This window comes from Streptomyces sp. LS1784, assembly GCF_020103755.1.
Classification (GTDB): Bacteria; Actinomycetota; Actinomycetes; order Streptomycetales; family Streptomycetaceae; genus Kitasatospora.
Map to the genome: position 1 here is coordinate 1 of NZ_JAHSQD010000009.1, position 46,860 is coordinate 46,860.

At 71.0% G+C, this 46,860-nt stretch carries 45 protein-coding genes and 8 pseudogenes; 26 read left to right on the forward strand and 27 right to left on the reverse strand.

The features are described from left to right. Positions 1–557 precede the first annotated feature (557 nt). Positions 558–1,469 (reverse strand): AraC family transcriptional regulator, encoded by a 912-nt coding sequence (locus KS423_RS02545; RefSeq protein WP_224274350.1) that lies wholly within the window; start codon positions 1,467–1,469, stop codon positions 558–560. Positions 1,470–1,583: 114 nt separating this feature from the next. Here KS423_RS02545 and KS423_RS02550 point away from each other — a divergent pair, with 114 nt between their 5' ends. Further along, positions 1,584–2,417 carry an NAD(P)H-binding protein gene (locus tag KS423_RS02550; RefSeq protein WP_224274352.1) on the forward strand — a complete coding sequence of 278 codons (834 nt, stop codon included), beginning with the start codon at positions 1,584–1,586 and terminating at the stop codon, positions 2,415–2,417. A gap of 652 nt (positions 2,418–3,069) precedes the next feature. On the opposite strand, the gene KS423_RS02560 is transcribed toward KS423_RS02550, so the two are convergent. Further along, positions 3,070–3,867 (reverse strand): hypothetical protein, encoded by a 798-nt coding sequence (locus KS423_RS02560; protein WP_224274354.1) that lies wholly within the window; start codon positions 3,865–3,867, stop codon positions 3,070–3,072. Next, a complete protein-coding gene (locus KS423_RS02565; RefSeq protein WP_224274356.1) occupies positions 3,855–4,082 on the reverse strand; it encodes a hypothetical protein in 228 nt (75 codons plus the stop codon). Before KS423_RS02565 ends, KS423_RS02560 begins: the two co-directional genes overlap by 13 nt. 18 nt (positions 4,083–4,100) lie before the next feature. Between KS423_RS02565 and KS423_RS02570 the strand changes: the two genes are divergently transcribed. The 3 genes from KS423_RS02570 (at position 4,101) to KS423_RS02580 (ending at position 8,931) form a co-directional block, all read left to right on the forward strand. After that, complete coding sequence (locus KS423_RS02570; protein WP_224274358.1) at positions 4,101–4,358, forward strand: hypothetical protein; 258 nt, start codon at positions 4,101–4,103, stop codon at positions 4,356–4,358. A 1,201-nt stretch (positions 4,359–5,559) separates the two neighbouring features. Continuing rightward, positions 5,560–6,486, forward strand: a complete 927-nt coding sequence (locus tag KS423_RS02575; RefSeq protein WP_224274360.1) for a site-specific integrase — start codon at positions 5,560–5,562, stop codon at positions 6,484–6,486. Positions 6,487–6,774: 288 nt separating this feature from the next. After that, positions 6,775–8,931, forward strand: coding sequence for a site-specific integrase (locus KS423_RS02580; protein WP_224274362.1), 2,157 nt, complete (start codon positions 6,775–6,777; stop codon positions 8,929–8,931). Between the two features lie 10 nt (positions 8,932–8,941). Here the strand turns inward: KS423_RS02580 and KS423_RS47885 are convergent, their stop codons facing one another. After that, entirely contained in the window at positions 8,942–9,211 is a 270-nt protein-coding gene (locus KS423_RS47885; RefSeq protein ID WP_308020125.1) for a hypothetical protein, read from the reverse strand. A gap of 147 nt (positions 9,212–9,358) precedes the next feature. After that, positions 9,359–10,243, reverse strand: coding sequence for an alpha/beta fold hydrolase (locus KS423_RS02590; protein ID WP_224274364.1), 885 nt, complete (start codon positions 10,241–10,243; stop codon positions 9,359–9,361). Positions 10,244–10,354: 111 nt separating this feature from the next. Here KS423_RS02590 and KS423_RS02595 point away from each other — a divergent pair, with 111 nt between their 5' ends. From KS423_RS02595 to KS423_RS02605, 3 genes are all read left to right on the forward strand, one after another. Next, positions 10,355–12,292 carry an AfsR/SARP family transcriptional regulator gene (locus KS423_RS02595; RefSeq protein ID WP_224274366.1) on the forward strand — a complete coding sequence of 646 codons (1,938 nt, stop codon included), beginning with the start codon at positions 10,355–10,357 and terminating at the stop codon, positions 12,290–12,292. Positions 12,293–12,722: 430 nt separating this feature from the next. Continuing rightward, positions 12,723–13,925, forward strand: a complete 1,203-nt coding sequence (gene ltrA, locus KS423_RS02600) for a group II intron reverse transcriptase/maturase (RefSeq protein ID WP_224274373.1) — start codon at positions 12,723–12,725, stop codon at positions 13,923–13,925. 220 nt (positions 13,926–14,145) lie between these two features. Then, positions 14,146–15,201, forward strand: coding sequence for an NAD(P)-dependent oxidoreductase (locus KS423_RS02605; protein WP_224274375.1), 1,056 nt, complete (start codon positions 14,146–14,148; stop codon positions 15,199–15,201). 2 nt (positions 15,202–15,203) lie between these two features. Here the strand turns inward: KS423_RS02605 and KS423_RS02610 are convergent. Further along, positions 15,204–15,473: pseudogene (locus tag KS423_RS02610) on the reverse strand (ATP-binding protein); the annotation flags it as partial. A gap of 1 nt (position 15,474) precedes the next feature. Beyond that, positions 15,475–15,765, reverse strand: a pseudogene (locus KS423_RS02615) (response regulator); the annotation flags it as partial. Between the two features lie 170 nt (positions 15,766–15,935). Between KS423_RS02615 and KS423_RS02620 the strand changes: the two are divergent. From KS423_RS02620 to KS423_RS02630, 3 genes and pseudogenes are all read left to right on the forward strand, one after another. Continuing rightward, a pseudogene (locus KS423_RS02620) lies at positions 15,936–16,637 on the forward strand (glycosyltransferase family 2 protein); the annotation flags it as partial. A gap of 111 nt (positions 16,638–16,748) precedes the next feature. After that, the gene (locus KS423_RS02625) at positions 16,749–17,276 is read left to right on the forward strand and encodes a DUF2064 domain-containing protein (protein ID WP_374119892.1); all 528 of its coding nucleotides are present in this window, start codon (positions 16,749–16,751) and stop codon (positions 17,274–17,276) included. Further along, entirely contained in the window at positions 17,273–17,926 is a 654-nt protein-coding gene (locus tag KS423_RS02630; protein WP_224274377.1) for a class I SAM-dependent methyltransferase, read from the forward strand. Before KS423_RS02625 ends, KS423_RS02630 begins: the two co-directional genes overlap by 4 nt. 44 nt (positions 17,927–17,970) lie before the next feature. On the opposite strand, the gene KS423_RS02635 is transcribed toward KS423_RS02630, so the two are convergent. The 5 genes from KS423_RS02635 to KS423_RS02655 all read right to left on the reverse strand — a co-directional run bounded on the left by KS423_RS02635 (position 17,971) and on the right by KS423_RS02655 (position 22,818). After that, complete coding sequence (locus KS423_RS02635) at positions 17,971–19,341, reverse strand: glycosyltransferase 87 family protein (RefSeq protein ID WP_224274385.1); 1,371 nt, start codon at positions 19,339–19,341, stop codon at positions 17,971–17,973. Next, the gene (locus KS423_RS02640; protein WP_224274387.1) at positions 19,334–20,185 is read right to left on the reverse strand and encodes an S-methyl-5'-thioadenosine phosphorylase; all 852 of its coding nucleotides are present in this window, start codon (positions 20,183–20,185) and stop codon (positions 19,334–19,336) included. The genes KS423_RS02635 and KS423_RS02640 overlap by 8 nt, the downstream gene beginning before the upstream one ends. A gap of 79 nt (positions 20,186–20,264) precedes the next feature. After that, positions 20,265–20,768: a hypothetical protein gene (locus tag KS423_RS02645; protein ID WP_224274389.1), complete on the reverse strand. Its 504-nt coding sequence runs from the start codon at positions 20,766–20,768 to the stop codon at positions 20,265–20,267. Between the two features lie 2 nt (positions 20,769–20,770). Beyond that, positions 20,771–22,036 (reverse strand): molybdopterin-dependent oxidoreductase, encoded by a 1,266-nt coding sequence (locus tag KS423_RS02650; protein WP_224274390.1) that lies wholly within the window; start codon positions 22,034–22,036, stop codon positions 20,771–20,773. A gap of 434 nt (positions 22,037–22,470) precedes the next feature. Then, entirely contained in the window at positions 22,471–22,818 is a 348-nt protein-coding gene (locus KS423_RS02655; RefSeq protein ID WP_224274392.1) for a hypothetical protein, read from the reverse strand. 247 nt (positions 22,819–23,065) lie between these two features. Between KS423_RS02655 and KS423_RS02660 the strand changes: the two genes are divergently transcribed. Beyond that, positions 23,066–23,440, forward strand: coding sequence for a hypothetical protein (locus KS423_RS02660; RefSeq protein WP_224274393.1), 375 nt, complete (start codon positions 23,066–23,068; stop codon positions 23,438–23,440). On the opposite strand, the gene KS423_RS02665 is transcribed toward KS423_RS02660, so the two are convergent. Beyond that, positions 23,437–24,882, reverse strand: coding sequence for an NF041680 family putative transposase (locus tag KS423_RS02665; protein WP_224274395.1), 1,446 nt, complete (start codon positions 24,880–24,882; stop codon positions 23,437–23,439). The genes KS423_RS02660 and KS423_RS02665 overlap by 4 nt on opposite strands. A 351-nt stretch (positions 24,883–25,233) precedes the next feature. Between KS423_RS02665 and KS423_RS02670 the strand changes: the two are divergent. Then, positions 25,234–25,554, forward strand: a pseudogene (locus tag KS423_RS02670) (transposase); the annotation flags it as partial. Here the strand turns inward: KS423_RS02670 and KS423_RS02675 are convergent. Then, on the reverse strand, positions 25,555–25,848 hold the full coding sequence (locus KS423_RS02675; RefSeq protein WP_224274397.1) for a helix-turn-helix domain-containing protein: 294 nt from the start codon (positions 25,846–25,848) through the stop codon (positions 25,555–25,557). It abuts the pseudogene before it with no gap. 150 nt (positions 25,849–25,998) lie between these two features. Between KS423_RS02675 and KS423_RS02680 the strand changes: the two genes are divergently transcribed. The 5 genes from KS423_RS02680 to KS423_RS02700 all read left to right on the forward strand — a co-directional run bounded on the left by KS423_RS02680 (position 25,999) and on the right by KS423_RS02700 (position 28,340). Beyond that, positions 25,999–26,295 carry a hypothetical protein gene (locus KS423_RS02680; RefSeq protein ID WP_224274399.1) on the forward strand — a complete coding sequence of 99 codons (297 nt, stop codon included), beginning with the start codon at positions 25,999–26,001 and terminating at the stop codon, positions 26,293–26,295. Positions 26,296–26,676: 381 nt separating this feature from the next. Further along, positions 26,677–27,243, forward strand: a complete 567-nt coding sequence (locus tag KS423_RS02685) for a hypothetical protein (RefSeq protein ID WP_224274400.1) — start codon at positions 26,677–26,679, stop codon at positions 27,241–27,243. Further along, positions 27,240–27,824, forward strand: coding sequence for a hypothetical protein (locus KS423_RS02690; RefSeq protein WP_224274402.1), 585 nt, complete (start codon positions 27,240–27,242; stop codon positions 27,822–27,824). The genes KS423_RS02685 and KS423_RS02690 overlap by 4 nt, the downstream gene beginning before the upstream one ends. 48 nt (positions 27,825–27,872) lie before the next feature. Further along, complete coding sequence (locus tag KS423_RS02695) at positions 27,873–28,028, forward strand: DUF6131 family protein (RefSeq protein WP_224274404.1); 156 nt, start codon at positions 27,873–27,875, stop codon at positions 28,026–28,028. 18 nt (positions 28,029–28,046) lie between these two features. Continuing rightward, complete coding sequence (locus KS423_RS02700) at positions 28,047–28,340, forward strand: STAS domain-containing protein (protein WP_224274405.1); 294 nt, start codon at positions 28,047–28,049, stop codon at positions 28,338–28,340. A 265-nt stretch (positions 28,341–28,605) separates the two neighbouring features. Here KS423_RS02700 and KS423_RS02705 read toward each other — a convergent pair whose 3' ends face one another. Next, positions 28,606–29,037 (reverse strand): hypothetical protein, encoded by a 432-nt coding sequence (locus KS423_RS02705; protein WP_224274407.1) that lies wholly within the window; start codon positions 29,035–29,037, stop codon positions 28,606–28,608. 462 nt (positions 29,038–29,499) lie between these two features. Further along, complete coding sequence (locus KS423_RS02710; protein ID WP_224274409.1) at positions 29,500–29,925, reverse strand: CBS domain-containing protein; 426 nt, start codon at positions 29,923–29,925, stop codon at positions 29,500–29,502. Between the two features lie 305 nt (positions 29,926–30,230). Here KS423_RS02710 and KS423_RS02715 point away from each other — a divergent pair, with 305 nt between their 5' ends. Then, on the forward strand, positions 30,231–30,632 hold the full coding sequence (locus KS423_RS02715; RefSeq protein WP_224274411.1) for a DUF5994 family protein: 402 nt from the start codon (positions 30,231–30,233) through the stop codon (positions 30,630–30,632). Positions 30,633–31,018: 386 nt separating this feature from the next. Here the strand turns inward: KS423_RS02715 and KS423_RS02720 are convergent, their stop codons facing one another. Together KS423_RS02720 and KS423_RS02725 are read right to left on the reverse strand one after the other, a co-directional pair. Next, the gene (locus tag KS423_RS02720) at positions 31,019–31,429 is read right to left on the reverse strand and encodes a hypothetical protein (RefSeq protein WP_224274412.1); all 411 of its coding nucleotides are present in this window, start codon (positions 31,427–31,429) and stop codon (positions 31,019–31,021) included. A gap of 657 nt (positions 31,430–32,086) precedes the next feature. Further along, positions 32,087–33,536 (reverse strand): annotated as a pseudogene (locus KS423_RS02725) (catalase). A 361-nt stretch (positions 33,537–33,897) separates the two neighbouring features. Between KS423_RS02725 and KS423_RS02730 the strand changes: the two are divergent. From KS423_RS02730 to KS423_RS02740, 3 genes are all read left to right on the forward strand, one after another. Next, on the forward strand, positions 33,898–34,359 hold the full coding sequence (locus KS423_RS02730; protein WP_224274414.1) for a hypothetical protein: 462 nt from the start codon (positions 33,898–33,900) through the stop codon (positions 34,357–34,359). A gap of 10 nt (positions 34,360–34,369) precedes the next feature. Next, a complete protein-coding gene (locus KS423_RS02735) occupies positions 34,370–34,714 on the forward strand; it encodes a hypothetical protein (protein WP_224274416.1) in 345 nt (114 codons plus the stop codon). A 921-nt stretch (positions 34,715–35,635) separates the two neighbouring features. Further along, a complete protein-coding gene (locus KS423_RS02740) occupies positions 35,636–35,986 on the forward strand; it encodes a calmodulin (RefSeq protein ID WP_224274418.1) in 351 nt (116 codons plus the stop codon). 375 nt (positions 35,987–36,361) lie between these two features. Here KS423_RS02740 and KS423_RS02745 read toward each other — a convergent pair whose 3' ends face one another. Both KS423_RS02745 and KS423_RS02750 read right to left on the reverse strand, forming a co-directional pair. Then, positions 36,362–36,868, reverse strand: a complete 507-nt coding sequence (locus tag KS423_RS02745; RefSeq protein WP_224274420.1) for a cupin domain-containing protein — start codon at positions 36,866–36,868, stop codon at positions 36,362–36,364. Positions 36,869–37,160: 292 nt separating this feature from the next. Then, positions 37,161–38,441, reverse strand: coding sequence for a YncE family protein (locus KS423_RS02750; RefSeq protein WP_224274422.1), 1,281 nt, complete (start codon positions 38,439–38,441; stop codon positions 37,161–37,163). 130 nt (positions 38,442–38,571) lie between these two features. Between KS423_RS02750 and KS423_RS02755 the strand changes: the two genes are divergently transcribed. The 3 genes and pseudogenes from KS423_RS02755 (at position 38,572) to KS423_RS02765 (ending at position 40,458) form a co-directional block, all read left to right on the forward strand. Further along, positions 38,572–38,916 carry a hypothetical protein gene (locus KS423_RS02755; protein ID WP_224274423.1) on the forward strand — a complete coding sequence of 115 codons (345 nt, stop codon included), beginning with the start codon at positions 38,572–38,574 and terminating at the stop codon, positions 38,914–38,916. 639 nt (positions 38,917–39,555) lie between these two features. Then, positions 39,556–40,191: pseudogene (locus KS423_RS02760) on the forward strand (transposase); the annotation flags it as partial. A 45-nt stretch (positions 40,192–40,236) separates the two neighbouring features. After that, positions 40,237–40,458 (forward strand): hypothetical protein, encoded by a 222-nt coding sequence (locus KS423_RS02765; RefSeq protein ID WP_224274425.1) that lies wholly within the window; start codon positions 40,237–40,239, stop codon positions 40,456–40,458. 243 nt (positions 40,459–40,701) lie between these two features. Here KS423_RS02765 and KS423_RS02770 read toward each other — a convergent pair. Both KS423_RS02770 and KS423_RS02775 read right to left on the reverse strand, forming a co-directional pair. Continuing rightward, a pseudogene (locus tag KS423_RS02770) lies at positions 40,702–40,845 on the reverse strand (DUF664 domain-containing protein); the annotation flags it as partial. 321 nt (positions 40,846–41,166) lie between these two features. Next, on the reverse strand, positions 41,167–41,397 hold the full coding sequence (locus KS423_RS02775) for a hypothetical protein (protein WP_224274427.1): 231 nt from the start codon (positions 41,395–41,397) through the stop codon (positions 41,167–41,169). Between the two features lie 802 nt (positions 41,398–42,199). Between KS423_RS02775 and KS423_RS02780 the strand changes: the two genes are divergently transcribed. Then, positions 42,200–42,715, forward strand: a complete 516-nt coding sequence (locus tag KS423_RS02780) for an RICIN domain-containing protein (protein ID WP_224274428.1) — start codon at positions 42,200–42,202, stop codon at positions 42,713–42,715. 123 nt (positions 42,716–42,838) lie between these two features. Here the strand turns inward: KS423_RS02780 and KS423_RS02785 are convergent, their stop codons facing one another. From KS423_RS02785 to KS423_RS48370, 4 genes are all read right to left on the reverse strand, one after another. Next, positions 42,839–43,168, reverse strand: coding sequence for a cytochrome P450 (locus KS423_RS02785; protein ID WP_224274435.1), 330 nt, complete (start codon positions 43,166–43,168; stop codon positions 42,839–42,841). A gap of 186 nt (positions 43,169–43,354) precedes the next feature. Continuing rightward, on the reverse strand, positions 43,355–43,591 hold the full coding sequence (locus tag KS423_RS02790; protein ID WP_224274437.1) for a hypothetical protein: 237 nt from the start codon (positions 43,589–43,591) through the stop codon (positions 43,355–43,357). 112 nt (positions 43,592–43,703) lie between these two features. After that, entirely contained in the window at positions 43,704–44,135 is a 432-nt protein-coding gene (locus tag KS423_RS02795; RefSeq protein ID WP_224274438.1) for a helicase associated domain-containing protein, read from the reverse strand. Positions 44,136–44,593: 458 nt separating this feature from the next. Further along, complete coding sequence (locus KS423_RS48370) at positions 44,594–45,187, reverse strand: tetratricopeptide repeat protein (protein WP_224274444.1); 594 nt, start codon at positions 45,185–45,187, stop codon at positions 44,594–44,596. Positions 45,188–45,286: 99 nt separating this feature from the next. On the opposite strand from KS423_RS48370, the gene KS423_RS02805 reads away from it, so the two are divergent. Beyond that, positions 45,287–46,087, forward strand: coding sequence for a hypothetical protein (locus KS423_RS02805; RefSeq protein ID WP_224274440.1), 801 nt, complete (start codon positions 45,287–45,289; stop codon positions 46,085–46,087). A 572-nt stretch (positions 46,088–46,659) separates the two neighbouring features. On the opposite strand, the pseudogene KS423_RS02810 reads toward KS423_RS02805, so the two are convergent. Beyond that, positions 46,660–46,860 (reverse strand): annotated as a pseudogene (locus KS423_RS02810) (hypothetical protein); the annotation flags it as partial.

Below are 46,860 nucleotides of genomic sequence, written 5' to 3' on the forward strand. Positions count from 1 at the left end.
TCCGCCCCGCCGCCGCAGCCGGGAACCTCGCCCTGCTGGCCGTACGGGCCCGTACCACCACCAGCCCCTGACCCACCCCGGCCCCGCGCCGTGGCATGCCGGCCCGGCGGGCCTGTGGTCACCGTCGTCCGCAGAACAGGCGCGGTGCTTGGGCGGCCTCGGCGCAGCAGCCCGCCCCGCAGACCCCGGCCGAGTCGGCTGCCTCGGTCGCTTCGGTCGCTGCGTCCCGTCAGGCCGCCCGCGCGGAAGCCGCACCGGCTGTGGCCCGGCGTCCCGCCCTGTCGCTGGCGCGGTGTCGCGGGCGCGGAACACGGCGGCTTCCGAGGTGGTCCGGCGGACTGGGAGCCCGCTGTGGCGGCGAGGTTCCCGGTCGGTCCGCTTGCGGTGCTCGATGTCGCCCCGTCTGGGAAGGCCTTGGTGACCTTCCTCGCCGACGGCGAGTTGGCGCCGTCCGGTCGGACGCTCGCGGACGCGGTGGAGTGGGCGCTGGAGGGGTTGTCCAGCCAGCCCGACTTCCCGTGCACCGCACCCGTGGTGAGGCGACGCAGGGGTGCCCGTCAATCCGGCGTGGTGCGGTAGCGGCCCGGGGAGAGGCCGTGGTGGCGCTTGAAGGCGTGGGAGAAGGCGAACTCCGAGGCGTAGCCGACCCGGGCGGCGAGGGCGCTCAGGGGGAGGTCGGAGCCGCGGAGCAGGCGCGCGGCCAGCGCCATGCGCCACCAGGTGACGTATGCCAGCGGTGCCTGGCCGACCGTGGCGGTGAAGCGGCGGGCGAAGGCGGAGCGGGAGAGGCCGGCCCGGGCGGCCAGCGCCTCGACCGTCCAACTCCGGCCCGGTTCCTCGTGGACGGCCTGGAGGGCCTGGCTCAGCGAGGGGTCGGCGAGGGCGGCCGCCCAGCCGCGCTCGGGCCCTGCCGAAGGATGCTCGGACGACGCCCGCAGGATGAACAGCAGCAGCATGTCCAGCAGCGCCGGGACCACGGCCGCAGCGCCCGGGCGGGGCTTCTCCAGCTCCCCGGCCAGGAGTTCGACTGCCGAGCGGATCTCCGGGTGGTGGCCGGGGCCGGCAGGCAGGTGGAGGACGTCCGGGACGTCCCGCAGCAGCGGGTGGGCGCGGACCGGGTCGAGTTGGTAGGCGCCGCAGAGGGTCACGACGTCCGGCTCCGCTGCCCCGGTGGCCTCCGCCCCGTACGCCCCGACGCGCTGGTCGCAGACCGGCTCGGCGAGCGGGGTGCCGGGGTGGTCGGCCAGAGCGTGCCCGTGGCCTCTTGGGAGGAACAGCACGTCCCCGGCCGCGAGCCGCACCGGCTCGCCCTCGTCCGGGACCAGCCAGCAGGAGCCGTGCAGGACCACCTGGAAACCCGCCCCCGGCGCCCCCGGGAACCGCTGACCCCACGGCGCCCGCCACCCGACCCGAGCCGAGCGGGGCTCCCCCGTCCGCAGGGTCGCGACCACATCGCTCAGCACGTCCATCCGGACGACGATAGACGATCGCGCATCAACGGAGGACTTGCGAGCATTGGGCACCTCGGAGCCACCGCATACGTTCGACACATGACGGACAAGCGAACTGACGATGGGTCAACCGTGTTGGTGATCGGCGCCTCCGGAACGGTCGGACGCCATGTCACCCGGCAGCTCACGGAGGCCGGAACGCACGTACGGGCACTGACCCGGCAGGCGGACCGCGCGCGGCAGGAGGGGTTCCGCCAGGGGGACCTGCTCGATCCGGCATCCCTGCGCGCGGCCGCCCGCGGAGCCGGTGCGGCCTTCCTGACCTGGCCGTTCCCGACCACCGAGGGCGCGGCGGAGGCGGTGGCGGCACTGGCCGGGGAGGTCGGACGGGTGGTGTTCCTCTCCTCGGCCGCCGTCCGGGACGTACCGGGGGCGGGCCCGCAGTCGCCGGGGCGGCCGGACGGCGGGATCGAGGCACTGCTCGCCGACAGCGGGGTGCGGCACACCGTGCTGCGGCCGCACGGCTTCGCGGCCAACGCGCTGCGCTGGGCGGAGGAGATCCGCACCGGGGGCGTCGTCCGCGGCTACGGTGGTGCGGCCGGGCTCAGCCCGGTGGACGAGCGGGACATCGCCGCGGTCGCCGTCCGAGCCCTGGTCGAGGACGGCCACGACGGCGCCCGGTACGTCCTGACCGGCCCGGAGTCACCCACCCAGGCGGAACAGGTGCGGATCATCGGCGAGGCCGCCGGCCGCCTGCTGCGCTGGGAGGAAATCCCCCGCGAGGCCGCCCGGCAGCGCATGCTCACCACCGGCTGGCCCCCGGCGATCGCCGACGGCGCACTCGACTTCATCCACGCCCGCATCGCCGAGCCGGAGCCCGCCACCACGACGGTCCGGGACGTCACCGACCGCCCCGCCCGCAGCTTCCGCACCTGGGCCACCGACCACGCCGCCCTCTTCCGCTGACCACCCGCGCGGGAAGCCGGCCCCGGCCGGCACTTCCGGTCGCCGGCGCAATGGACCTTGCTGGTCAACCCGCCCCTGGAGCGCCCGAGCAAGGCTTCCTTCAGCCAAAGCCTGCGCCGACGCCGGGTACGTCGCCGTTCTTCCCTTTCCGGGCCGCCTGAGGCGTCCCGCCCGTCTTGTTCCTCTGGGCCAAGTCCACCTCGCCGCGCTTCGCGGCTTCCGCGATCAGGCCCTCCATCAGGCGGGCGGAGCCGGGCGTCGTATCTGGGGCGGGAGAGCGCGTGCTGCTCGACGCCCTTGCCTCGCTACCTGCCGATGACCGCGACCGGTTGCTCCGGAAGGAGGCTGCACTGGTCGACTGTCTCGACAGCCGAGACCTCGGCCGGCACTGACCCGAGTCCCCGCCCTTCGGCCGTCGTGCTCGGCGCCATCACCGTCCCCCGATGTGTGACCCTCCACGCCACCACGACCAGCGGTCAGGCGGCGTGGAGGACGCGCTTGCGCAGGGCGACCTCGTCGACGCCCAGAACGCGCGGCACCGCGTGCGCCCGATCCGGCAGGGCGCGAAACCAGTTTCCACTTGTCGCCGACAGTGGGCGCCCAGGAGGGCGCCGCGTCCTTCGCGGAGGACCGAGTCGGGAGGGGCGCCCCGTCAGGCGGGAACGTTCTTGATGACAGCGTCGGTCAGCGGCGAGAGCTGATCGGACAGCTTGTCGAGGTCTGCGGTCCGGCCGTCGGACCACTGGGCCGAACCGACGACCACGCCGTGCCCGTAGGCCGCGAAGCCCTGCACGCGGCCGCTGTCGGCCGGCAACCGGCGCAGACCCGAATCCGTGGGCGGGACATGGACGGCGACCTGGAAGGAGTCGGCGTGGGAGCCGAGAAAGCTCACCAGGTGCACGCCGTCGCCCTGGTCCGCCATGGTGAACAGCGCCACGTTGTACTGGTTGCCCTCGGCGTCCTTGTACAGCGCCAGGTCGACTCCGAGACAGCCGTGGCCCTGTGTGATCAACCCGGCGAGGGTCGGCGCCACGGTGTCCGGGCCGGTGCAGTTCGAGCGCGCCACGCCCGCCACCAGCGTGTACCCCTGGACCTGCGCCGGAAAGACGGACAGCGGCATCGCCGAGACCGGAGCGCCGGATGCCGCCGACGAAGCACCGATCGACGGCGTCGCCACCTGCGGCGAGCGATCGGACGATGCCGGCGCAGCCAGCGCGGGCGGTGCGGCCGGTGCAGGGCTCGACGGCCGGAGCAGGTACGCCCCCGCGCCCGCTGCCACCAGCAGCGCAGCGGCCACCGAAAGCAGCAGCCGACGTCGCGCGCTTCGTCGTACGGGCCGGCGCGCCTGTTCGGCGACACTCGGCTCCCGTACCGCGTTGTTCTTCTCAAACTCCTTGACGAACTCTTCCCACAGGTCGTCACCGGATCCACGCATGCTCACAGCTTCCACACCTTAATGATCACCGCCACCGCTGGGAAGCCGCGCCCCGTGCCGTCGCTGGTGCTGGTCCTGCCGAACCGGATGGTGCGTGGCTGCGCCAGGCGCAGGGCGCCAGTCTCGTTCCCACCACCGTCCAGGTCCCGGCCGGGCCGGCCCCCGCTCCGGCCGAGGCCGCGCCCGTGCGCGCGGCCGCCGTTGTGGAACCCGCTCAGACTCCGGTTCACGCTGCTCCGGTCGTTCCGGTGCCAGCGGCGCCGGCGGCGTTCGGCGGCTGGTGGTCTCTGACCGGATGGACCGTCAACCCTGACGTCTACCTCGTCCTCGGCGAGGGCCACCAGGTCGGCTGGGTCGAGCGCGGCCTGACCGGCATTGGCGATCAGTGGGTGGCGGTGTACGAGGGGTACGTCATCGGTGACCCGACCACCCAGGAGGCGGCCCTGCATGACACCCCGGAGCAGGCCCCCCGGACAGTCCGGCTCGCCTATCTGCAGAACCTGTGACCGGCGGGACCCGGCTACGACGGCAGGCCGTCGGCGTCGGCCCGGAGTTCGGCGTAGGCGTTCAGGCGTTCGTCGTCCTCCGGCCGCGATAGCCGTTGTCGCTCGGTCAGCCGGCCGCTTCGACGTACGACGCCAGATTGGCCAGCGAGGAGGCGATCCCAGCCTCGTGGATCGCTTGGTCGACAAAGATCAAGCGTACGTCCAGCAGCTCGGGCATCGTCCCAGTTCAGAGGAGGTGGAGAGGATGTAACCGGGCGTCAAGCTCAGGGCAGCCAGCCGGTGTGAGTCCGGTCCGGGGAGACGCCAGGGTCCTCGGTAGCTGACTCCCGGCGTTCGTCGAGAGGCGGGCGTCGAAGTGGAGTGACAAGCGTCCTTCGGGGGCGTGCGACCGGCCAGTCCGCAACATGAAGTGAAGCCTGCAGCGTCGTGATTTAAGCCCGTCGAGAGGCGGGGCCAAGGAGGAGCCGAGCCTGTGCTTGAAGGGCGAAGGCCATGGAAGGCGTCCCAGATCCTGGAGCGGGCGCTCAAGAACCTCCCGGCGTAAGGGGCGTGGAATGGTCGGAGGGTTGTCCTGGGAACTGGAGAGGGCCTCCTCCGCCCCGGGTATTGCGGACCGGGAGTGTGGCTCGCCTATAACCGGCGGAACCGGGAAGTGGCGGGCTGCCGAGAGGCGGCCGGAGGGGGTCGTAGTAGTGCCGATCGGCGGGACAACACAACCCGTCAGGAGCGAAGGGCCCCTGCTTCATCGATGCGTGACACGAACAAGGAGGGGCCCGGGTGAGTGCCGGAATGGCTGTGTCCGCCCGCCGGGAGGACACATGCCGCGGTGAGCGGCGTCCTCTGGACAAGGTCCGAGCCTTGCACAGTTATCTGCACCATCTCTGCTCGTTGATCTCAGTGACGGTCCCCGAGATCAACGAGGAGAGTGAAAAGTGGATCTTCGACACGAACTCATGGAGGGGCGGGCGGATATCCCCCGTGTCGGGGCGGTGTTCCCGGCTCGGGGCGTCCATCCTCCGTACGTCGTCGTCAACGGGTACGACGACGAGATCGAGCCGATCACCGCGTACCTGCGTGACTTGGCGTTGAACGACAGCAGTCCGCTGACGGTCCGCAGTTACGGGTATGGGCTGCTGCGCTGGTTCCGGCTGCTGTGGCTTCTCGGGGTGGTCTGGGAAAGGCGACCGAGGCGGAGACGGCGGTGTTGGCCGGGTGGCTGCGGACGGCGTCGAACCCGCAGCGCCAGCGCAAGACGGTCACCAACCCGGTGCCGGGCTCGGTGAACCTGCGGACGGGCAAGCCGGTGCTGAGGGCTGGGTACGCGCCGCGGACGATCAACCATGCGCTGTCGGTGGTGAGCGGGTTCTACGAGTTCCACGCCCACCAGGGCAACGGGCCGGTCACCAACCCGGTGCCGGTCTCTCCGCAGCGACGCCGGGCGCTGGCCCACCGCAGCCCGCTGGAGCCCAAGCCGGTGCTGGGCCGGGCCCGGCTGAGGCAGAAGGTCCCCGACCGTCCGCCGCGGTCGATCCCGGACCGTCTGTGGGATGAGCTGTTCGAGCGGATGGGGTGCCAGCGTGACCGCGCCCTGCTGGAGTTCTACGTCTCCAGCGGCGCCCGCGCCGAGGAACTCCTGGGTATCGGCATCGGGGACGTCGACTGGTCGGGCCAGGGGATCTATGTGATCTCCAAAGGGACGCGAGAGAGGCAGGCAGTTCCGGCCTCGCCGCAGGCGTTCCTGCGCCTGGCCTGCTACCTCGACGAGATCGGCACCGCGGCGGCGGACGAGCCGCTGTGGCGGACCCGTCGCGGCGCGGACCGGCCCATGTCCTACTGGGCGATGCGGCGGGTCATCCAGCGGGCCAACGAGGCACCGGGCACCAACTGGACCCTGCACGACCTGCGGCACACCGCGGCGAGCCGGATGGCGAACGGCGGCAAGCTGACCCTGCCGGAGGTGCAGGCGGTCTTGCGTCACGCCAACATCCAGACCACCAGCCGCTATCTCGCGGTACGGGTCGAGGAGATCTTCGACAAGCTCACCGAGCACTACAACTCCCCGCGTGTTGAACGTAGTTACCCGTCCGGCTACAACGCCGACGACATCGCGGCGGTGTTCGGTGCCTGAGACGCAGCTTCGCACCACCGGTCAAAGCCGCCGCCACGGTCCAGTCGTGGAGGGGCTCCAGTTCGCCAGCCGTTTCGTCGGGGGCCGATCACGCCGGAGCCTGCCGTTGCGGCCAGCCTGCCCCGGCCCCACGGCGAGTTCGCCACCGCTTCGGTCTCGCTGTTGTCGCAGGTGGCCGGCTCCTCCTCGATCTGGCCCGGCACACAGCGCGCAACCCGCCTGAACTGGAAGAATTCAACCCGCGCGCTGCTCGAATACCTCCTCACCTTCCCAGGGGAGACATGGCAGGTGAGATGGGACGCCAGTCCGCTCGGCCAGGGCCAGATCGCCGCCGATGAGGTGGGGTCCCGTCGGACAACGGGCACCAGCGTCATCCCCGGAGTCCGAGCTCTGTACTGCCTGCGCGTCATCCAGCCGACGCCACTCGCCTTCCGGCGTAACCCTCTGCCCAACTACGGGGTGATGTTCATCGCCGCTCAGGAGGACCCGCTCCTGGACAAGTACGTGGCGGAGGTACGCGCCCACCAGTTCCGCCAAGTGCACCGCCGCGACGCGATCAACGAGTTGTGCATGCTGCTGACCGTCCAGGGCGTCACCCTGAGCGATGTCACTCCCGCCGCGTTGCTGCACTTCACCCACGAGAATCGGCAGGCACGTTGCATCCTGCAACCGGGCAGCCAGGTGTCCAACCGGCTGATCGGCCGAGGCGTCTGGAACGTTCTGCATTCCATGGGGCACTTCCCGCCGTCCACACCGGAGAGCATGCGGGCCGCCCTGCTGCGTGGACAGCTCAGCGTCGAGGAACTCGTCGACCAGTACGAGATCACCAACCAGGCCGTTCGCGGACTGCTCATCGACTACCTCACCCGACGCAAGGCCGACACCGACTACTCCACCCTGAAGGACCTCGCCTGCAAGCTCACCCGCCACTTCTGGAAGAACATCGAGAGGATCAACCCCGACCAGGAGGAACTGCGCATCTCACCGGAGACCTACGCGACCTGGCGCCAGGCGATCACCGTCAAGGACGACGGCAAACCCCGCGTCGGCCAGGACAGCATCGTCATCGCGCTCCGCTCCTTCTACTACGACCTACACACCTGGGCCGCCGACGAACCTGAGCGCTGGGCGGCATGGGTCGCACCCTGTCCGGTCCCGCCCAGCGAACTACGCGGGCTCGGGGTTCGTCGCCGGCGCATCAACGAACGCTCCGCCGACCGCACCCGCCAGCGTCAGCCCCTCCTTCCCCTGCTGGTGAACCACGTCGAAACCCGCTACGACCGCGCCCGCCTGCTCCTGGAGCAGGCCGACAAGTCGGCCGAAGGGGAGGTGTTCACTCACGAGGGGAGCGAGTACCGGCGGATCCGCACCGAAGCCGACCGCAAGTTCCTTCGCCATGGAGATGCCGTCCCCACCCGCGTCCAGGAAGTCGACAGCGGTCGGATCGTCCACATCGGCACCGAGGAAGAAGGCGCCTTCTGGGAATGGGCGGCCGTCGAGACCCTGCGCCATTCCGGCGTGCGCATCGAGGAGCTCTGTGAACTGACCCACCTGAGCATTCGCCAGTACCAGCGGGCGAACGGCGAGGTCATCGCGCTGCTGGTGATCGCGCCATCGAAGACTGACCGCGAGCGTGTCATCCCGATGTCCGCCGAGCTCTTCCACGTCATCGCCTCGATCATCCGCCGTCACACCCGCACCGGCCGTCCGATCCCTCTCGTCAGCCGGTTCGACTATCACGACAAGGTGTGGAGTCCCCCGATGCCGTTCCTCTTCCAGCGGCAGAACGGCACTACCCCCATGGTGTTCAGCACCGCGACCATCCAGGTCATGCTCGGCCGGATCTGCGAGCAACTGGCCAAGAATCACCGGGAGTTCCGCGGGCTGAAGTTCACCCCGCACGACTTCCGAAGGATCTTCGCCACCGAGCTGGTCAACAGCGGCCTGCCCATCCACATCGGCGCGGCTTTGCTCGGCCATCTTGACGTCCAGACCACCCGTGGCTACGTCGCGGTCTTCGACGAGGACATCGTCCGCCACTACCAGGAGTTTCTCCACCACCGCCGTGAGGTCCGGCCGGAGGGTGAGTACCGCGACACGACGGAGCGGGAATGGGAGGAGTTCGAGGAGCATTTCGACCGCCGCAAGGTCGAGCTTGGCTCCTGCGGACGCCCCTACGGCACCCCCTGCCAGCACGAACACGCCTGCATCCGCTGCCCGATGCTCCACATCAACCCGAAGATGCTTGGCCGCCTCGAAGAACTCGAAACCGACCTCCTCGCCCGCCTACGGCGGGCCCAGGACGAGAACTGGCTCGGCGAGGTCGAAGGCATCAACCTCACGCTCACCTTCCTGCGCGCCAAGCGCGAGGAAACGCAACGCCGAACCCGACGCCCCGCCGTCGACCTCGGCATCCCGACAGCCCGAAGGAAGGAGGACCACTGACGGACAGCAGCTATCCACGCCGGGCGATCGTGATGATCTCCCGGCTGGAAGCAGTGATCGGCTCCCGGTTCCAGTCGCCGTACTGCGCCTCGACCTCAAACCCCGCATCAGCCAGGAACCTGCCGAGCGCCGGCTCTCCCCGCTCAAGGACCGGCACATCAACTTCCTGGGCCGCTACCTGTTCAACATCACCGCCAGCGGCCCCGGCCAGGGCCTGCGGCCCTTCCGCGACCCCGACGCCGCCGAGGACGACGAGGAAGAGGACTGACCGCCGGCGCACCCGGGACGTTAGGCCGTTCGTTGTACCTCGTGCCGGCCGGGCGGCACCGCCTGTGTATCCAGCGCAGGAAGAGAACGCTGATCTCCGAAAACCTTGGACTCGCCGACCGATTGTGGCCCACCAGCCGGTGAGTCGAGAGCATGGGACTCAGCGGACCAGCAGGTCCTGGATGGCCGCCGCGATCTCGTCGGGTGCCTCCTCGGCCATGAAGTGGCCTGCTCGGGTCAGCCGGTGGTCCAGGTCCGGCGCCCACGCCTTCCACACCGCGGCAGCGTCGTAGCCCAGCTGTGCGCCCCAGTCCTGCTGGATGACCGTCACGGGCATGGCCAGCTGCGACCCGGCGTCCAGGTCCGCCTGGTCGTGCGTGACGTCGATGCCCGCCGAGGCCCGGTAGTCCGCAACGATGGACGTCACTGCCGCGGCGCTCGCGCTCAGGTATTCGGCACGCACGTCTTCGGGCATGGTTGTCGGGTCGTTGGCCCAGGCGTTGAGGAACGAGCCGAAGAACGCGTCCGCACTGCCTGCGATCATCGCCTCCGGCAGGCCCGGCGGCTGCGCCATCAGGAAGAGGTGGTAGCCGACCGCCGCCGAGGCGCCGCGCAGGACGTTCCACATGTCGAGCGTCGGCACGATGTCGAGGATGCCCAGGTGCGTGATGGTCTCGGGGTGGTCCAACCCCGCCCGGAAGGCGACCAGGGCGCCCCGGTCGTGGCCGACGAGGGCGAAGCGCTCGTGGCCGAGGGCCGCCGCCAGGGTCACGACGTCGGCGGCCATGGTGCGCTTGGCGTACACATCGGGGCCGGTGGCCGCCGGCTTGTCGCTGGCGCCGTAGCCCCGCAGGTCAGGACAGATCACCGTGTGCTCGTCGGCGAGCCGCTCGGCGACGTGCCGCCACATCAGGTGGGTCTGCGGGAAGCCGTGCAACAGCACGACCGGACTGCCGCTGCCGCTACCGCCGACAGCGGCGGCCAGCTCCACACCGTCCGCGCCGGGCAGGCGGACGTGGTCGAAGCCGGGAATCGTGGGGGTCATGGAAGGCCGTCCTTTCGGGTCGGGGACCGATCGGATCAGCCTGAGCGACGGCGATCAGCAGCCGATCAGTACGGCTGGGCGCAGCCCGCCCCCGTCACAGACACTGGGCGCATGCGAATCGACGTGCTCGGTGCTGTGCGGGCCCTCCGCGACGACGGCAGCCCGGTCGACCTGGGCGGACCCCGTCATCGCGAGGTACTCGCCCGGCTCGTCGCCGCCGAGGGGCGGATGGTCACCACCGACACCCTGGTCGACGACCTGTGGACCGATCCGCCGGTCCGCGCCGTGGGCGCTCTGCGTACGTTCGTCGCCGCGCTGCGCCGCGCCCTCGAACCCGAACGGCCGCCCCGCGATCCGCCGCGTGTCATCGTCACCGAAGGTCCCGGCTACGCACTGCGCCTGCCGCGTGATGAGGTGGACGTCCACCGGTTCCAGGACACCCTGGCCCGTGCCCGGCGCCACCCCGACGCGGTGACCGACCTCGGCGCGGCACTCGCGGCCTGGCGCGGACCCGCGTACGCCGATGTGCCCGGCTCCGCATGGGCGCAGCGCGAGCGGATCCGGCTGGAGGAACTGCGGTTGGAGGGCGTGGAGTTGCGTGCCCGCCTCCTCCTCGGCTCCGGGGAAGGGGCCGATCTCGTCGCCGGGCTGGGTGCTCATGTCGCCGACCATCCGTGGCGCGAGCCGGCCTGGGGGCTGCTCGCCCGCGCGCAGTACCATGCGGGCCGCCGGGCCGACGCGCTGGCCACCCTCCGCCGCGCCCGCGCGATGCTCGTCGACCAACTCGGACTGGACCCCGGTGCCGACCTGCAACGCCTGGAGATGGAGATCCTCGGCGGGTCCGTGCCGCTCGAAGGCGCACGTACTGCGTGGGCCGGCCCTGGTGTCCGGCTCGGTCCGCGCACCACCGTGGATCTGGCCCGCACCCTCGCCCTGGCGGGTGGCGACGCCCTCGTCCACTCGCGGCGCGACCGTCTCGCCGCCGTCCAGGCCGCGGAACGCACAGGAGACCTCTCCCTGACCGCGCGGATCATCGGTGCCTACGACGTGCCCGCCCTCTGGAGCCGGGCCGACGACCCCGAACAGTCCCGCGCCGTCGTCGCGGCCGCCGAGCGCACCATCACCGCGCTCGGCCCCGACGGCCCCGCCGACCTCTCCGCCCGCCTGCTGGCCACGATCGCCGTCGAGAGCCGCAGCGCCGATCTGTCCGGGACCGAGCCGGGGCGCGCGCGGCAGGCGGCGCGGCGGGCCGAGGCGCTGGCACGGGACCTGGCCGATCCCGCCCTGCTCGCCTTCGCCCTCAACGGGGTGTTCCTGCAGTCCTTCACCCGCCCCGGGCTCGCGGCGGTACGGGACAGGACCGGCGCCGAGATCCTCGACCTGGCCACCCGGCACGCGTTGCCGAACTTCGCCGTACTCGGCCGGCTCATCCGCCTGCAGTCCGCCTCCGCCCTCGGCGACCTCGACACCGCAACCTCCCACGCCGAGGCCGCCGAACAGCTCGCCGCCACCATCGAGGCGCCCCTCGTCCCCGTCCTCACCGGGTGGTTCCGGGCCCGGGTCACAGCCGCCCGCAGCACCGAACCCGGCGGACCGACCGCCGCCACGGCCGCGGCGCACTACCGCGCTGCCGAGAACGCCCTCCGGACTGCCGGAATGCCCGGGCTGCACCGCGGCCTCTTCCCGCTCGCCCTGCTGGGGCTGCGCCTGCTGCACGACCGGCCCGCGCCCACCGACCCGCACCTCGACTGGGGTCCGTACCGGCCTTGGGCACGACCCCTCGTACTGCTCGCCCAGGACCGGACCGAGGAGGCCCGTGCCGCCCTCGCCACGGTGCCCGAACCACCGCGTGACCACATGCAGGAGGCCATGTGGTGCCTGACCGTCCGCGCCGCCGTACGCCTCGGCGCGCCCGGAATCGCCGCACGCGCCCAGGCTGCCCTGCGCGATGCCTGTGCCGAACACGCCGGCGCCACCAGCGGAATGGTGACCCTGGGCCCGGTGGCACGGTATCTGGCAGAGGCGGAGGCATGCGCCGGAGCGGGGTAAGCGACCCCGGAACGGAGACGACCAGTGATCCCCATGCCGCCCCACCGTTGGAAGGACCCCGGTGTCCTCGGCGCCACCGGACCCGGAGAACACGGACCCTTCGGCCGCTGGCCCAAACCCGAAGCAGGCGAGACTGCACCCGAGCCCAGCACGCCCGAGCCCCGGCAGGAGTAGGGGAATCACAGCAAGATCAATCTCACCGGGATTTCCTGTACCTCAACTATTCACACCCGTAATCACGCAGTGCGGCGTGAGTTCGGTGCCACCTGGCACACTCCCCAGCCCCCTCATCAACGGAGCATCCCCTGCCCAACCACATACCCTTCCTCACCCTTTCGAGTGAAGTGCAGAGAAGCAGTGGACGCTCTACCGCTGTGCCAAGCAAGAACCCGAGCGCCGGTTCCATGCCCTGTATGGCCACGTCCTCCGCATGGACGTCTTGTGGCGGGCATGGTCCAGCGTGAGCACGAACCGGGGCGCCCCCGGGGTGGACGGCGTGAGCGTCGACCAGGTGGCGGCCTCGGGGGTGGATGAGTTCCTCCAGGACCTGTCGGATCGACTGCGGACGCATACGTATCGTCCGTCGGTGCTGCGGCGGGTCCAGATCCCGAAACCGGGGCGGCCGGGGGAGTTGCGGCCGCTGTCGATCCCCACTGCGGCCGACCGGGTGGTGATGACGGCCGCGAAACTGGTCCTCGAACCGGTCTTCGAGGCCCGGTTCACCGAGGCGAGCTACGGTTTCCGGCCCAAGCGGTCCGCGATCGACGCGTGTGAGGCTGTGCGCGTCGCGGCGAACCAGGGACGGGAGTGGGTGTTCGAGGCCGATATCCGGGACTGCTTCGGGACGATCGGACATGATGCCCTTGTCGCTCAGGTGGAGCGGCGCGTGGCGGACCGGTCGATGCTGAAACTGATCCGGGCATGGCTGCGGATGGGAGTACTGGAGGGCGGGGTGACCTCCCCGACTGGGGCGGGAACCCCGCAGGGCTCACCGATCTCCCCGCTGCTGGCCAACATCGCCTTGCACGTCCTCGACGAGGCGTGGCAGGACGAGGGACGCCGGCTGGGGGTGCTGGTGCGCCACTGCGATGACTTCGTGGTCCTGTCGCCGACCAGACAGCGCGCCGAACAGGCGCGCGAGCTGGCCGCGCGGGTGCTGGGCAGACTCGGGATGCGGCTGCATCCGGAGAAGTCCGGCATCGTCTGCCTCACGCGGGGCGGGCAGGGTTTCGAGTTCCTCGGATTCCACCACCGGAAGGTGGAGTCGTGGAGATGGCGGGGCAGGTTCTACCTGCAACGCTGGCCCCCGCCACGGGCGTTGGGGGTTCTGCGGGACAAGATTCGCGCGGCCACCTCAAGGTCCCGGAGCGAGCGGCCGGTGGCCGCTGTGGTCGCCGATCTCAACCCGGTCCTGCGGGGCTGGGCAGCGTACTTCCGAAACGGCAACAGCGGGCGGAAGTTCAATGAGGTCGACGGCTATGTCCACGAGCGGCTGGCGATCTTCGCCAGCCGGAAACACGGCCTGCGGGGCCGGAACTGGACCAGCCGTTTCACCTACGGGTGGATCAGTCGGCTCGGGGTCTACCGCCTGACCGGGAACGTGCGCTGGGCGACGGCGCATGCCAGCTGGTGAACGATGTCGGAAAGCCGTGTGCGGGAGAACCGCATGCACGGTTCGAAGCGGCGGGGACTGGAAACGGAGCATCAGCCACCGCGCCAGTCCCCGACCCTACTCAGTGGCTCAGCGCTCCTGACCCAGCTCGGATTCGGTCAACGCGCCGAGTTTTACCGGGACGTGACACGATGCCTGCTTGGGCCGGTCGTTCCGGCGTCCGCCGGTAGGGTCGCCGATTATGAGGATTCTGGTCACCGGCGGTGCCGGGTTCATTGGGTCGGCGGTCGTACTGGCCCTAGCGACGGCGGGCCACGAGGTCCGCGTTCTGGACGCACTGCTGCCCGCCGTCCACCCCTCCGGAGTGATGCCCAGCCTGCCGGACGACGTGGAGCTGCGGCACGGCGACGTGCGGGATGCGGTGGTGGTTGAGCAGGCACTGGCCGGTGTGGACGCGGTCTGCCACCAGGCGGCGATGGTGGGCCTGGGGCTGGACCTCGACGACGCGCCCGCCTATGCCGGCTGCAACGACCTCGGCACAGCGGTCCTGCTCTCCGCGATGGCGCGTTCGCACGTGCGGGACCTGGTGCTCGCCGGGTCCATGGTGGTCTACGGGGAGGGCCGGTACCGGTGTCCGGTGCACGGGGACGTCTCGCCCGGTCCGCGGCATCCGGACAACCTGGACGCCGGCCTGTTCGAGCCGCCGTGCCCGCGGTGCGGCGCTGAACTGAGCCCCGGGCTGGTGGCAGAAGACGCCCCGGTCGACCCGCGCAACGTGTACGCGGCCACCAAGCTGGCCCAGGAGCACCTGGCCTCCGCCTGGGCCCGCGCCTGCGGGGGACGCGTACTGACGCTCCGTTACCACAACGTCTACGGGCCGGGCATGCCACGCGACACGCCGTACGCTGGGGTCGCTTCCCTGTTCCGCTCGGCCCTGGCCCGAGGCAAGGCACCGCGGGTGTTCGAGGACGGCGGTCAGCGCCGGGACTTCGTCCACGTCCAGGACGTGGCCGATGCCAACGTCGCCGCGCTCGCTGCCGTTGGCGGCCGGCCCCCAGGCAGCGCCCGGGCGTACAACGTGGGCAGCGGCGAGGTCCGGACGATCGGCGAGATGGCCTCGGCGCTCGCCGCTGCCCACGGGGGGCCGATGCCGGTAGTGACGGGCGAGTACCGGCTCGGCGACGTCCGGCACATCACCGCGGACTCCTCGCGGCTGCTTGCGGAACTCGCTTGGCGGGCCCGGGTGGCCTTCACGGACGGCATGAGGGAGTTCGCGGCGGCACCGCAACGTGCCTGACGTCAGCTTCGGGCAGCGGGAAGGACGATCTCGAAGCAGCAGCCCCCGGCGGTGTTGTGCACCCGGGCCCGACCGGCATGGGCCTCGACGATGCCGCGGACGATGGAGAGCCCAAGTCCGGCACCGCCCCCGCCCGGTTCCTGGGGGCTTCCGGGGTCGGCCGGGCGAGGAGTGCGGGCGGTGCTGCCACGCCACCCCGTCTCGAACGCCCGAGGCAGGTCCTGTTCCGGGATGCCGCCGCAGCCGTCGGTGACCGAGAGCACCAGCTCGTCCCCCCTTGGCGGTGAGCATGACGACCGGCAGGTCGGCACCGCCCTCGGCGGGCCGCAGCCTGCGCAGGATCTCCAGGCCGTCGATCCCGGGGAGCATGAGGTCCGGAACCAGCAGGTCCGGGCGGTGGGCGGGGGCCAGGGCGAACCCCTGCGGGCCGTCGGCGGCCCGGTCGACGCGGTGACCCGCCCGAGTGAGGTAGCCGGCCACGACCTCGGCCACGGTCGGGTCGTCACCGATCACCAGGACGCGGCAGGACGACGGTGATCCCCCTGTGGTGGGGCGGTCGTTCACCTTGCCGAGGATACGACCCCCCGGCCACGGCGGGGTCGCCCACCGGGACCGGCGTCCGCGTTCCGTGAGATCCCCGAGATCCCCCGAACGGGCCCCGCCGGACAGACGTGGCACTTCCACAAGGGCGCGGTTCGGTCCCGACGGGACCGCCCGCGGTTAGCGTGACCGGCGTGACTTCTCCCCTCCCTCCCCCACCGGTCGCCGATGTGGTCCTGCCCTGCCTGGACGAATCCGGGGCCCTGCCGTGGGTGCTCGGACGCATCCCTCCCGGCTGGCGGGCGATCGTCGTGGACAACGGCTCCCGGGACGGCTCCGCCGAGCTCGCCCGCTCCCTCGGCGCGACCGTGGTCGAGGAACCGAGGCGCGGCTTTGGCGCCGCCTGCCACACCGGGCTGCGCGCCGCCACCGCCGACCTGGTCTGCTTCCTCGACTGCGACGGCTCGCTCGATCCCGCCCAACTCCCCCGGGTCGTCGCACCGGTGCTGGACGGTGCGGCCGACCTGGTGCTCGGCCGCCGCCGGCCGGCCACCGCCGGTGCCTGGCCGGTGCACGCCCGCCTCGCCAACGCCGTCCTCGCCCGACGGCTGCGGGCCCGCACCGGCGCCCCGCTGCACGACCTCGGTCCGATGCGGGCCGCCCGCCGGGAGCAGCTGCTGGCCCTGGGCCTCGGCGACCGACGCTCCGGCTACCCGCTGGAGATGGTCCTCGCAGCCTCGGCCGCCGGGCTGCGGATCGCCGAGACCCCCGTCGACTACCTGCCACGCGCGGGCCGGTCCAAGGTCACCGGCACCGTGCGCGGCACCCGCCAGGCCGTTCGCGACATGCGGGTGGTGCTGGCGGCACCGCCTCCCACGCTGCTGGTGATCGCCAAGGCGCCCGTCCCCGGCCGGGTGAAGACCCGCCTCACTCCGCCCTGCACCCCACCCCAAGCAGCAGCCCTCGCTGAGGCCGCGCTCGCCGACACCCTGCACACCCTGGCCACGATGCCCGCCGGACGTCGCCTGCTGGTCCTGGACGGCGAACCCGGCGGCTGGCTACCAGCGGGCTGGGAGGTCGTCCCGCAGCGCGGCGGCGGCCTGGACCGACGGCTGGCCGGCGCCTTCGCGCACGCGGCCCGGCTGGCCCCGGAGGCGCCCGCGCTGCTGGTCGGCATGGACACCCCGCAGCTGGACGCCGCCACACTGGCCGAGCCGCTGTCCGCCACCCGGCGACCGGGCGTGGACGCCTGGTACGGCCCGGCGACTGACGGCGGGTTCTGGGCGCTGGGCCTGGCCCGGCCGACCGCGCAGCTGGCCGCCGAGCTCCTGCACGACGTGCCGATGTCCACCCCGGGCACGGGCGCGACGCTCCTGCGCCGCATGGCGCAAGCCCGCCTGACCGTCCATCATCTGCCCGTACTGACGGACGTGGACACCGTCGACGACGCCTGGCAGGTGGCCGCCGAGGCACCGGGAACCCGCTTCGCCGCCCGGCTGCGAACTGTCAAGGCGGCTCCGGAGGTGGCGAGTTGACGGTCGCCTCACCCTGGGTGGACGACCCCTTCGCCGAAGCCGTCCGCACCGGTCGCGGCCCGCTGTGGCTGCGCCGCGAGGACGGCCGGCGGCTGCACCTGGACATCGAGCGCTGGTGCGCACCGGCGGCCGGCGCCGACCACAGCCTGCTGCTGCGCTGCGCCGACCTGGCCGCACCCGTCCTCGACCTCGGCTGCGGGCCCGGCCGACTGGTGGCCGCGCTGCTCGCCCTCGGCGTGCCGGTGCTCGGGGTGGATGTGACCAGGGCCGCGGTGGCCCGCACGGTCGGCCTCGGCGGCCCGGCGCTCTGCCGCTCCGTCTTCGACCGCCTGCCCGCCGAGGGCCGTTGGGGTGCCGCGTTGCTCGCGGACGGCAACCTCGGCATTGGCGGCGACCCGGACGTCTTGCTCCGTCGGGGCGCCGAACTCGTCACCCCGGAAGGGCTGCTGCTGGTCGAGGTGGAGCCGGAGGAGGTGGACGAGCGCGCCGTCGTCCGGGTGGAGGGGCCGGACGGACGGCTCGGCCCGGCCTTCCCGTGGGCCCGCCTCGGTGCAGTCGCCACCTTGCGGCGGGCCCGCGCCGCGGGCCTCGCCGAGGCCGAGCGCTGGACCTCGCACGGCCGCCGCTTCCTCGCGCTGCGCAAGGGATGAGCCGTCGGCCGCCCCAGGGCGTCCCCACGCCCCGGGGCGCCCCGTCAGGGTTTCGTCATCTCCGGCACCGCACCGCGCATCGACCGGCCCGACGCACCACTCGCCCGACCGCGCACCGCCGACACCATGAGCACGCACGCCAGGGCGGCCCCGTACGCGGCACGCTGGGCGTCCTCCCCGCCCACCAGGTAGAGCACCTGCCCGGCCGCCGGTACCGCCAGCCACTCCCACCGTCCGTCCAGCGCGACCAGGGCGACCACCAACAGTCCGTACCAGGGGTAGCTCGGCGCGACGAGCATCAGTGCGGTCCCGGTCACCAGGAGCGCGCCGCGCCAGGGCCGGGCGGGGTCACCGTACCGCAGCACCCACAGCACGACCGCCGCCAGCACCAGGGCGGCCGCCCACGGGACCCACCGGTCGGGCAGCAGCACCCGCAGCAGGCCGAACCGTTCGAGGTGTCCCTGCTCGTACCCCTCCTCCCGCAGGTAGCCGGGCAGGTATCCCAGGACGCCCACGCCGGAGACCGCGACGTACGGGAGGTAGGCCGCCACGAAGGTCCCGAGGACCGTCGCGGCGAGCACCAGGTCGCTCCTCGTCGGCCGCCGGGCCAGCAGCCCGGACACTGCCCCGGGCAGGGCGAGTGCCGGCAGCAGCTTGGTCGCGACCGCCGCGCCGAGCAGGGCGCCACCGGCACCGGCCCGTCGGCGGGCCGCACAGGCCAGTCCGGCCACCAGGAGGAGCGCACCGAGGGTGTCGACGTGAGCGTCGTTGACCGCCCAGATCGTCACGCCCGGGCACCAGCCCCACAGCGCCGCCCGCCGCCGCCCGCCGGTGGCGAGCAGCACCCCGGTGGTGGCGACCGCCAGCAGGGCACCACCGACCTGCACGCCGCGCACCCCGTCGCCGAAGAGGTGCGCGACGAGGAACCACGCCTCCGCGACCGGCGGGTAGACGGTGTGCACGGCGGGCCGGTTGATCCGGGTGCAGTCCCCGGCCGCGGTCCTCCGCTCGTCCCAGGCCGTGCACCCGTCCCCGGCCGGGAACAGGCCCGTGTCGCGCAGCCGGAGCAGCGCCAGGTCGTCCGGTGCGTGCGCGTACGGGGAGACTCCGGCCGCCTGGACCCGCCCGTCCCACACGTACCGGTAGGCGTCGTCGCTGGTGCGCGGCGGTGCCAGCAGTCCGGCCCCGGCGACCAGGATGCTCCCGATCAGCACCAGCGGCGCCACCTGACGGTCGGCCACCTTCCGCAGCAGGAACAGCCCGAGCGCGAACAGTGCGGCGTCGAGGACGTACCAGGCGTGGAGCGGCGACCGGTCGGCGAGCGTCCCGCCGCCGGTCACGGTCAGCGCGAGGCCCGCCACCAGGGCGGCGAGAGCGAGCGCGCAGGGCAGGACGGTACGGGTCCGGTCAGTCACCCGGGACGCCGGGAAGGCCGGTCGTCAGGCCGTCCAGGGCGTGCGGGCAAGGGCACTCCCGGTCGACGGGCAGGGCCTCCAGCGCCTTGAACAGCACGGTGCGCAGCCGGTCGACATTGCGGGCGAAGACCTCCAGCACCTCCGCGTGGGTAACGCCCTCACCGCTCTCCACACCGGCGTCGTGGTCGGTGACGAGGGCCAACGACGTGTAGCAGAGACCGAGTTCACGCGCCAGCACGGCCTCCGGGTGCCCGGTCATACCGACCACCGACCAGCCGTTGGCGCCGAACCAGCGGGACTCGGCCCGGGTGGAGAAGCGCGGCCCCTCGATCACCACCAGGGTGCCGCCGTCCACCGGCTCCCAGGCCGCCGCGCGCGCCGCGTCCAGGGCCGCCCGTCGCCCGGCCGGGCAGTACGGGTCGGCCATCGACACGTGCACCACCTGCGGCACCGACCCGTCCGGCAGCGGCCGCCCGTCGTAGAAGGTCTGCACCCTCCCCGAGGTCCGGTCCACGAACTGGTCCGGCACCAGCAGCGCCCCCGGCCCGTACTCCGGCCACAGCCCGCCCACCGCGCACGGCCCGAGCACCTGCCGCACGCCCAGCGAGTGCAGCGCCCAGAGGTTGGCCCGGTAGTTGATCCGGTGCGGCGGCAGACCGTGGCCACGCCCGTGCCGGGGCAGGAAGGCGACCCGGCGGCCGGCCACCTCGCCCAGGAACAGCGCGTCGCTGGGCGGTCCGTACGGCGTGTCCACGCGCACCTCGACCACCTCGTCCAGCAGCGCGTACAGCCCCGAGCCGCCGATCACGCCGAGCTCGGCCCGCAAGGAGTTCTGACGCTTCATCACCTGCACCTACCTCTCGTCCGAAGAACGTCGCGACCACTGTAGGAGCCGGTCGGGACGGAACCCACGAAGCACGGTCCTACGATTCGCGGACGCCGCGCGCACGGCGGCCGGATCGCCCGGCTCGACGGGCGCGGCGGAGTCTGAACGCGAGGCCGGCGGCGGCGCCGCCGAAGAGGACCCCGGCGATGGCGAGCCACCGGCCGAGGTAGACGTCCGCCGACATCCCGGTCGCCCCCGGGTAGGGCTCGGGCAGGTTGAGGATCAACGGGAACCAGACGAGCAGCAGGAGGCCCGACAGGAATACCGGTACCCGCAGGTAGTTGATCCAGGGCACGGTCGGCATCGGCTCGGGAAGGCGGCGCAGCACGGACCGGGCCGAGAGATCGGCGATCGAGTAGAGCGGGAGCAGGATCAGGTCGTGGGCGACGGCCGCGCCGACGAACCAGACCGCCACCGCGAGGGGCCGTGCAGTCACCAGGCGCTCGACCGCGAAGCCGGTGAGGGCGAAGGAGGCGAGGAGCGCGAGCAGGTGCAACGGCCGCGCGCCGTACCAGCGGGCGAAGGATGTGCGTCGGTCCATCGTCACGTCCTGAAGGTCAGCCGGCGGACCCACTTCGTGTTGTTCACGCCCGGGTTGGCGGGGACGATGATGCGGGCGGGATAGCCGTGATCGAGCGAGAGGTCGACTCCGTTGACGTGCAGGGCGAGCAGGGAACGCGGGTCCCGGATCTGATTGCCGCGCAACACCACGGAGGAGTACGGGCCGGGCGGCTGCACCGACTCCACGAGCACGTCCGTCGCGTCGGGGAGCCCGGCCACGGCGGCGAGGTCGGCGAGCCGCAGTCCGCTCCAGTGCTGGTCCGTGGTGGACCAGCCCTCCACACAGGCGATCGGCAACTGGGCGGACCGCTGCCGCATCGCGAGCAACTGCTCCCGGGTGAACACCTGCACCGGCCCGGCGCCGTGCACTTCCAGCCGCCAGTCCGGGCCGACCATCGCCGCCGAGATGCCGACGGCGGCGGCCGTCTTGTTGATCTGGAAGCCGTTCGGTCCGTCCCCGGGCTCACGGCCGTGCGGCGCCAGCAGTGCGGTGGCACGGGTCCAACCGCCGATGCTCTGCCCGGCGGTGACGACGAACAGGGCCAGGGAGCCCGCGCCCACCAGTGCGAGTGCGCCGCGCCGGGCGATCGTCGGCGGGGCGGGATCCACCGCCACGAGGCCGTCGGTGTCCGGCGGTTCGGGCCGGGTGCCGGCGACGCCGGTGCGCAGCTCGCCCCACAGCGAGCGCGACCCCAGGGCGCGGACCAGCCTGCCGAGCTTGAGCGCGACGTGGATGACGAACGCGGCGATGAACACCCACGCCCCGTAGAAGTGCAGGGTGTAGAAGGACCCCGGGAAGACGTAGTAGAGCTGGATGTTGAGGATCCCGGTCACGAATTCGAAGACCGCCCCGCCGACCAGCATCAGCAGCGACAGCCGCTCCAGGGCGTGGGCGGCGCTGCGTACGGGCGGCCACTCGAACAGCTTCGGGATCACCGACCACAGCTTGGCCAGTACGACCGGTACCAGGACGACGCCGAGCGTCACGTGCACCCCCTGGGTGAGCCGGTAGAGCCAGGCCGGGTGGGTGGGCCAGTCGAAGAGGTAGAAGCCCAGCAGGCCCTTGTCCGGTGTCTGATCGTTCAGCGGGCCGAGGTCGGGGTTGTAGGCGGCGTAGGACAGCGCCCCGGTCACGAACAGGATCGGGATCCCGACGAGCAGTACCAGCCCGAAGACCGAGGTCAGCCACGGCCCGCGGATCGGACTGCGCCAGAACCCTGGCCGAAACGGCCCGGGCGGCGCGGGCATCCGCCCGGGTCCGTGTGCGACCGTCGACAGCACGGCACCGACCGCAGCCCGGGCTCGCTCCCAGAGCCGTCCACCATCGCACCGAGCCATCACCTTCGACCGCCTCCAACCACTCGGGAACCCCTGGACCGCGGCACGCCGGCCTGCGACCCGGGAAAGAACGGCGGCTACCGGCTCTCCGCGCCACCGTGGAACGTCTGCTGGCAGCGGCTCGCCGGACAGCCAATCACCCACAACGGAGCGGCCCCGGCAAAGCCACACAGGACCGGTGGAGACGTCACCCGTACGGCCGCTTCCGAACCGGGACACGGGCCTCTGCCGTGACCGGCAGCCCCAGCCGTCACGAACGCTCGGCATCGGGTCTTCCGGCATCCCAGGAGCCGCCCCAGAACCCAGGGCCGTTTCAGAGTCCGGTGATCTTGTGAGTGTGCTGGTCAGGCGATGCCGAGGAGGTCGAGCGGGCGGCTGAAGGGCTCGTAGGAGGCGTGCCGGAGGCCGGCGGCGATGTTACGGTGCCCGTGCTGCCGCAGCGTATTGATCGCCAGGTTGCGCAGGGTCGCCATGTTCTCGGGTCCACGGCCGGTACGGATCTTCGAGGCGTCCTCGGCGAAGGTGGTGTCGCGGACCCGGCGGAGGATCTCGGTGCCGTGGCGGTGGGCGTCGGGGATCTGGGCGAGCGCGGTGTCGAGCACAAGCTGCGCCTCCTGGAGCAGTACGAGACCGCCGCTTCCCCCGCCGAGCGCGGGGCCCTGTTGCGTCGCGAGCGGCTGTACCACTCGCACATCCAGGAGTGGCGGGCCGCCCGGCAGGCCGGGGCCTTGGAGAAGCTGGCCGACCACCGCCGCAGCCCGGCTCGCCCGAAGACAACGAGAAGCTGCGCCGGGAGAACGAGCGGCTCAAGCGGGAGCTGGCGAAGAACAAGGCCGCGGTGGAGGTCCTGGGAAAAGCTGTCGCGCTCTTGGAATCGGTCTCCGAGAGCGCGGACTGAAGCACGTCCTTGACACCGAAATCCCGTCGATTGTCGATGAGTTGGCCGCACATGTGGGCATCGTGGCCGCGTGCCGGCTGGCGGGCCGGTCCCGGGCCACCCACCACCGGCATCTGAACCCCCAGGAGCCGGCGGCCAAGCCGAAGCGCCCCGGATCAGCCCCGCCGCAAGCACTCTCGGCCGCCGAGCGCGCCACGGTGCTGGAGCTGATGGACAGCCCCGAGTACGCCGAACTGCCGCCGGCGCAGATCTGGGCGCGGGAACTGGACGCCGGGCGCTACCACTGCTCGATCCGTACCATGTACCGCATCCTCGCCGCCGCCGGGCAGAACGGCGAGCGCCGCCGCCAGGCCACCCACCCGACCCACACCATCCCGGAACTGGCGGCCACGGCCCCCTCTCAGCTTGTTGTTTAACCTTGGCTGGCGTCGTGGGCCTTGATCGTCTTTGCGCGTTTGACGGTCTTGCCAACGTCGTGGCGCTTGGCCCGATGCTTGTTCTTCGAGCCGGGGGGCCGTCCCGGTCCCGGCCGTGACGGTTTCGGTGCGGCCGCCGGACGGGCTGTCGTCGTGCGGATGCTGCGAAACCCCCGGCGGACTCGGGCGGGGGTGAGGCGGCGTGGCTCGGCAGGCCGCTCCCAGGGGCGGCGCAGGTCCTCGGCGAAGGGCCGGGCGAGGCGGAGCTGGGTATGGGCGGCGATGATGAGCCAGGTCCACAGGTCGGCGGTATCCGCGTGGCGGACCTTCGGGGCGGTCCAGCCGAGCGTCTGTTTCATCAGTCTGAACGTGTGCTCCAGGTCGAATCTGCGCAGGAACGACTGCCACCAGCGGTCAACGTCCGCCGGTGTGGCGGCGGAGGCCGAGCACCACAGCCAGACCGGTTTCGGATCGCGGTCGCCCGGCAGACGCTCGACCGTGAGGCGGATCAACGTGCCGTGCAGGATTGGCAGTTCCTCTTCCGCGTGTTCCAGCCAGGGGCCGCGGTGGGTGAGTCTGGGGTGCATACGGTCCCAGGCGATCGCCTCGGCCTTGCCGTAGCGGGTGGTGTCCGTGGCCGTGGTGACGTCGGGCTGGTGCCAGGTGTCGGGCTTGGCGAAGGCCAGGACACCGCCGTGCTTGCGGGGCCGGCCGCCCTTCGGGCCGCAGCGCGTGGGGCCGGCGTCGCGAAGCATCACGCGGTCCGAGCGCAGACGCCCGGCCAGCACCACCGGGAGGTCGGCCAGGGCGTGGGTGAGGTAGGCGACGTCGTAGCCGGAGTCCATGACGACCAGGATCTCAGCGTCGCCTTCGTGCCACTGCCCGGCGTCTTTCAACCGATGGACCACGTCGCGCAATTGGGCGGCGGTGACGGCGGTCGCATCGTCCGCGGGGCCCAGGCGCACAGCATCCAGCAGCCCGACCCATGAGGTGCGGCCTGACTCCAGGGCGGCGACGAAGGAGTACGGCCAGCCGGGAACAAACTGGTCCCTGCTGCGGTCCCCGCGCCCGTAGACATGGCAGAACAGCCGGTCCTCACTGGTGGGGGCATCGGGACGCAGCCAGTTGGACACGTCCACCGCCAGCACGATCCGCCCGTCGGCCGCTTTCGGCAGCGGCAGGCCGGCCAGAGCGCGGCGCAGGCGGGCCGGCTCGGCCCAGCCCCGGTCCAGGGCCTGGTACAGCGCGCCGTGCCCGCGCCGATGCTCGACCGCCAGCGACAGCTCGACCAGGGTCTTCACCGGTCCGTCCGCGCACAGCACCGCGTCCGTGAGCTCGAAGAGCGCGTCAGCGCGGGAGTACAAGCACTCGTAGAACTCGACCCGAAAGCGGGACAGGACGCCCAATGCCTCGACGGCGGGGCTTTCAACCGGAACACTCATCACTGCGACCGTTCCCTGACGCTCCGTTACTAGACATCTCGAAGCGTGAGGGACGGCCGCGCTTGCTGTCTCGGAAACCGTGAATCTCAGCAGGCCAGAGCCTCGGCGAGGTTAAACGACAAGCTCAGTGGGTGTTTTGGTAGTTGTATTCCTATACGCGGCTTTCACCCCTGTCCACTTTCGTGACACTGCAGCCGATAGGAGAAGATTGCTTCGCCTTCAATTGCCGGCTGGGCTGTCCATCTCATCCGCTTCTGTGCTCTGAAATCCGTCTGGCTTGAAGAAGTCATAGAACCGCCCAACGAGCTGCGGAACGGGATCCTCCGCCGCATCCGTGCCGACGCTGGTGCCGTGAGCCAGCGGAAGCCGTACCCCAGCGACCTGTCCGACGCCCGATGGGCCCTGATCGAACCGAAACTGACGGCCTGGAGAAAGGCCCGGCTCGACCGCCGGCCCACTGGGAAATCGGCCCAGGTCGAACTGCGCGACGTCTTCAAGGCGATCCTCTACGTCAACCGCACGGGAATCCCCTGGAAGTACCTCCCGCACGACTTCCCGAACCACTCCACGGTCTACGCCTACTACGCGGTCTGGCGCGACGAGGGAATCTTCGTGGAACTCAACTATGACCTGACCGGCCTGGCCCGCGTGAAGGAGGGGCGCAAGCCTGAGTCAGTGCAGGAGGACGGCCAGGAGTTCGGCGAGGCTGGGGCCGGCGTCGGCTGGGTGGCGTAGTTGTTTGGCGGCTTGGACGTGGTAGTGGTTGCTGCGGCCGGTGCGTTCGTGGGTCAGGTAGCCGGCGTCTTCGAGGTCGACGATGATCCGTTGGACGGCCCGCTCGGTCAGTAGGCAGCGTGCCGCGATGTCGCGCACCCTGATGCCGGGATCGCGGGCGATCTGTACCAGAACGCGGGCGTGGTTGGTCAAGAAGGTCCACTGCCGCGTCGTCGAGGGGCCTTCGTTCATGGCACCAGCTTACGACCGTCGATTCACGCAGTCGTAAGCACGAAAAACAATCCGTGTAACCGTTGACATGGGTCGCTCGTGGGCGAATGGTTGAAGGGCAAGCCAGGCCGCCTATCGGCCGGGATCCTCGCGTACCGCGTGAAGGTCACCATGGACAGCCTCACCCGCGACCACCTGGAAGCCCTCGCCGGCTTCCCCTACGACCGCATCGGCCGCCACCACGAGAACGGCGACCAGACCTGTCAGGTCGAGCCACTGCGCCGCATGGTCCGCCACGCGGTCACCGGCCACGAGGCCTGCCTCGCTGCCGGCGAATCCCGCCAAGGCACCTTGGACCACCAGCAGGACACCGCCACCGAGCCATGGGAGAGCCTGGAGCGGATCGCTTCTTGCCGGCGCGGCCGGCCAGCCCCTACCCCTGGCACCACCCATCGCAGCACAGAGTGACCAAGGCCATGGCCACTGCCCGTCGCCCGCCGCCCGAGCCGACGCCCCCAGCGAGTGACCTGTGCGGCCGGCCCCAGGTACGGCTGCCCGGTGAAGTGACCGAGACGGGCCCCTGCGCGGGACAGGACAGCCGCATACGAGCCCCGCGACCGCCGGCACCGCCCCGGCAAGCCCCACTCCCGAAGCACGTGGGCTCGCTCCCCGCCACACCCGCGATCTCCCCGCTCTCGTACCAAGGCTCCTCCAGCCCCGGTATCGGCTGAAGGAAGAGCCGACGACGGCACCGGCAACGCACTGCGGCCCCGCGCGGGCACCCGGCGAAGAGGACGTCTCAAAACACCGGCCAAGGCGGCAGGCCACCGAAGAACCAAGGAGGACCTGATGTCGACAGGGACCCTCATCGCGATCATCGTGCCCGTCGTGGTCGTGCTGCTCCTGATCGCCGGGGCGTTGTGGCTCGTGGCCCGCCGTCGCCGGTTGCGGGAACAGTTCGGCCCCGAGTACGAGCGCACCGTCCGCAGCTCGGGCAGCCGACTGGCCGCCGAGCAGGAACTACGCCGCCGCGAACAGCGCCACCAGCAGCTGGAGATCAAGCCGCTGGCCCCCGACACCAGACAGCGCTACGCGCAGGACTGGACGCAGGTGCAGCAGGAGTTCGTCGACCGTCCCGGCGAGGCCGTCCAGCGGGCCGACGGCCTGGTCACCGCGCTCATGCATGAACGCGGCTACCCCACCGAGGACTACGAACAGCGACTACGTGACCTGTCCGTCGAGCACGCGAACACCCTGAAGCACTACCGCGCCGCGCATGCGGTCAACGCCCAGGCCGGTCACGGTGACGCGACCACCGAAGAACTCCGCGGGGCGATGGTGCACTACCGCGCGCTGTTCACAGCGCTCCTCGACGGCGGGCAGGCGGCGCGGGACGACGAATCGCCACGGAGATGACAGAGATGACGCCACAGCGCTACGACGACAAGGGACCGATGACGACCGAGGACATCGCCGTCACCGGATCACAGAACGAGGAAACAGAGACCGCCGGGACACAACGGCACTCAGGCGCCATGGATCAGCCCTGGATGACGTCTGACGCGACAGCAGAGACCACGCCCGATGCGCGGCAGGAGCGGGCCGTCTTCCCGGGCGAGGCCACCGGCGAGAGGACGGATGTGGACAGCGGGCAGGCGGCAACGCCTCCTGAGGATACGACCGCGCAAGGGGAGGCTGCCGACCGCGGCGCGGCCGGCCAGGAGGGCGAGGAACCGTTGCTGCCGTCGGCCCAGGCACAGGAGCTGCGCACCCGTTGGCAGCAGGTGCAGACCTGCTTCGTCGACGACCCGCGCGAGGCTGTTCGGACCGCCGACGAACTGGTCGCCGACCTCATGCGGCGACTGGCCGAATCCTTCGCCGACCGCAAGCAGCGGCTCGAGAGTCAGTGGAACCGGGGGGACAGCGCTGACACCGAGGAGCTGCGGCTTGCTCTGCAGAAGTACCGCAGTTTCTTCGACCGCTTGCTGAGCAGCTGAGCACTGCGCGGCCATTCGCGAAACAGCTCTGAACCTTCGGAGGCCACCGTGATCGTCCTTGGAGTGATCCTCCTCATCATCGGCTTCGTCACCAGCATCTCGGTGCTGTGGACCATCGGTATCATTCTGGTAGTTCTCGGCCTGATTCTCTGGCTCCTCGGCGCGGTGGGCCACGGCATCGCCGGACGCCGGCACTACTGGTAGCCCGACTCGACAGACGCCATGCACGACCAAAGCCCGGCACCTGCCGTAGTGACGGCGCGCGGCGACATCGACCTCGCCACCGCCCCGTCACTGCGCCGCCAACTGGCCGATGCGCTGCGGGCACACCGCGAAGTCGTGCTCGACCTGTCGGAGGTGACGTTCATGGACTGCGCCGGTCTGGGCGCCCTCGTCCAAGCCCGCAACCAGGCCGACCGCAGCGGCGGACGGCTCATCCTGCGCGGCATCGGACACCCCGTGACCAGGCTCCTCAAACTCACCAGCCTGACCCGGTACCTGACCGGCGAAGTCTGACCGGCCGCCACGCGGCTACGCCGAAGCTGCACTTCACCGACGCCGCTGCCCGCATCCTGACCTGCCTGGAGCGGGGCCGCCGCCCCCTGAGCGCCTGGCCGCCGACCCGCGCCGCCCCGGCCTGTGCAGCCACCGCTACCCCGGCCTGCCCGGCCACAGCGCGGGCGCCGGGCGTGGACGTCGTACGTCGACCCGGGCGCCGGCGCCTGACGTCTGTTCTGGACCTGGGGACCGGCCGACGGCGACGACCAGGACGGCGGCGTGGTCACCGTGCTGCTGATCGGCCCGCACCTGTAGACGGTCCGCGGTCACGGGCAGCCGGCGTGCCGAAGCCCCCGACGTAGCGGTTGGCCGATCCCCGGTCGAGCGTGATGCCGTAGGTGAGCAGTTCCGCGAGCAGCGGTTCGGTGACGGCGTTGCGACGGCGAACGTCACCGGGCCGCACCCGCACGCGGTACAGCAACTCCAGCGCGTCCTTCTTCGTCGCACATTCGGCCAGCCGCTCGCCCAGGCGCTCCTCATCGTCCGGCGTTCGAGCGAGCGGCACGGTGGCGGCCGGTGCGTCACACGGGCCGGCCGCCGGACGGCTGAGCTGAGCCTCAATCACCGCGAAGGCGACACCGGCCGGGGCAGCTTTGCCCAGCCGCACGCGCAGCTGCTCCTCCGCTTCGGCCACGGCCGCGCGGGCTTCGAGCACTCGGTCCACGCTGCGGACCAGCTACTCCCAGGCGTCTTCGATCGAGGTGTCGGCTGTCACGGCGGGCGAACGAGAACGGTCCCGGCGAGGTCACCATGTTCAGCCCGTCCCGGCTGACACGAGCCGTCCTGGGCCCGGCGACGGCGTGGTCGCCACGCTCTCAAGCCGCCGTCGGATGGCATGTTCGCGGCCGGCCGGCCCGCAGCGCAGCCCGCAGCGGGCGAAGTGTTGGAGGCGCTGCGCGCCGAACTCGAACACCGGCCGCGGCTCGGCCGCCTGATCCGCACCGTTACCTAACACTGTTCTCCCCTGACGCGAGATTGTGACCATTTGTCAATCGGTCTTGACGAGCGATGGGTTCTGCCACTTGATCTTGACCGGGGGCGGAGGCGTTGCCGTGCCGGCGTGCGACGGTGCCGTACGGCCCGGGTTTGGACCTCGTCGAGGAATGGTGGTGACTGGTCAGACCGGCGTATCGGCGAGGAGGCCGGTGGCGCGGTCCGCGGTGAGGACGCCGAGGATGTAGCCGTCCTCGTCGACGACGGGCCAGACTGCCAGGTGCTTGATCCGCATCGCGAGTGCGGCCAGCGCCAGGCCCATGGTCGGCCAGGCGAACGGGCCGCGCTGGTGCGAGGTGGCGCTGATCGCGGTCCGCTCGGTGTCCCAGGAGCGGGTCAGGAACGGGCGGAGTCCGGCGCGGGTGACCAGCCCTTCGCACCGGCCGTCGTGGCCGCGGACGAGCAGGTACTCGATGTCGCCGCCGCGCAGGACGTCGTTGGCCTGGTCGACGGTGCTGTCGTCGGCTATCTGGTAGTCACAGGGTTCCATGGCGTCGGCGACTGTCAGGCCATGGCCGAGCCGTGCCGACTGCGGGGAGTGGGTGGTCACGGTGTTCACCGTTCCCGTCTCCGGCTGCCCGCCGGGGCGGGGCTGCCGGGCTGTCCTTCACCCAGAACGAAGCCGGAACGGGTACCGGAATGCGGGATGCCCTGGATGTCTTCGAGGCTACTCCTGCGGTGGGCGGCCCGGGGAGGCCGTGGGGGAGTAGCGTGGGAGACAACCGAGGACATTCCGCACACCGGCATCAGCGTCGACGTCGCCCTGGGGCATGATGGGTCCCTCGTGGACCGGACGGGCGGCTTCGCATGATGCCGATCCCCTTCCCCGCTTCTTCCTCTTCCGGGCCGTGGACGGTGCCCGCTGCCACGCTGCTGCCGCGTTTGGAGCTGGAGCCGACGATGGCGCGGGAGGGCGTCTTCGACGGGGCCTGGTGGCCCCGCTCGAACCACGTCCTCGCTGAACTGCCGGACCTGATCACCGCGCTCGGCGCCCACTTCGGGCGCATCCTGCGGGTCGGCCTCGACACCTCGGCCTGGGACAGTGTGCCCCGGTCCGTCGCGGCGAACGGCCTGATGGTCAGGATCAACTGGTTCGCCGGCAGCGATGCGACGATCAGCGTCACCCGGGGCTTCCAGGACCACTTCCTGCTGCTGGTGGTGCCGCCCGGTACCGACCCGACGACGGCCGCCTCGGCGATGGCCGGCGCCTCGGTGACCGGTAACCACACACCAGCTGCCGAACTTCTGTACGGCTGACCGCGTGGCTGCGTGATCGACTCCGAGACTGGTGATGGCTTGACCCGTGGATTTGCGTGCGGTTCGGTGGTTGCGGTCGATCAAGATCTCTTGGCAAATAGCCGAGATCGCCTTCCGGTGCAGTACGGCGCCAGCCGACGTTGCCGCCGTACTGCTGCACGCGCTGCACCTGTTGCCTCCAGACCAGACCGGGCATCAAGGTGTCGGCGGGAAGCCTTGGTGGCCCCTCCTCATACCTTGATGCCGCAGGTCACAGCCACCAAACCGTCCGGAGGAAGTCGAGCAGGGCCTGGACCTCGGCTGGGGCGCGCGGATCGCCGCCTATCGGCCGGCCGCAATCCAGGGCGGCGCGACGTCGGGGGCTTCGCCGCGCCGGGCAGGGGTGGTCAGTCGGGTTCGACAGCCGCGGCCACGGCCTCGACCGTGACGAAGGTCCTGGTGGACTTTTGTACGGGGGCGTCCGCGTCGTCCGGGGTGATCGTGTACCAGACCGGGATGTCGCCCTTGCCCGCACCCTTGATGTAGGACCACGGCACCCGGAACCCGATCTCGTGCCGGCCGAGGTCGCCTGCGGCCAACTCGTACTCGACGTCCGGGACGACGGTGCTCTCCCCCCAGTACAGGCTGATCTTGTCGCCGACCTCGTGCTCCTCGTACAGGGGGATGACCGCCTTGGGTTCGATCCCGTAGTCGTCCTGGACGAGTTTGTTCTTGTTCTCCGAGATCGGCGCCCAGATCTCGGCGAGGCTCAGGTCCGGGTCCGGCCCGACCGTTGCGGCGTCCCGCGTCTGCGACATTCCAACTCCCCTGAGTGATTGAGAATTGACGGCAGGTGACCACTGTCTCGGCGGCCGGGCCCCTGCACCTGCGCATCGTTGCGCTGCTGACGGCGGCCCTGCCTCTGCCCGATCTAGCGGCGGGTCTATCAGGATGCTCAGGGCGCCGGTTGCCGCGTCGTTGGCGAGGGCGGGGCCGTGGCTGATGCGCCAGCCCGGGACCGCACCCTTGTTCACCCAGACGCCGTTGCCGTCGGCGCCCCCGTTGGCGCTGGTGTGGACCGTCTCGTCCGTGGCGGTTTCGACTCGCCACATGCGGGCGTGGCCGCCATCCTCGCAGCCGATGCCGACCGGCCGGGCGCCGAGCTGCCGGGCCGGTGACCCACCGACTGTTGACCCGCTCGGGCCGATCCCCTGGGGACGGGCTTTCTTGTGCGGGTTCCCGCCGGGGCGTTCTGTTCTTCCCGCGAACCCGGTCCGTTGAATGCGGGGGGCTTCGGGGTTGGCTATGAAGAGCGGGCGGCATCGCCCCGCCTTGGACAGTCGTCGGTCGGCGGAGGGGATTCGCTACCGTCGTCCGCTTCCCCTGGCTCCCAAGGCGGGGACCTGCCTGGTCCCCAGCCAGGTCCCCGAGCCTTGGTGGTGCAGTTCGTGGCCGGTCGGTTCGGCGTCGAGTCGTCAGCTGGCGTTGACGGCGGTCGCGATGCGGTCGCCGGTGCTCTTGTCGATGTTGCGCCAGTACTGCAGGGCTTGCTCCAGCACCGGGGCGCTCACCCCGTCGCGGAGGTGTCCCGCGACATTGGAGACCAGGCGCTCGCGGGCCGCGTCGTCCAGCACTCGCCGCACCAGCGTTCCGGCCTGACCGAAGTCGTCGTCCTCGCGGTGCAGCTTGTACGCCTCACGGACCATCTCCCCGGACGTCTCCCAGCCGGCGATCTCGCCGTACTGCTTGGTGTCGGCCGCCGGGCCGCCGTAGGAGTTCGGCGCGTACGGGCGGGCCGTGTTGGCCGGCTCGTAGCGCATCGCACGGTCCTTGGCGTACGAGTTCGTCGCGCTGTGCGGACGGTTCGGCGGGAGCTGCGCGTGGTTGGCGCCGATACGGTAGCGGTGGGCGTCCGGGTAGGAGAGGAGCCGGCCGAGGAGCATCTTGTCCGGTGAGGGACCCACGCCGGGCACCATGCTGGAGGGCGAGAATGCCGCCTGCTCGATGTGGGTGAAGTAGTCCTCGGGGTTGCGGTCCAGCGTCAGCCGGCCGACCTCGATGAGCGGGTAGTCGCCGTGCGGCCACACCTTGGTCAGGTCGAACGGGTTGAAGCGGTAGTCCGGGGCATCGGCGAACGGCATCGCCTGCACATACAGCGTCCAGGAGGGCGCGTTGCCGCCCGCGATGGCGTCGAACAGGTCGCGCCGGTGGTAGTCCGGGGCTTCCCCGGCCAGGCGATCGGCATCAGCCTGGGAGAGGAAGTCGATGCCCTGGTCGGTCTTGACGTGGTACTTCACCCAGAACTTCTCGCCGCCGGCGTTGATCCACATGTAGGTGTGCGATCCATAGCCGTTCATGTGGCGGTACGTCTTGGGGATACCGCGATCACCCATCAGCCAGGTGACCATGTGCGCCGACTCCGGCGACAGCGTCCAGAAGTCCCACTGCATGTCGTGGTCGCGCAGCCCGTTGTCCGGACGACGCTTCTGCGACCGGATGAAGTCCTGGAATTTCATCGGGTCACGCACGAAGAAGACCGGCGTGTTGTTGCCGACCAGGTCGTAGTTGCCCTGCTGGGTGTAGAACTTCAGGGCGAAGCCGCGGGGGGTCGCGCCAGGTGTCGGGCGAGCCCTGCTCGCCGGCGACCGTGGAGAAGCGGGCCAGCACCTCGGTGTTCCTGCCGGGCTGGAACAGGTCGGCCTTGGTGAACTGGCTGACATCGTTGGTGACCTGGAAGGACCCGTACGCGCCGGCGCCCTTGGCGTGCACCACCCGCTCGGGCACCCGCTCCCGGTTGAACTGGGCCATCTTCTCGATGAGGTAGTGGTCCTGGAGTAGGACCGGCCCGTTCGAGCCGATGGTCAGCAAGTGTTCGTCACTCGCGATCGGAATACCTGCGTTGTCGGTGGTGTATGGCGTGTCCATCGATACCCTCTCCGGTTACGTCTCTGTGGTGAAGGCCAGACAGCTGGCCAACAGACGCAACGCCCTGGACTGCGAAAGGACACACTCACCGGCCGTCGGGGCCGGCCGCCGCCGGTCAGCTCTTACGTGCAGCGTGTGAGTGTGTGGGGTGGTGTCAGCGGGTTGGGTGTCAGCGGGTCTGTCCGGAGTGTAGATGGTTGAGCTGGGTTTCTTCCTGGTGGTGTCGTGGATCTTGGCTGTCACGAAGTGACCAATCCGCTGTCATGGCACGCGGATTGTGCCTGGCACACCAGGATGACGGCTGACACGAGGATGCTCATTCCTGTACAGACCGCTTGGGCGGGGCAGTGGGCTGGTGCGCATGACCGCCGATCTCTCTGCGGAGACGTCTCTGGTATCCGTGGCCGATGTGGAACCGCTTGTGTCCCGTTCGCGGGAGCGGGCGCTCACGCGGCAGGTGGTGGTACAGCGTCTGCTCGCTGTGGACGAGACGGGGAAGTTGTCGTCGGTGCATGCGCGGATCGCTGCCGAGTCGGCTGGGGTGTCGGTGCGGACGGTGTGGCGCGGGCTGGCCATCACCCGGAAGTCGGGCCGTGTGGAAGAGGCCCTGCGTCGTGGGGGCGCTGTCACTGACGAGTTGTGGGCCCGGCTTTCCGAGTTGAGTGGGAACGTGGCGGCGCTGCGCCCCGAGCGGGACGGCCCGAGCACGGCGTTCTCCGAGCACGCCTGGGCGTCGTCGCCTGGAATCGGGAGTTGGCCACAAGGGTTTCTGACGGGCCGTCATGGAATGATTCGGGTGCGTCGGCGGCAAGCCGGCCGGTGAGGAGGCGGCCATGTCCGAGACCACGCCCAACTCGAAGGGTCCCGCCAAGAGGCAGATGTCACCCGAGGAGATGGCAAGCCTCGGGCTGACTTCCACCCCCGAGGCGACGGCACCCGTGCAGCCGACGCCGGTCCCGGCGTCCGAGGTCAAGCCCGAGGACGTCGGCACGTTGACGCTGGAGTACAAGGACGGGCAGCCTGTGCTGACCGTCCGTCGCGGGCCGTTCGTCCCCAGCTCGATTCCCGTGCTGGACGAGTCCGGGACTCACGTCGCCAACTACGACGTCCAGGTTTATGACCAGCATCTGGGCATTATGGACGTCTCCTACGCAGCCGCATGGCAATTGGGCAGGTGATGCCCGCGCACTGACGGCTCCCGCCACTGTCGCGGGCGGTTGTCGCCCGACGGGGAGTTTGCCCGCCCTGACCCGGCCGCCGCCGGTACGTTTCGGATGTCTGCACAGGTCAGCGGCCGGTGAGAACGGCCGCGGCTGGGCCGTCCGGGTGGCGTCCAGGTTCGGCGGGACGGCGGGGCGGGCAGAGCCTCCGCATGACGACACCCTCCACCAGGCGCCCCCGCCGCCGACGCCGTCCGGCCGCGCCCGCCGTCCCCGCATCCGTTGGTCCGGTCCGCGCCACCACGCCGCCAGCCCCGGTCCGGCCGGTCGGCGGGTGCTGCCGGACCTGGTCCAGCGAACACCTCACCCCCGGAGGGGGCGTCGTCCGTACGACCTGGCACGAGCCCGCGTGCCCGACCTGGACCCGGCGGTGACCGCCAGCACGCTGACCGAGCCGGTCCGGGTGCGGGTCGATGCGGTCCCGGTCCGGGGCGGCCGTATCCGCCCGATCCGCCGCCAGCGCGCCCCAGGCCCGGCTCGCCCTGTCCGGCGTCCTGGCGCCGGGCAGGTAGGGTCGCCGCAATGCACCACCAGCACCACCGCGGGCTGCTGAGATCGACCGGTACGGCGCTGGTGGCCGCGCCCACTACGGGCCCCGGCCCTCCGACCCGGCACGTTGGGACTGGGCCAGCGACAGCCCTGACACCGCGAGCTGCCGCCCGGTGCTGGCGTCACCACAGCGCCGCCCGCCCGGGTGCCAGGCGGGCAAGGTCGCCGAGACGAGGCAACGCGGCTCCTGGCCTCGCCTCACCCCCGGACGGAACAGGGGCGAGAACCGCGGGCGCGACGCTGCCGGCACCCGATCGAGCGATTGCGTGCCATCGCCCGGGCGCCGTAGCGTCGAGAGGCCCTTGATTCGTACTCATACAGGAGCATGCGATGGCGACTGCCCTCTTCAGCCTCGTCCCGTCACCGAACGAGGACGAGTTCATCTTCCGGCTCGACGACGAGGCGAAGATCCGACAGGCCCGGGACATCCTCGCCGGAAGCGAGACATCCAGGGTGCACGTCCAGGGGCGGGTCGTCTCGGAGACGGCGGACCACAACCCGGAGTGGAACTTCCACCTGGACCCCGGCAGCATCACGTTCTTCGACGAGGCCGACGAGGACTGCGACGCCACGGGGCACTACGTCTCGACGCAACTGGACCGCATCGGCGAGGAGGGCTTCCTGCCCGAGAACATCTGGGCCCCCGCCCGCTCGAAGATCACCCGCGAACTCGACAGCTGAGCACTCCGCAGCCGCAGTGCAACGCCCTGGACCCGCCGCCACGGCGGCCGCTGCCGGCCCTGCCACCAGGAACGCACGGAACGCCTGGAACGGGAGGCCGAAGAGCAACTGGAAACCGCCCGCACGGCGAACGCCTCGCTGCGCCCGTGCTGGACGTGCCGGGGCTCGATTGGGAGCCAGGATGGCTCGGTGCTGGAGCTGCGGGAGCGCTGAGCGGGGCCCGGCGGCTACAGCGGTGGCCTGGTGGCAGTTGTGTTTCCCGGACTGCGGTGCCCAGCGCTGATGGTGAGTCTGTCAGGGCGTTTCGCAGGCGTGGGGGAGTGCTGCTTGCTTGCGTGGGAGTGCGCACCCGTTCCAGTCCGGGGCTGTGGTTGCTTATGACCCCGGCGGCGGGTACGGCTCGGTCGAATAGCGGGCCATCACCTCAAGGATGGCGTTCTCCTCCACCTGGTCCAGGCTGCCGTGCTGCGCGATCAGGGTGGACAGGTCGCGGAAGTAGCCGATGTAGAGGTCCGGAGCCACCGTGCAGATGAAGGCTGCCCACTCGGCGGGGTCCGGGTTCGAGAAGGTGTGGGGAACACCGATCGGTGCGGTCACCATTCCTCCGGCAGCCACGTCAGCGTGCTCGCCGGCGGACGTGAAGCGCATCGTCCCGGACAGGACGTAGAACGTCTCGGAGTGCTGACGGTGGATGTGCTGAGGCGGCCCGCCGCTGTTCGGCGGCAGACGGCCGACCATGACCCCCACCCGGTGCCCGGTGTGCGAGCCGTCCTCCAGAATGCGCATCCCGGTCGAGCCGGCAAGCACCTCGCCACCACCCGCCGGGACGAGAACGACATCCATGGCACGCACCTTTCCCTGTGACGAGAGCACCAGGACCACCAGGACACTCCCACCGTACCCATCTCTTCCCTGTCAGGCAGGCCCGCCGTCGATCGGCGTCGGCCTCCACCAGAGCCAGCACCCCGGCCTGGAAATCTGCCGGATGACGGGCGGCCTGCCACGACACAGGCCCAAGGGACCCTGTCTGCATCACCCCCCGTCGGCCCCTGGCCCCAGGACGGCACGCCGAGGGATGCGGTGGCCGCACGCCCGGATGCCGGATGCCGATCGGGCCGGTTGCGCCGGTGGAAGGCTCGTGGTCTCCGCGCCGGCGTGACCGCGGGTTGCGGTGCTACTTCCAGGTGACCTGGTCGCCGTCCACGAGCAGGTTGCCCCATTGGGGGATGCGGTAGAAGTACTTGCTCTGACCGCCGTACGGGACTTTGCGCCATACGCCGCCGTTCTCGTCCCTGTCGGAGTCGGTGAGGATGTAGTGGCCCTCGTAGACCTTGTCGTATCCGGGGATGCGGGTGCCCTGGGGGCAGAAGGCGCCGGCCGTGAACAGGTTGCCGTCCTGCTCCTTGCGGAGCGCCCCGTCGCGCTTGTATTCGCCGACGTACTCGGGTTCGGGCTGGGGGGCGACTTCGGTCGCGATGGCGGCGGCCACCGCCAGTGGGACGCCGTTCAGGCGGGCGGGGGCCGAGGAGGTGTCGGCATCGGGAGGTACGACGGTGCAGATGCGGTTGGAGTAGCCGATGCACAGGGTGCCGTCCGGCGCGGCGGCGAGGACGGGGGCCGCATCGGGAAGGCCGGGGAAGGTGCCGGCCTCGGAGAGGGTGGCCGGGTCGAGCACGAGGCCGCGCCCGTCGGCGTACAGGGCGTAGAGGCGGGTGCCGTCCGGGGTGATGGCCGTGGCGGCCGGGGCGGGGCCCTCGGCGCGGGCGGTGACGGCCATGGTGGCGGTGTCGATGGCGACCAGCGGATCCGTGTGCCCGGGGACCCAGGCGTACAGGGTGGCGCCGTCGGGGCTGAGCAGGATCCGGACGGTGAAGTTCTCCTTGGGTGCGGCGACGACGACGGCCGCGCCCGCTTCGTCGCTCTGCTCGCCGGCCTGTGGCGTGACCGGGACGCCGCCTTCCAGGGCGATGACGTAGGGGGTGTGCTTCCTGTTGCCGGCGTTGTTCACGTTGCCCAGGTACAGCCGCTTTCCCGTGTCGGAGGCCTGGGTCATCCAGGTGGTGAAGGGCTTGCCCGGCGCCTCGTGGAAGGTGCTCGCGCCGGTGGTGGTGTCCACCTCGATCACCCCGTCCCGCAGCTGCAGGAGGAACAGCCGGGTCGCGGCCGGGTCCACGGCGCTCAGAACGGCCGTCCCCCGGTAGGTGGAGGTCTCGGCCTCCAGGGTCCGGGTGTCCACCATGGCGAATTGACCGGTGCGGCTGATCGCGTCGCTCTCCAGCGGCAGGTACAGACGAGTGCCCGTGCCGTCGTGCCGGGCCAGCACCCCCCGCAACGGACCGGACCCCGCGGTCGCCCTGATCCGTCCGGTGCCGGGATCGAGGACCGCCAGCCCGTTCGCGAACGAGTCGCCGCCCGAGTACGCGATGTAGAAGTGGTAGCCGTCGGACTGTGTCATGCCCTGCTCTCCCTGCCGGTGAGCGGCACCGGCCGCCCCACGCGCCCGGTCCCCACCGCTCTCCACCGCCCCTTCGTACCCTGACGAACCGTCACGCATGTCTCGGTCACGGAACCTCAACACGCACAACTTGACAGGGAACCTCTTCGACGCCGCCCGCATCCGTCCCCTGGCCGAACCCGCGCGTGCCGCCTCCGCCCTTCGCGATACCGTCCGGGTGCTGCCCGAGCTGGCGGGCCCGTCCGGCGTGGAGCCGGGCGAGGGCTGCTGGCGGCTCGCCTGGCTCCGCGCCGCCGGCACCTGGCGCTCGGCCCTGATCACCATCCGCCGACGACCCACCCCGCACGCGCCCTGGATCGCCTACGCCCGCTGGGGCGAGGACCAGCAGGCCGGATGGGTCATCGTGGACGACAGCCTGCGGCTGATCGACCCCGCCGCGGACACCGCACCCCACCACGGCGAGCGGTCCCGATGACGCTCACCGCCGTCCCCGAACCCGCCCCCGCCGACCCTGCCCGGCGCCTGGCCGACCTCATGGACGCGACCTCGCCGGCCACCCGCGCCCGGCAGACCCCCAGCGGCACCCTCCCCGTCCTGGACCCGCTGCGCCCGCTGGTACCGGGCGGAGGGCTGGCCCGGGGCACGGTCACCGAGGTGGCCGATGTGGGTCTTCTGCTTGCGGTGGCCGTAGGCCCTGCGACCGCCGACCCGCACGCCTGGTCTGCCGCCGTGGGGCTCGGGGACCTCGGCTGGGCGGCTGCTGCGGGCTACGGAATGGTGCTGATGACCGCGGGCATGACGTTCCTGTTCCTGCTCGCCGGGGCGTCGGCCGCCGAGGCCGCCGACGGCGGGGAGCGCGGCGGCGTGCTGGCCCCCCTGAATGTGCTGTCGTCGGAGGGGGTGCCGCTGGACAACTACGACCTCAAGAGTGAGCCCGGCGGCGCAACCGACATCCGGTCGCGCGCGTGCAATCTGCTGCTGGGCGCGGGGTTCGCGTTGGTGCGGATCCGGCGCGTGGCCTCCTGCGTCGCCTCCGGCGGCGCGAGCTACGGCCGGTCCAGTGCACCCCTGCTAGGGCCCGCTCGGCGGCGCCCACGACTCCGACCACGAGCTCTACGGCCAGTCCGCCGCCTTCCGTCATGCCCTGCGCTCGCGGGATCTGGACTACATCGTGGCGGTGCGCGGGGACGAGACCGCACACCGCCACGACGCGCAGCCCGAGGCGCCCGCCTACGGCGGCGCAGGACGCAGAACACTGCCCCGCTACCGCACGGACTCCGTAGCCCTGCACGAGCTCGCCACCGCGGGCGGCCGCCGGATGTTCCGGCAGGTCACCTGGCGTCAGGGCAGCCGCGGAGCGATGCGCTCGCACTTCCGCGTCCTGCAAGTGCGGCCCGCGGGGAAGATCCCCCGCACGCTCGCCGCCGCAGACGCGGGCGGAAGCGCTGCCTGGGACGGCGTCCTGCCGACCGAGACCCTGCTCGTCGAATGGCCATTGGGCGCCGACGCGCCCACCGAGTACTGGCTCACCAGCCTGCCGCCCGACACCGCGATCCGCCAACTCGTGCGCCTGGCCAAGATCCGCTGGCGCATCGAACACGACTACCGCGAGATGAAGCACGGCCTGGGCCTGGACCACTTCGAGGGCCGCACCTGGCGAGGCTGGCACCATCACGTCACCCTGGTCACTGCCGCCCACGCCTTCCTCACCCTCCGGCGCCTCGACCCAAAAGTCGAGGCGCCGGCCTGATGGCCCGCCCTGCTACCGGAAACCGAACTCGAAGGCGCGAGCCCTGTGTCGACCAGGCGCGCCTCGGCTGCGGAAACCGTACGGCTCGCCCTCGCGATCGCGGCCGCAACAGCCTCGGCGGTGGCCGCCACCGTGCTGCTCCCCTCGACAGGGCTTCCCGTAGCCGTGCACTCCGTGGTGGTAGTCGGTTGCGCCGTGGTGAGCGGGATGCTGGTGGCCGGCCCGTCGCGGTTCGCGCGGATCGCGGAGTTCCTGCCCGGCAAGTAGGAGCCGCTGAGCGGAGTCGCCAGCATTGTTGCCGAGCCGTCGGGGCGTATGCGGTGTCGGGTTGACGGGCGTCCCGTCCTGGGCCAGCTCGGAGTCGGCACGACCGTAAGGCTTCTCCATCCTCCGACGGGGAGTCGCCACGCCGTTATCGCACTACACGTTCGCGGCACCCCGCTGCTACGCACCCGGGAGCCTGCTCGGGCGGCTCCGCCAGGTCGCCGGCCGGGCGCGCAGAGGGGCGAGCAGGTGCCAGACCAGCCAGGCGATCGAGTTGGCCGAGTCCCGCACCCGGAACGCCAACTGCTCGGGGGTCAGGCCGTCGACCGCGTCGGCGACCGCTTCACGAATCCTGTCGAACGCGCCCACGAGAAGATCGGTGCTGGTCACACCGGCCACAGTCGCCTCCCGGTCGATACCCCGTCCCACCGGCGGGGCGGCGGATGTCGCGCCACCCCGACGATTGTGTCCCGCCCGTGGAGCCCCGGCCACCCGGGACCGGTGCGCCGTCGCCCGGGCAGCCTGTGGGGCGGGGCCGATCTCGCGCTCAAGCGCCGACGCCGCGCGGGCACGGCTGCGGCCGGATCAAACACCCCGGAACGACACACCCACACCCAACGGTCACTCCCGGCGGCAACGGGGCGGGCGGCCCGGGCGGAAGCCGGCCAGGAGCAGCGTGACCTGTTGGCGGCGCTCGGTGGTGGACGACCTTCAGAGCCCATGTGTCCACCACTCCTCGCGGCCGTTGTGGGCGGGGTCCGGTCGGACGCGGGCGAGGAAGACCTCGTCCAGCGGCTTGACCACAGCCCTCAGTTCACGGGCGGCGCGAGTGGGCAGGGCCCGCAGGGCCGCCTCCAGGAGATCGCGCCCGTAGTCGTCCGCGCAACACGGGCAGTCGTCGACGAACGGTGGACCGGGCGGGTGGACACGCCGGGAATGCACCGTTCTCGACCATGCGGTGACGGCCAGGGCAACCGCACCAGGGTGTGCTCTGGCGCGCTCGAACTCGGCGATCAGGCGCTGCGTCGCAGCAGAGACCCCGGGCACGACGCGACGTGGACTGCGGTCAGACGGACGGGGCATGCGGCCCAGGCCCGCGCGCACGCGGGCGGGCGACCTACGCGACATAGGCCTTTCGACAGATCGTCATGGCGACCAGCCTGCCGGAAGTCGCACCGCCCGGCAACGGATTTGGTCGGCCGCGGCAGCCAGGACCACGGCCAGGACGTGGCCGCGGCCCGACCGATCCGCGACCGGATCGAGCAGCTCGTCAGCCGCCCGCTCACCGAACTCGGCGTCAAGTCACCACGACTCCACCGCGAACCCACCACCCCGGGCTTCCGGGCGATCGCCGCCCGCGCACCCGTCGTGCCGGCACGGAGTCGTCGTCTCACGGACCGGCCCCGCGGCCGGAGTCAGCAGACCGGCTCCCGGTCATGGTTCCGGTTGCGGGCCGGATTGCGGCCATCGATAGTGGACACGGTGGCCGTATGGCGCGCCGGAGTGCGGGCAGCCACCAGCCGGCCTCGTGCCGTTGGTCGTCCAGGTCTGGCGACAACGGCAGGGCTCCTGGCGAGGAGCCACTTCGCCCCGCCACCGGGCGGCGAACACGGCTGGCGGATCCGCTCCGATAGCGGCACGCCCCGTTCCCTTGCGCCGGCAACCCTTCGTGGTCGACACCGGCAGTGCAGGCTGCACGTGAGACCGTCTCCACCCCTCCCGTAATCACGCGAGGAGCACTCTGATGACCAAGAACACTCTGGCACGTCTCCTGACGGCATCGGCGCTTGTGGCCGGGGGCATGATGCTGCTCCCCGGCCCTGCGGGCGCACAGACAGGCTTCCACGTCGTCAATATGGCAACGGGCAAGTGCGCGACCCTCGCTGGAGGAGTCTCCACTGACAACAACGTCACCCTCGTCCAGTACAACTGCGACAACGACTCCTCGCGGCACTGGTATCTCAGCAACTGGAGCAACAACACCTTCCAGCTCGTCAACGTGAAGACGGGCAAGTGCGCGACCGTCGCCGGAGGGGTCTCCACTGACAACAACGTCACCCTCGTCCAGTACACCTGCGACAACGACTCCTCGCGCCGCTGGCGCCTCAGCAACAGCAACGGCAGCTCCTACCAGTTCGTCAACGTGAAGACGGGCAAGTGCGCGACCGTCGCCGGAGGGGTCTCCGCGGACAACAACGTCACCCTCGTCCAGTACACCTGCGACAACGACCTCTCGCGCCGCTGGCAGCTGGGGGGGTAAGAAGCCGTAAGACAGGGCCTCTGGTGGAACTCGGGTCGGACCTGGAGCTACCAGTAGGCCCTGTTTTCGCTGTTCCACGCACCGCGGCCGACGCGGACCGCATGCGGGTGGTGCGTCACAGGGTCAGCGGGCGGGGCCCGAGGACCTCGGCTGCCACATCCCCGGAAGCCGCTCCGGAATCCGCTGCATGAAGCCCGTTCGCCAGACCAACTTGTTCACGGTCAAGGCGAGTTCGAGATCCGGCAGTCGGTCCAGCAGCGCCTCCGGGGCGATCCGGGCGTGGACGCGTCCGAGTGAGGTGGCGGGGCAGTAGTGGGAGCCGCCGCCGAGGGGCAAGTGGTCGGCGGCGTTGGCGCGGTCCAGGTCGAAGCGGTGGGGGTCGGGGAAGGCCTCCGGGTCGAAGCGCGCCCTCGACCAGCACCAGGACCAACTCCCCCTGCTTGAGGTCGACATCTCCGAGCCGAACGTCGGCGAGTGCGAGCCGGGGCAGGGCGTCACCGATGGACAGGTTCACCCGCAGCTGTTCCTCACGCCCGCGTCGACCAGCTCGCGGTGGTCCCGCAGCAGGTCCCAGGTGATGCGGTGGGTTTATGGCTGGCGAGGGTGATCGAGGGGCGGGCGGGGTGAGCTGCCGGCGGATCAGGAGCTGCTGGCGGCTGCCACCACCGTCGCCACCACGGTCCCGGCGGCCGCCACGGCCAGCGCCAGCCAGAAGGCGATCCAAGCCCGCTTGGCTCGGCGGGCCCAGCGGGGGCCGGTGATCACGAACGCTTCCGGCCCGAACCACAGGCGGACCGCACGCCGCAGGCCACGCAGGCTGCCCGCCGCGAGCGCAAAGGCCACGCAGTCGAGCAGCAGGAAGACGAAGGCCGCCACCCCCGCCCACGGACACCTGCCTGGCCGGTGCGGCTCTACCAGGCCACCCCCAGGGCCTCCAACTGCCCGCGCTGCTCCTCGCTCAGCTTGCCCCGCCGGGCCTTCTGGTTGTTCAGCCAGGCCCCAAAGACAGCCCCTCCTCGGTCTTGTACGCCCACGGCACCTTCACGTGGCCCACCCGCTCGACGAAGGCCGCCAGCGCCGCCAGGCCGGCGCCGAACCGGTCCGCCCGCGACACCTTCGGCTTCGCCGCGGCCGCAGCCCGCGCGGCGGCGAGCTCCTGGTCCTCCTCGATGCCGATCGCCGCGAGCAGGTCCCGCTGCTCCTGGTCGAGATCGGCCCACCCGGCCCGCTGCGCCTTCACCCACCGTCCGAGTTGCTCGCCCTCGAAGACGGTGCCCGCAGGCAGCGCGGCCCAGTCGACCCGGCCGTCGGCCTCCAACCACCACTGCCGCGCGGTCGCGTACACACGCTGCCAGGCGATCGGCCAGGCCTGGCACCACCACGGGTCGATCTCCTCCAGCGCCCGGCGCCGCTCCGGCACGAGCGCCCCCGGCTGGCCGGCCGGCACCTGGGCCGCAGCCCGCAGCTCCGAGAGCCATGTCCCGATCGCGTACCCGCCGACCGAGGCCCGGTGTTAGGCGACAGGCTGTTTTCAGTGCTGGTACGTCAGATTCCCTTCAGCGGCCAGCTCGCCGGGGTGGTGCGGTCACGCCGCTGAAGACGTGTGTCGTTGGGACTGAAGGCTTCTGTCGCTTTCCGCTGAAGGTTTCGTGTCGTCTGGGATGGCCCGCGAGGCTCGGTGGCCGGTGGCGGCCCGGCCGGGTGGAGCCGAGGCCGGATGCGATGCACCCCCGCTGATTTCTACGCTGGCCTGCGGCCGAACCAACTGCGCCGCGAATGCTTCGAGTTCACCGTCATCGCCGTCGACCTGGCGTCGGCGGCACGGCTCAAGACCGCTGCCGGCAAGCACACACGCCGCCTTACAGGCATGAGCTCGCCCTACTCGCCGTCCATGTCCAACACCCTCGCCGCTTCTTCCTCAGCGCCCGCCCGCCGGTACGCCTCAGCAGAGTCCTGGCGCACCGCTCGGACGACATCCGATGGCCATCCAGCCGCAGACGGAGTGGCGGCGAACTCCTCCAAAGCCTCACCCCGCCGATGCTCATCCCCCAGGACTTCGAACATGGCCACCGCACCGCGATCACCACCTACCGCCGGCTCGAACTCACCACGACCACGCAACGCCGCACCGAGGTTGTTCCAGGCCCTGGCTTCGGCGAGTTTGTCGTCGAGCTGCCGGTAGGTGGTGGTCGCGGTGCGGTGGGCTTGTTCGGCTTCCTCGAAGCGGCGCAGCCCCTTGAGAGTGGCGCCGAGGTTGTTCCAGGCGCTGGCTTCACCGTGTTTGTCGCCGAGCTGCCGGTAGGCGGTGGTCGCGGTCCTGGTCGGCCGCCAGGCCGTCCGCTGCGCTCGGTCCGGTGTCCGCGCTGGCCCCTCGGGCTCGTCCGGCCGGCCCCGTTCTGTCGCCCACCGTTCACGGGTGGAGCAGCCCGCCCGATGCGGGCGGGCGGTGCTTCGAGAGGCGGACGAGCAAATTCATTTGGTGGTCCGACCTGGGTAAACAACTATGATCACCGTGAATTTCGAAACAACTGAGAAGGAATCAGAGCTGTGCGGGTGATGGGGAGGGGCATCGTGGCGGCGGCCGCGGGGGCAGCGCTCACGGTGGTTCTGGCAGGCTGTGGCGGGGAGTCCCACAGCAGCGGTGCGAGCCGGGTCGAGGACGAGACGGCGAAGAAGCGGACCGATGCTCGGACCGTGCTGGTGGTCGCGGCTAGGAAGACCGCGGAACAGGCCTCGTACAAGACGGTCCAGACGGGAGAGGGCGGATCCGACAGGTCCGAGATGCTCTTCCAGCAGAAGCCGTACGCCTCGGTCATCAAGTCGTGGGGGAAGAAGACCGAGGACAACCCCAGCGGCTTCAACCACATGATCTCCATGGGCGACGCGATCTATGTGAAGTCGGATCATGTCCCGGGCAAGAGCTGGTACCGCATGGACCAGAACGGGGGTGGTGACCCCGGCAACTCGCGGGCGGCGGGGTTCATCAACGAGATCGCGGGCGCGCTCGCCGCGACCGGGTCCACCTCGTGGGTCGGTGAGGAGCAGGTGGGTGGCCGACCGGCCGATCACTACCGCGGCACGGTGGTCTTCGACGAGCTGGCCCACTACACCGGGCCCGCCATCAAGGACGATGTACGCGACTACTACGTCCAGTTGGCCAAGCGGCGGGGCGAGACCTCGGCGGTCCTCGACATGTGGGTCGGCAAGGACGACCTCATCCTGAAGTCGCAGGAGGTCACCACCGGCAGCAAGGGCCAGGACCAGGTCTTCGAGGAGTACTCCGACTTCGGTGCCGTCCCGGCCATCACGGCGCCCCCGGCGGACACCGTCGCCACCTGGGACGAGTTCATCGCCGGCAAGACGAAGCCGTAGCCGAGAGCGCGAGGGCACGGCCTCGTAGGCCGCGCCCTCGCCCCGGCCGCCTCGGGGTTGTAGCGCTGTGCCTGCCGCGCCGTCATTGTGACTGTCGGGCGAGACGGTGCTCGTCGTCCTTGGCGTGCCGTGCCCGCTCGCTGTTGTGCCACTGGTTCGGCATGGCGGTGTTGTCAGGCAGAGTGTTGATCATGTTTGAGGAGTGGTGGCGTGTCCGGCCGGACGGGGAACGCGTGCAATGGGTGCTGGAGCCGTTCACGGAGGTGGGGCCGTTGCGGTTCGGGATGAGCGCCGGGGAGGTGACGGCCACCATGAGCGCTGTCACCCGAGTAGCCCGACGCGCACACTCCGCCCCGGTACGGACCTCTCAGGGCCCGCACCGGGGCGGAGTGATCTCCCGCCCCTGACCGCCCGTCCGCGGGATGCGAGAGCCCGGGCGAACGTGAATCCGAACGGCGCAAGGCCTGACCGCCCCATCGTGCACTGATTCCGGCCCCGCGACATGCCACGAACGCGCGCGCTCCGGCCACTCAAACCGCCGGAGACGCGCGGGTTCGTCGTTTCAGAGGGCGTTAAGTCCGTTTCTGGTAGCGGCCTCGTTCGGGTTGGGTGAGGAAGCCTTGGCGAGTGAGTCGTCCGAGGCGGCTGCGGGTGATGTTTACGGACGCCTCGTCTGTGGGCATGCCGAGGAGTTCGTGCAGCTCGCGGGCTCGGAACACCTGATGGGGGTGCTGGTTGAAGGCGTTCACGATTGCCTGGTAGGCCGTGTTCGT

Bases quoted from the DNA above. Each gene is read 5' to 3' on its own strand.
- KS423_RS02780 (WP_224274428.1), top strand. From the start codon at position 42,200: ATGACCAAGAACACTCTGGCACGTCTCCTGACGGCATCGGCGCTTGTG.
- KS423_RS02750 (WP_224274422.1), bottom strand. From the start codon at position 38,441: ATGACACAGTCCGACGGCTACCACTTCTACATCGCGTACTCGGGCGGC.
- KS423_RS02605 (WP_224274375.1), top strand. From the start codon at position 14,146: ATGAGGATTCTGGTCACCGGCGGTGCCGGGTTCATTGGGTCGGCGGTC.
- KS423_RS02665 (WP_224274395.1), bottom strand. From the start codon at position 24,882: ATGAGTGTTCCGGTTGAAAGCCCCGCCGTCGAGGCATTGGGCGTCCTG.
- KS423_RS02650 (WP_224274390.1), bottom strand. From the start codon at position 22,036: ATGCCCGCGCCGCCCGGGCCGTTTCGGCCAGGGTTCTGGCGCAGTCCG.
- KS423_RS02625 (WP_374119892.1), top strand. From the start codon at position 16,749: ATGCCCGCCGGACGTCGCCTGCTGGTCCTGGACGGCGAACCCGGCGGC.
- KS423_RS02720 (WP_224274412.1), bottom strand. From the start codon at position 31,429: ATGTCGCAGACGCGGGACGCCGCAACGGTCGGGCCGGACCCGGACCTG.
- KS423_RS02675 (WP_224274397.1), bottom strand. From the start codon at position 25,848: ATGAACGAAGGCCCCTCGACGACGCGGCAGTGGACCTTCTTGACCAAC.
- KS423_RS02730 (WP_224274414.1), top strand. From the start codon at position 33,898: ATGACCGCCGATCTCTCTGCGGAGACGTCTCTGGTATCCGTGGCCGAT.
- KS423_RS02595 (WP_224274366.1), top strand. From the start codon at position 10,355: ATGCGAATCGACGTGCTCGGTGCTGTGCGGGCCCTCCGCGACGACGGC.
- KS423_RS02785 (WP_224274435.1), bottom strand. From the start codon at position 43,168: ATGTCGACCTCAAGCAGGGGGAGTTGGTCCTGGTGCTGGTCGAGGGCG.
- KS423_RS02690 (WP_224274402.1), top strand. From the start codon at position 27,240: ATGACAGAGATGACGCCACAGCGCTACGACGACAAGGGACCGATGACG.
- KS423_RS02680 (WP_224274399.1), top strand. From the start codon at position 25,999: ATGGACAGCCTCACCCGCGACCACCTGGAAGCCCTCGCCGGCTTCCCC.
- KS423_RS02645 (WP_224274389.1), bottom strand. From the start codon at position 20,768: ATGGACCGACGCACATCCTTCGCCCGCTGGTACGGCGCGCGGCCGTTG.
- KS423_RS02545 (WP_224274350.1), bottom strand. From the start codon at position 1,469: ATGGACGTGCTGAGCGATGTGGTCGCGACCCTGCGGACGGGGGAGCCC.
- KS423_RS02735 (WP_224274416.1), top strand. From the start codon at position 34,370: ATGTCCGAGACCACGCCCAACTCGAAGGGTCCCGCCAAGAGGCAGATG.
- KS423_RS02740 (WP_224274418.1), top strand. From the start codon at position 35,636: ATGGCGACTGCCCTCTTCAGCCTCGTCCCGTCACCGAACGAGGACGAG.
- KS423_RS02700 (WP_224274405.1), top strand. From the start codon at position 28,047: ATGCACGACCAAAGCCCGGCACCTGCCGTAGTGACGGCGCGCGGCGAC.
- KS423_RS02685 (WP_224274400.1), top strand. From the start codon at position 26,677: ATGTCGACAGGGACCCTCATCGCGATCATCGTGCCCGTCGTGGTCGTG.
- KS423_RS02640 (WP_224274387.1), bottom strand. From the start codon at position 20,185: ATGAAGCGTCAGAACTCCTTGCGGGCCGAGCTCGGCGTGATCGGCGGC.
- KS423_RS02590 (WP_224274364.1), bottom strand. From the start codon at position 10,243: ATGACCCCCACGATTCCCGGCTTCGACCACGTCCGCCTGCCCGGCGCG.
- ltrA (WP_224274373.1), top strand. From the start codon at position 12,723: ATGGACGTCTTGTGGCGGGCATGGTCCAGCGTGAGCACGAACCGGGGC.